Annotated in this window: 46 protein-coding genes and 3 pseudogenes; 14 read left to right on the plus strand and 35 right to left on the minus strand. The window is 69.0% G+C overall.

Going from position 1 to position 51692, the window contains the following annotated elements; genetic code table 11:
- Positions 1-115: 115 nt before the first annotated feature.
- Together AB0I22_RS35515 and AB0I22_RS35520 are read right to left on the minus strand one after the other, a co-directional pair.
- Positions 116-1261, minus strand: a complete 1146-nt coding sequence (locus AB0I22_RS35515; RefSeq protein ID WP_363135140.1) for a hypothetical protein — start codon at positions 1259-1261, stop codon at positions 116-118.
- Positions 1262-1299: 38 nt separating this feature from the next.
- Positions 1300-1521, minus strand: a complete 222-nt coding sequence (locus tag AB0I22_RS35520) for a hypothetical protein (protein ID WP_006139020.1) — start codon at positions 1519-1521, stop codon at positions 1300-1302.
- 195 nt (positions 1522-1716) lie between these two features.
- Here AB0I22_RS35520 and AB0I22_RS35525 point away from each other — a divergent pair, with 195 nt between their 5' ends.
- The gene (locus tag AB0I22_RS35525; RefSeq protein ID WP_363135141.1) at positions 1717-2778 is read left to right on the plus strand and encodes a hypothetical protein; all 1062 of its coding nucleotides are present in this window, start codon (positions 1717-1719) and stop codon (positions 2776-2778) included.
- 97 nt (positions 2779-2875) lie between these two features.
- On the opposite strand, the pseudogene AB0I22_RS35530 reads toward AB0I22_RS35525, so the two are convergent.
- Both AB0I22_RS35530 and AB0I22_RS35535 read right to left on the minus strand, forming a co-directional pair.
- Positions 2876-3430: pseudogene (locus AB0I22_RS35530) on the minus strand (XRE family transcriptional regulator); the annotation flags it as partial.
- A gap of 10 nt (positions 3431-3440) precedes the next feature.
- A pseudogene (locus tag AB0I22_RS35535) lies at positions 3441-5659 on the minus strand (helix-turn-helix domain-containing protein).
- 167 nt (positions 5660-5826) lie between these two features.
- Between AB0I22_RS35535 and AB0I22_RS35540 the strand changes: the two are divergent.
- Positions 5827-6471, plus strand: coding sequence for an XRE family transcriptional regulator (locus tag AB0I22_RS35540; RefSeq protein ID WP_363135142.1), 645 nt, complete (start codon positions 5827-5829; stop codon positions 6469-6471).
- Between the two features lie 70 nt (positions 6472-6541).
- On the opposite strand, the gene AB0I22_RS35545 is transcribed toward AB0I22_RS35540, so the two are convergent.
- The 5 genes and pseudogenes from AB0I22_RS35545 to AB0I22_RS35565 all read right to left on the minus strand — a co-directional run bounded on the left by AB0I22_RS35545 (position 6542) and on the right by AB0I22_RS35565 (position 11574).
- A complete protein-coding gene (locus AB0I22_RS35545) occupies positions 6542-7642 on the minus strand; it encodes a hypothetical protein (RefSeq protein WP_363135143.1) in 1101 nt (366 codons plus the stop codon).
- Positions 7639-7917 carry a hypothetical protein gene (locus AB0I22_RS35550; RefSeq protein ID WP_363135144.1) on the minus strand — a complete coding sequence of 93 codons (279 nt, stop codon included), beginning with the start codon at positions 7915-7917 and terminating at the stop codon, positions 7639-7641. The genes AB0I22_RS35545 and AB0I22_RS35550 overlap by 4 nt, the downstream gene beginning before the upstream one ends.
- A 54-nt stretch (positions 7918-7971) precedes the next feature.
- Positions 7972-8073, minus strand: a pseudogene (locus AB0I22_RS35555) (ATP-binding protein); the annotation flags it as partial.
- Positions 8074-8382: 309 nt separating this feature from the next.
- Positions 8383-10206, minus strand: a complete 1824-nt coding sequence (locus tag AB0I22_RS35560) for a transposase family protein (RefSeq protein WP_363135145.1) — start codon at positions 10204-10206, stop codon at positions 8383-8385.
- 81 nt (positions 10207-10287) lie between these two features.
- Positions 10288-11574 (minus strand): ATP-binding protein, encoded by a 1287-nt coding sequence (locus AB0I22_RS35565; protein ID WP_363135146.1) that lies wholly within the window; start codon positions 11572-11574, stop codon positions 10288-10290.
- 478 nt (positions 11575-12052) lie between these two features.
- Between AB0I22_RS35565 and AB0I22_RS35570 the strand changes: the two genes are divergently transcribed.
- Complete coding sequence (locus AB0I22_RS35570; protein WP_363135183.1) at positions 12053-14404, plus strand: preprotein translocase subunit SecA; 2352 nt, start codon at positions 12053-12055, stop codon at positions 14402-14404.
- 717 nt (positions 14405-15121) lie between these two features.
- On the opposite strand, the gene AB0I22_RS35575 is transcribed toward AB0I22_RS35570, so the two are convergent.
- Positions 15122-15913, minus strand: a complete 792-nt coding sequence (locus AB0I22_RS35575; protein ID WP_363135147.1) for a carbon-nitrogen hydrolase family protein — start codon at positions 15911-15913, stop codon at positions 15122-15124.
- Between the two features lie 419 nt (positions 15914-16332).
- On the opposite strand from AB0I22_RS35575, the gene AB0I22_RS35580 reads away from it, so the two are divergent.
- Both AB0I22_RS35580 and AB0I22_RS35585 read left to right on the plus strand, forming a co-directional pair.
- Positions 16333-16512 carry a hypothetical protein gene (locus AB0I22_RS35580; RefSeq protein ID WP_363135148.1) on the plus strand — a complete coding sequence of 60 codons (180 nt, stop codon included), beginning with the start codon at positions 16333-16335 and terminating at the stop codon, positions 16510-16512.
- Positions 16509-16874 carry a hypothetical protein gene (locus AB0I22_RS35585; protein ID WP_363135149.1) on the plus strand — a complete coding sequence of 122 codons (366 nt, stop codon included), beginning with the start codon at positions 16509-16511 and terminating at the stop codon, positions 16872-16874. Before AB0I22_RS35580 ends, AB0I22_RS35585 begins: the two co-directional genes overlap by 4 nt.
- Positions 16875-17033: 159 nt before the next feature.
- On the opposite strand, the gene AB0I22_RS35590 is transcribed toward AB0I22_RS35585, so the two are convergent.
- Positions 17034-17540 carry a helix-turn-helix transcriptional regulator gene (locus tag AB0I22_RS35590; protein WP_363135150.1) on the minus strand — a complete coding sequence of 169 codons (507 nt, stop codon included), beginning with the start codon at positions 17538-17540 and terminating at the stop codon, positions 17034-17036.
- A 1793-nt stretch (positions 17541-19333) separates the two neighbouring features.
- Here AB0I22_RS35590 and AB0I22_RS35595 point away from each other — a divergent pair.
- Positions 19334-21028: a hypothetical protein gene (locus AB0I22_RS35595; RefSeq protein WP_363135151.1), complete on the plus strand. Its 1695-nt coding sequence runs from the start codon at positions 19334-19336 to the stop codon at positions 21026-21028.
- Here the strand turns inward: AB0I22_RS35595 and AB0I22_RS35600 are convergent.
- The 5 genes from AB0I22_RS35600 to AB0I22_RS35620 form a co-directional block, all read right to left on the minus strand.
- Positions 20967-21131, minus strand: coding sequence for a hypothetical protein (locus AB0I22_RS35600; protein WP_363135152.1), 165 nt, complete (start codon positions 21129-21131; stop codon positions 20967-20969). The genes AB0I22_RS35595 and AB0I22_RS35600 overlap by 62 nt on opposite strands.
- Positions 21132-21355: 224 nt before the next feature.
- On the minus strand, positions 21356-21676 hold the full coding sequence (locus AB0I22_RS35605; protein ID WP_363135153.1) for a hypothetical protein: 321 nt from the start codon (positions 21674-21676) through the stop codon (positions 21356-21358).
- Positions 21673-21972 carry a hypothetical protein gene (locus tag AB0I22_RS35610; RefSeq protein ID WP_363135154.1) on the minus strand — a complete coding sequence of 100 codons (300 nt, stop codon included), beginning with the start codon at positions 21970-21972 and terminating at the stop codon, positions 21673-21675. Before AB0I22_RS35610 ends, AB0I22_RS35605 begins: the two co-directional genes overlap by 4 nt.
- Before the next feature lie 616 nt (positions 21973-22588).
- Positions 22589-24184, minus strand: coding sequence for a S1 family peptidase (locus tag AB0I22_RS35615; RefSeq protein ID WP_363135155.1), 1596 nt, complete (start codon positions 24182-24184; stop codon positions 22589-22591).
- 82 nt (positions 24185-24266) lie between these two features.
- Entirely contained in the window at positions 24267-24782 is a 516-nt protein-coding gene (locus AB0I22_RS35620) for a hypothetical protein (RefSeq protein WP_363135156.1), read from the minus strand.
- Positions 24783-25238: 456 nt separating this feature from the next.
- On the opposite strand from AB0I22_RS35620, the gene AB0I22_RS35625 reads away from it, so the two are divergent.
- Positions 25239-28691 (plus strand): colicin E3/pyocin S6 family cytotoxin, encoded by a 3453-nt coding sequence (locus AB0I22_RS35625; protein WP_363135157.1) that lies wholly within the window; start codon positions 25239-25241, stop codon positions 28689-28691.
- Complete coding sequence (locus AB0I22_RS35630) at positions 28688-28918, plus strand: hypothetical protein (protein ID WP_363135158.1); 231 nt, start codon at positions 28688-28690, stop codon at positions 28916-28918. Before AB0I22_RS35625 ends, AB0I22_RS35630 begins: the two co-directional genes overlap by 4 nt.
- Positions 28919-29204: 286 nt before the next feature.
- On the opposite strand, the gene AB0I22_RS35635 is transcribed toward AB0I22_RS35630, so the two are convergent.
- On the minus strand, positions 29205-29384 hold the full coding sequence (locus AB0I22_RS35635) for a hypothetical protein (protein WP_363135159.1): 180 nt from the start codon (positions 29382-29384) through the stop codon (positions 29205-29207).
- A gap of 61 nt (positions 29385-29445) precedes the next feature.
- On the minus strand, positions 29446-29838 hold the full coding sequence (locus AB0I22_RS35640) for a hypothetical protein (RefSeq protein WP_363135160.1): 393 nt from the start codon (positions 29836-29838) through the stop codon (positions 29446-29448).
- 134 nt (positions 29839-29972) lie between these two features.
- On the opposite strand from AB0I22_RS35640, the gene AB0I22_RS35645 reads away from it, so the two are divergent.
- On the plus strand, positions 29973-30227 hold the full coding sequence (locus AB0I22_RS35645; protein WP_363135161.1) for a hypothetical protein: 255 nt from the start codon (positions 29973-29975) through the stop codon (positions 30225-30227).
- On the opposite strand, the gene AB0I22_RS35650 is transcribed toward AB0I22_RS35645, so the two are convergent.
- The 4 genes from AB0I22_RS35650 to AB0I22_RS35665 form a co-directional block, all read right to left on the minus strand.
- Positions 30224-30553, minus strand: coding sequence for a DUF6234 family protein (locus AB0I22_RS35650; protein WP_363135162.1), 330 nt, complete (start codon positions 30551-30553; stop codon positions 30224-30226). The two genes, AB0I22_RS35645 and AB0I22_RS35650, sit on opposite strands and share 4 nt — an antisense overlap.
- 95 nt (positions 30554-30648) lie before the next feature.
- Positions 30649-34470, minus strand: coding sequence for an SGNH/GDSL hydrolase family protein (locus AB0I22_RS35655; protein ID WP_363135163.1), 3822 nt, complete (start codon positions 34468-34470; stop codon positions 30649-30651).
- A gap of 1018 nt (positions 34471-35488) precedes the next feature.
- Positions 35489-36295, minus strand: coding sequence for a hypothetical protein (locus AB0I22_RS35660; RefSeq protein ID WP_363135164.1), 807 nt, complete (start codon positions 36293-36295; stop codon positions 35489-35491).
- A gap of 103 nt (positions 36296-36398) precedes the next feature.
- Positions 36399-36641 (minus strand): hypothetical protein, encoded by a 243-nt coding sequence (locus tag AB0I22_RS35665; protein WP_363135165.1) that lies wholly within the window; start codon positions 36639-36641, stop codon positions 36399-36401.
- 627 nt (positions 36642-37268) lie between these two features.
- On the opposite strand from AB0I22_RS35665, the gene AB0I22_RS35670 reads away from it, so the two are divergent.
- A complete protein-coding gene (locus AB0I22_RS35670) occupies positions 37269-37568 on the plus strand; it encodes a hypothetical protein (protein ID WP_363135166.1) in 300 nt (99 codons plus the stop codon).
- Positions 37569-37607: 39 nt separating this feature from the next.
- Here AB0I22_RS35670 and AB0I22_RS35675 read toward each other — a convergent pair whose 3' ends face one another.
- Complete coding sequence (locus AB0I22_RS35675; protein WP_363135167.1) at positions 37608-38021, minus strand: hypothetical protein; 414 nt, start codon at positions 38019-38021, stop codon at positions 37608-37610.
- Positions 38022-38384: 363 nt separating this feature from the next.
- Here AB0I22_RS35675 and AB0I22_RS35680 point away from each other — a divergent pair, with 363 nt between their 5' ends.
- Positions 38385-39590 carry a hypothetical protein gene (locus AB0I22_RS35680; protein WP_363135168.1) on the plus strand — a complete coding sequence of 402 codons (1206 nt, stop codon included), beginning with the start codon at positions 38385-38387 and terminating at the stop codon, positions 39588-39590.
- Between the two features lie 331 nt (positions 39591-39921).
- On the opposite strand, the gene AB0I22_RS35685 is transcribed toward AB0I22_RS35680, so the two are convergent.
- Positions 39922-40101, minus strand: coding sequence for a hypothetical protein (locus AB0I22_RS35685; RefSeq protein ID WP_363135169.1), 180 nt, complete (start codon positions 40099-40101; stop codon positions 39922-39924).
- A 55-nt stretch (positions 40102-40156) separates the two neighbouring features.
- Between AB0I22_RS35685 and AB0I22_RS35690 the strand changes: the two genes are divergently transcribed.
- A complete protein-coding gene (locus tag AB0I22_RS35690) occupies positions 40157-40393 on the plus strand; it encodes a hypothetical protein (protein WP_363135170.1) in 237 nt (78 codons plus the stop codon).
- Between the two features lie 80 nt (positions 40394-40473).
- Here AB0I22_RS35690 and AB0I22_RS35695 read toward each other — a convergent pair whose 3' ends face one another.
- Positions 40474-41166 carry a TetR/AcrR family transcriptional regulator C-terminal domain-containing protein gene (locus AB0I22_RS35695; RefSeq protein ID WP_363135171.1) on the minus strand — a complete coding sequence of 231 codons (693 nt, stop codon included), beginning with the start codon at positions 41164-41166 and terminating at the stop codon, positions 40474-40476.
- 53 nt (positions 41167-41219) lie between these two features.
- Between AB0I22_RS35695 and AB0I22_RS35700 the strand changes: the two genes are divergently transcribed.
- Complete coding sequence (locus AB0I22_RS35700; RefSeq protein ID WP_363135172.1) at positions 41220-42347, plus strand: NAD(P)/FAD-dependent oxidoreductase; 1128 nt, start codon at positions 41220-41222, stop codon at positions 42345-42347.
- Positions 42348-42769: 422 nt separating this feature from the next.
- Here AB0I22_RS35700 and AB0I22_RS35705 read toward each other — a convergent pair whose 3' ends face one another.
- Both AB0I22_RS35705 and AB0I22_RS35710 read right to left on the minus strand, forming a co-directional pair.
- Positions 42770-43057, minus strand: a complete 288-nt coding sequence (locus AB0I22_RS35705) for a hypothetical protein (protein WP_363135173.1) — start codon at positions 43055-43057, stop codon at positions 42770-42772.
- Between the two features lie 100 nt (positions 43058-43157).
- Positions 43158-43523 carry a hypothetical protein gene (locus AB0I22_RS35710; protein ID WP_363135174.1) on the minus strand — a complete coding sequence of 122 codons (366 nt, stop codon included), beginning with the start codon at positions 43521-43523 and terminating at the stop codon, positions 43158-43160.
- 225 nt (positions 43524-43748) lie between these two features.
- Here AB0I22_RS35710 and AB0I22_RS35715 point away from each other — a divergent pair, with 225 nt between their 5' ends.
- On the plus strand, positions 43749-44030 hold the full coding sequence (locus AB0I22_RS35715; protein ID WP_363135175.1) for a hypothetical protein: 282 nt from the start codon (positions 43749-43751) through the stop codon (positions 44028-44030).
- Between the two features lie 40 nt (positions 44031-44070).
- Here the strand turns inward: AB0I22_RS35715 and AB0I22_RS35720 are convergent, their stop codons facing one another.
- From AB0I22_RS35720 to AB0I22_RS35755, 8 genes are all read right to left on the minus strand, one after another.
- A complete protein-coding gene (locus AB0I22_RS35720) occupies positions 44071-45963 on the minus strand; it encodes an ATP-binding cassette domain-containing protein (RefSeq protein WP_363135176.1) in 1893 nt (630 codons plus the stop codon).
- A gap of 183 nt (positions 45964-46146) precedes the next feature.
- The gene (locus AB0I22_RS35725) at positions 46147-46563 is read right to left on the minus strand and encodes a lasso peptide biosynthesis B2 protein (protein WP_363135177.1); all 417 of its coding nucleotides are present in this window, start codon (positions 46561-46563) and stop codon (positions 46147-46149) included.
- Positions 46560-46856, minus strand: a complete 297-nt coding sequence (locus tag AB0I22_RS35730) for a hypothetical protein (protein WP_363135178.1) — start codon at positions 46854-46856, stop codon at positions 46560-46562. Before AB0I22_RS35730 ends, AB0I22_RS35725 begins: the two co-directional genes overlap by 4 nt.
- Positions 46850-48598 carry an asparagine synthase-related protein gene (locus tag AB0I22_RS35735; RefSeq protein ID WP_363135179.1) on the minus strand — a complete coding sequence of 583 codons (1749 nt, stop codon included), beginning with the start codon at positions 48596-48598 and terminating at the stop codon, positions 46850-46852. The genes AB0I22_RS35730 and AB0I22_RS35735 overlap by 7 nt, the downstream gene beginning before the upstream one ends.
- A gap of 97 nt (positions 48599-48695) precedes the next feature.
- The gene (locus AB0I22_RS35740; protein WP_363135180.1) at positions 48696-48866 is read right to left on the minus strand and encodes a hypothetical protein; all 171 of its coding nucleotides are present in this window, start codon (positions 48864-48866) and stop codon (positions 48696-48698) included.
- Positions 48867-49003: 137 nt separating this feature from the next.
- Positions 49004-50194: a M20/M25/M40 family metallo-hydrolase gene (locus AB0I22_RS35745; RefSeq protein WP_363135181.1), complete on the minus strand. Its 1191-nt coding sequence runs from the start codon at positions 50192-50194 to the stop codon at positions 49004-49006.
- 16 nt (positions 50195-50210) lie between these two features.
- Positions 50211-50990, minus strand: coding sequence for a helix-turn-helix transcriptional regulator (locus AB0I22_RS35750; protein ID WP_363135182.1), 780 nt, complete (start codon positions 50988-50990; stop codon positions 50211-50213).
- Positions 50991-51191: 201 nt separating this feature from the next.
- Positions 51192-51371 (minus strand): DUF3592 domain-containing protein, encoded by a 180-nt coding sequence (locus tag AB0I22_RS35755; RefSeq protein ID WP_363135184.1) that lies wholly within the window; start codon positions 51369-51371, stop codon positions 51192-51194.
- Between the last annotated feature and the right edge of the window lie 321 nt (positions 51372-51692).

Genomic DNA, 51692 nt, shown 5'->3' on the forward strand with positions numbered 1-51692 from the left:
CTCGCCACCACAGACCACACCGCCAGCCCCAACCAGCCAACTGATCAGCCCAGCTCAACACCCCGAATACTGATCAGATGGAACGAGCCACGACAGGCGCGTTCGGCGCCACGGCTCAGGCGAGGCTCCGCGACGCGATCAGCCGGTTGGTCAGCTCTACCGTGGCGAGGTACCACCAGAAGATCCAGTCGAGGAATGCTTCGTCGTACTCGCCGCGCTGGTCGGCCCGGCGGTGGCGCAGGTCGAAGCGGTTGGCGATCTCGAACAGCGCGCCTTCGTCCTTCCCGAGGTGCTGCTTGATCAGGGCACGGCGTTCCTCAAGGATGCGGGCGAGGTTGAAGATGGCCGATCGCTTGCTCTCGGCTGACGTGTCACGCCCTCGGAAGAGGGCGATGGCGTGGCGGACACCGGCGGTGGTGTCGGTTGGGCTGTCGTTGAGGGCGCGGTGCACCAGCTGGCTTCGGGCGTCGTCGGTGACGGCGACCAGGCGCCCGAGGTCCTCACCCTCGGCGGCCAGTTCGTATTCGATGCCGGCCTCGCGCAACAGCTGGTTGATTTTCCACCGGTACAGGACGCGTGCCGGCCCGTTGTGAAACTCCGAGTGATGCCATCCGCAGCCGCTGTAGGAATGGAAGCGCCGCGTACGGGGGCGGCTCACCAGGTCGTGGAACACCTCGATCAGCCCGTAGAAGGTGTCTTCGCCCCACGCCTCCGGCGCCAGCGGCCACAGATCAGGGATGCCAAGTCGCCTGTCGATCACGTCGGAGGGGTCAGGCAGCTCGCTGTGATCGTCGATGCATTCCTCGCCGAAGACTTCGACCAGGTAGCCGTTGTCGGCGAACTCGCCGATGAGCCGCGCGAAGTCCCGTCGGGTGTCCCGCGCGGTACTGCCATCGTGAGCGAGTCCATTGCCGCGGCGCTGCGGCCAGTACGGCCGGGGCGCGGCCGCATGCCTGAGCTCAGGCGCCCGGCGGATGAGTTCGGTGAACCAGTCGTGCTGGTCCATCACGGCCCGTTTGGTGCCCCAGCCGGTGGCGGTGGTCGCCCAGGGATCGGATGTCGGCGCGGTGTGGTTGGGCAGATCCTCGAAGTCGGCGACTGCGGTTGTGCCGGCCAGAGCCTCCGTCATGAGCCAAATAGCCCGGTCCTGCCAGGAGCCTGTGGACCGGAGCACTCGCTCGCCCTCGGATATGAACAGCGATGCGGGCCAGAGGAGTTCGTAATTGCTCAGGTCCAGACTCACCACAACATCATCACCCATAGGAGATGTGTTCCGACCCTGGGCGATGAATTCCCGTCTCAGTCCCGGATGAGCTCCTGGAACTGCGGACATCCCACCGCATGCCACTCCCTGACGAGGACTTCTCCGGCAACGACCACGACCTCCGCGTACCACGGCAGACAGTCGTGGCACGCACGGATCTCGTACGAGTTGCCGTCTTCATCGAACGCCTTGAGATCGACGGAGCCGACCGGCGCCCGGTAGGTGACGTCCTGCTGCGGATCGGAGCCTTCTGCCATGGCGGCCAGTATCTACCAGCGCTCAGATGGCCTTCGGGGCAAGGAACGTGACCCGTCCGCCACGATCGTCAGCGGACCCGCACAGAACTGCCCGTCTTGCCGCCACACCTGCAGGAACGCTGCGGGAAGCGGCGAGGGGCGTTGTCAGTGGGTGGCCATAGCCTGGCGAGACGGGAACCGCAGAGAGGCACGCCCATGAACGCCAGTTACTACCGGAGCCGGCTGGACAGAAAGAACAAGGCTCGCGCCGACGCGGAGAAGAAGGTCGGCGAGTTCCGCAAGAAGGAAGCCGACAAGCGCGCGAAGGCCACGAAGGAGAAAGCCGCAGCCGCCAAGGCGAGCAGCCAGGGCACCGTCAACAGCAAGCAGCGTGCTGCCCAGCGGTACGAGAACGAGGCCAACAAAGCTGGCCAGGACGCCAGCACGTGGAGCGCCAAGGTCGGCAAGCTCTCCAAGGAGGCAGCTGACCTGTCGGCCAAGCTGGCGAAGGCAGAACAGGTTGAGCGGGCCGCCGCAGAGAAGGCTCGCCAGCGTGAACAGCAGAAGACGGAGCGTCACGCCGCAGCTGAGCAGCAGAAGATCGAAAGTCGTCTGTCGGCGACGGAGGGCGAGGTGCGCACGGTGCTGAAAGAACTGCGGGCCCCGAAGCCGGAGAAACTGCGAGTGCTGCTACTGGCAGCCGCCTCCGCTGGTGACCTGCGAGTCGGCCAGGAACAACAGAGGATTCGTGCGGCCGTGCAGAGCGCCACCCATCGCAACCTTGTTGAACTGGATGTCCACCCTGCTGCGACGGCGGACGTCTTCCTGGACGCGCTGACCCGGTTCCGTCCCCACGTCGTGCACTTCTCCGGCCACAGCACACAGGACCTGATCGCTTTCGAGAAGGGCGAGGACGGCTTCCACGAAGGTGCCATCGTCAGCGCCGGCGCCTTCGCCCGGGCCATCGCCGCCGTGGACGACAAGCCGCTGCTGGTCCTGCTGAACTCCTGCCACTCCGCAGCCCAGACCGGGAAGCTGGTCGGCACCGTGCCGTTCGCCATCGGAATGTCCGACACTATCGGCGATGTCGACGCCATCACCTACGCCGCCCGGTTCTACGCCGCCGTCGCCGACGGCCAGTCCGTCCAAGCCGCCCACCTGCTCAGCCGTGTGGCCATCGAAATGAACGGCCTGCTCGACCGCGACCTGCCGACCCTGGCCTGTGCAGCGGACGTCGACCCGAGCGCTACAAAGCTGGTGACACCGCCTCCGGAGTAGGACGTGGGCATCTCGTGCATGAGCACCCTGCCGTGGGTACGCCTGCGAGCCCGGACCGATCGGTCCGGGCTCGCAGGCTGTTCGGGCGCGGTTGCCACAGGTCGAACTCGAGGTGCTCGATGTCCGTGAAGCGGACCTCCTCCAGCTGGCCGGCGCGGCGGCCGTTGTCCTGGAAGTACATCTCCTTGAGTGCTTCGGCGGCGATCTGCTGGAGCCGCCGGTCGGTGGCGCCGGCCTCTTGGGCGTCGAAGAGGCCGGCGGCGTAGCGGGGCGGCAGCGCGACGGTCAGGTGTCGAAGGCGGTCCTCGTCCGTCGTGCCGATTGGTGCGGTGTAGCCGATGCGGGCGCGGGTGTCGATGACGATGCCGCCGGTGGTCGCCGCCTTTTGCCGCGCCTGGGCGCGGATCTGCGGCTGCCACCGCTTCTTCACCTCCCGCTCCAGGCGGGCGGCGAGGTCCGGGCGGGGCTTCTTGATCTGGTTCTTCACGTACCGCTCGACCGTGCGCTGCGAGATCCGCAGCATCTGGGCGACCGCTTTGGTGCCCTTCAACTGCTTGACCAGGTACCGCATCTGCGCTCCCGCGCTCTTGGGCGCCGGGCGGGTGAACGCCTTGTGCACTGCGGCGTCCAGGCCGTTGCCGAACAGGCTCATCGCGCTCTACCTACTCCCCGGTGTCCTGGTCGGTGACGGTGCCGTCCTTGATGTACCGCGCGAGGTTGAGGTCCGGGGCGTCGAACTGCTCGCGGACACCCTCGCCCCACAGCACGCTCTGAGTGCCCTCCCACTTCACCAGGCCCGGGTTCACGCCGAGCCTGAATCCGCCGGGCAGCGGCTTGCCGTCCCGGGAGGGCAGGAAGTCCAGCGGTGACGGCCCGTCGGAGGCGTAGACGGCGCAGTCCGAGAGGATGGCCACCGGGTACTGCCCGGTGAAGGCGGCGCGCTTGACGATCTTGCGGTGCATGTTGATCCGGGTCCGGGAGATGACGGCGGCGCGGATGTCCGGGCGCCAGGTGGGCCGGGCAAGGGCCCGCCACGGCTGGCCGGGCTTCCAGCCCTCCCCGCGCGGGCGCTCGCGCAGCTTGCCGATGCCGCCCTTCACGGTCGCTTTGATCGCGGACACCACGATCGCCAGCTGGGGGCCCCGCTGCCGGTAGCCGTCCATCGCTGCGAGGAAGTCGGCCGGCTCCATGTCGGCGTGCACGCCGAGGTCGGCCATCGTGGCGAGGTAGGCGTCGCGCAGCCGGTTGTACCAGGCGTCCAGGTAGCGGCCGTTGTCGTGGCGGACGTACGCCTCGACCGGCGCGACGTCGTAGCCGAGCTCCACCGCGTACGCCACGGTCGGCGTGGCGTACCAGGCCGAGCCCTCGGGCCGCTCCCCCTTCGGCGTGAACGGACTGGGCAGCAGCCCGGCGTCCAGCTGCGCCCACTTGTCCTTGGCCACCTTCACGCGGGACAGGTCGACGTGGGACAGGTCGACCAGCCAGGAACCGGGCAACTTCGGATCGAAGACGGGGTTCTTGACGTGCGCCGGCGCCCCCAGACCGACCGTGAGGCCGTTCGCGCCAGCGGCGAAGGCCATGTTCACGTCGACGCCCACCAGGTGAGGGCGAAGGCATTCAGCGTCGGTGAGCGGGCGCGCCCAGTCGTACGCCTCCTCCACCAAGACTTCAGCCGGGGTGCGGTGGTGGAAGCGCGGCAGGTCTGCGAGCAGCGGGTGCCCGTCGGGGGCCTCGCACGGCGCGCAGTCCACCGGATCCTTCCCCAGAGAGCCTGGGTTGTACTCAGAGTGCCGCTTGCCCGTTGCGTCCGGTTCGGAGGCACGAGTCGGCGGGTGCAGCGCGGTCATCAGCTCCAGGCCGGTCACGGCGGTCGATCCGCGCGGCGTCATCACGCGGGCCGCATACGTGCCCAGCAGCCTGGCCAGGTCCGCAGGCGGCAACTGCCCTGTGTCGGCCCAGTGCCGGGTGTCGAGCGCGTCCCACGACGGAATGCACAACTGCACGCACGCCCGCTCCGAACCGGTGGCGGGACGGTAGATCCGCGCCCACGGCCCGAACCCGCGCTTGGTCAGCTGCCAGTCGGCGCGCGTCAGCTGCTTGATGACCTTGTGTCCCTCCGGGATCCGGCCGGCCAGACGCTCCTGCTGTGTGAGCGTGACGGGCAGGCCGTAGTGCTCGCACGCGGTCCCGGTCAGCACGATCAGCGGGTCGGCGTCCTTGCCCGGCCCGGACAGCTTCAGCTGACCGAGCCGCCCCTCGCTCAGCGTCCACTCCACCAGGGCCGCAATCGACTTCGCCGGTACGTCCAGGACCAGGCCGCCGACGCAGTACGCCAGCGCCTGACCGCCTTCGACGTCGACGACCGCGAGCGGCCCGTTCTCGAACCGCGCATCGGCACCGCCGGTTGGGGTGCCGGCGGGGGCGGTCTTACGCGCGGGCGGCCGGCGCGACGTCGGCCTGGTCGTGGCCGCCGGATGCGGCACAGCGGCGGGGCGCAGTGCGGTGTTCTCAGAAGCAGGCTCTGGGATCGGGCCCGTGGGTGCGGTGCGGGCTTGGGCCGGTTCCGCTCCCGTTGGCGCAGGAGCGGCTGGGAGGCAGGCTTCTCGGGGACTGTCGTGTCCTCAGCGGGCACCGGGGCGTTGGCGGGGTAGAGCTGGGCGAGTTGCTTGAGCAGGCGGGCATATGCGTCGCGCTCCGGCGGCCGCGGCTCGGTCTTGCCGGCCTCCCAGCCGCTGACCGTCGCACGCCGCACCTGCAGTGCGGCGGCCACCTCGTCCAGCGTCAGGCCGTGCGCCTGGCGCAGCCGCCTGCGTTCCGCCGGGGGCGGCAACGGGGAGCGGGACGCGATGAGCGCGTCGACCGCGTCGAACAGCTCGGACATGCTGCACCTCCTGCCCCGACCCTAGCGTGAAGCGCACGTTTCGCGTACCAAACGCGTACGGATGGCGTGAATGACAGTTGGAGGTTCACGGTTGCTCCCGGAAAGGCGTCCGCAGGCTTGGGTTGCTGCAGGCTCTCTAGCCGAGGGCCTGCGGTGGTGTCCTGGCTATGCCTGAACTGGCCAGGGAGAGCGGCTTGGTGTGGGAGATCTGGAGAGCAGGCGGCCGCCGTGCACCAGTCATCGCGGTGCCAGAACGCTCGGGGGCGGGCATGGGTGAGATCGTCGAAGGGCTCGAACGAGCGTTGCTGACCCGTCCCGTGCCTACGAAGGATGCCGCTGTGCGTTTCCTGCTCAAGGCGGAGAAGGGCTCCACGAAGAACGTGGCTGTCCTCCTGGGGATCTCCCAGCGCACGGTACAGAGGTGGGTCACCACCCGGCCGGGAGTGCGTCGCCGTCCCAGTGCTGTGCATGCGGGGCTGATCGATGAGGCCGTCAGGGCACGGTGGCAGCCCCTGGTGCGGGCCCGCACCGAGTCCGACGGCTTCGTCCTCCACACCAGGGCGCGGTTCGGTTTCGCCGCTCCGGCAGGGTCATCGGACGATCCGCGAGTACGGCTGATCACTCAGTACCTGTCGGGAGAAGTGGCCCGCGAGCTGTTCGCCGCCCGGGACGCCGGCGGGGGTGAGCAGCAGCAGATGGTGATCCTCGCCCGAGCTTTGGGCCATGCCTACTTCCGGGACGGAGGCCAGCGCGCCCACGGTCTCGGGATCGCCTTCACCGACGTGGAGTTCGCCGATTTCTCCATCGGCTGACCACACCCCCGGCTCGCTGTACCGCGCGGCGCCGCCTTCCCCTGCCGACTTGAGGTGTCGGGGTCCGGGCTCAGGGCGGAGGCGGGGTCTGGTGCCGGGTCAGAATCGTGTCGTAACGCTGGGCCTCCTCGCGTTCGCGCCAGTCCCACTGGATACGGCCGGTGCGCCGGCCGGCGGGCGGTTGCGGCGGGCGAAGCCTCGCTGCTTCGGCCATGCGCAGCAGGTGGGTGCGGTCGTGGGGGCCGGCCAACAGATGCTGGTCCTGGGCGGGAGCGAGCCGGGCGAAGCAGACGGCGGCCTTCAGGAAGGCGCGTGCCCACGGCGGCACGCGGTGGGTGGCGCAGCCGTCGGTGTAGCGGGTGCGGTCGTGCAGGGCCAGGGTGGCCGCCGCGTCGTCGTAGTCGCCGGGGCGTGCGGTGGCGAGCTGCTGGAAGGAGGCGCCAGTGAAGAGCGCGGCGGCCAGGGCGGCGGCCAAGCGAGGGTGGGCGGTCACGATGGCCAGGCGTCGCGCGACTTCCCGGGCTGTCTGCTGGGTGAGGGGTGCGGGTGGCGGGCGGTGCCGGAAGACGATTGGCGGCGGCGTGCATGGGGCGGTACATGGAGCGGGGCTGTCGTAGGAGACGAGGCGCTCCAGCAGGGGCAGGGTGAGCCACCGGTCTGCCGGCCGGGCGGCGGGCTCGTCGGCAGACGGGTGTACGGGTGCGGTCGTGCCGTAGTAGTGGCGGCGGGCGGCCCGGAAGTCGGCGGTAACGCAGTAGTCGGCCGTCTGCAGCGCCTGGTGCAGGGCGGCGGGCAGATGGGGGCGGTGACAGACCAGGGTCAGGTGGATGCCAGTGAGGGCGCGCAGCTGCAGGAGGCGCATCGTGCGGCGGGCGGTGAGGCGGTGGGCGCGCAGGACGGTCAGCCGGGTGACGGGCAGGGTCGTGATCCAGGCGGTGGCGGCTTCCCAAGCGGGCTGACGGCCGGAAGGGAAACTCCCCGGGAGCATGGGCGGTTTACCCAGAGCGGCGAGAAGGTCGTGGGCGAGGCCGGTCTCGCTGGTGCTGCCCGGGCCGGGGTGCAGGGTGATCCGCCCGGAGGGCGGATGGTGGGCGGCCAGTGCGGTGTGCGTGTGGAACACGTCGTCATGGCGGTCGATGACCACGGTGACGGACGGCGGCGCGGCAGTCATACGAGACGGCTGAAGGCCCAGCGCAGCAGCTCCCGGTCCGCCCGGGGCCGGCCGGTGCGGGCGAGCGCGGTACGGGTGTGGGCGGTCAACTGGGCCCAGGCGCGAAAGTTGCCATGGGCGGCGTGGCTGTCGGCGAAAGCGATGTCGTCGGGGTCGGCGTCGGCCCACACCGGATGGAACAGGGGAATGACCTGCTGGACTTCGTCTGGGGTGAGGCGGGTGAAGTGCTGCCAGATGAAGACCCGGGAGGAGAGCATCGGTTCGCGGCGCAGCACGGTGTGGCAGCCCTCGCCGCCGACGAAGACGACCGCGAAGCGGGTGGCGGGCTCGTCCCACAGGTAGCGGAAGTATTCGAACGCCTCCCCGTTGAGCCACTGGGCCTCGTCGACGAGGAACGTGCGGGGGTGTTCGGCCAGGGCGTTCTTCAGCAGGCGGTCGAACTCGCTGGGGGGGGCGAGGCGGCTCGCCGGGCAGGTCGAGGGCGGTGAACAGCTCGTAGCGCACGGCCCGGGCGGTGGGGCGGGCGCGGAAGGTGACCCGTCGGACGTCCTCTGCGGGTTCGAGTTCGTGCAGGCAGGTGTTGACCGCGAGCGTCTTGCCGTGGCCGGCGCCGCCGTGGATGCACATCATGGCGCGTGCGGCGACGGTGTCGGTGATGTTCTCCCGCGCGGTGAGCAGGGCCCGGGTGGTGACGACGGCCGCGTCGGGCAGGTCGACGTACTGGTAGGTGGCCGCGGTCATCAGGTGTCTCCTGCGGGTCGGGAGCCGGGATCCGGCGCAACGTCCGCTGGCGGGTCTGCTGGAGCGGCGGCGGGCGGGGGCGTCGCTGTGCCGGCCGCAAGGGCGGGCGGGGTGCGCCAGTGCGCCGGAGGCGGGGCGGGCGGGATCAGGTCGGGCAGTGCCAGCCGTGCGACGTCGGTGTAGTCGGCGGCGGCGAGTTCACGCTCGGCCTGGGCGGCCGTGACGGCCCCCAGCCGCTGGGCGGGCTCCGCACTGGTGGCGGGGGCGAAGCGCTGGCGGCGCAGGCGTTCAGCGGCCTTCACGTCGGCGCGCAGGCGCCGGGCGCGCTCCGCGCGTGCCTCGCGCAGCGCCTGCAACTGCTCGGGAGTGGCCACGTCCGCGAGGTGCGCCGGGCCGAGGTGGCGGCCACGGGCGTCGCAGACCTCGATCTCGTGGTCGTGGTGCGGCATGTATCGCACGCGGACCTGGCGGCCGGCCTGGCCGGTCATCCACGCGGCGGTGTAGGTGCGGCCGCGCCAGCTCACGCCGTGGCTGGTCAGCTTCCGCGGCCGGCCGTCGTCCTCGAGGGTGAAGGCCCACAGGTCGGCGGCGGGAATGTCGGTGACAGGGGTCGGATCGGCCTGCCACGCCTCCAGCGGCGTACGGCCCGACAGGGCTTTCGGGCGGTGCGCGGTGTTCCACCAGTTCGTCCACGCCAGGACCTCCGCGGTGAAGTCCTGGAACGACAGGGCGGACACCGCCCCCGCAGTACGTCCGCGCCGCTGCGAGCGGGGCCCGGTGGGCCCGGCGATGTAGCCGGGCAGGGCGGCGAACAGCATCCGGTCCGCAGCCCGGTTGAGGCTTTCCACCGTTCCTTTCAGATGCGGGCTGTAGGCGGGCAGGTCCTTGACCGTCACACCCATCGCGCCGAGCGCGGTGGTGACGGCGGCCGACAGGAAGTCCTTGCCCCGGTCCATCCTCACCAGCTCCGGCACTCCCCCGGCCGGGCCGTAGGGCTCATCCCGCACCACTGCAGCGCGTAAGGCAGCCAGCACCGACGCGCGGGAGGGATGGCCCGGGGTGACAGCGGTGCCGGTGATGACCTTGGTGGCGGTGTCGATGAACCAGGTGATCCACGGGCGCACCAGGTCGCCGTCGGCGTCGACCAGCAGCGGGGCCTGGACGTGGTCGGTCTCCCAGGCGTGGTTGCGCCATGCCGCCGGACGCTTGCCGAACACGTCATAGGCGCGTGCTGCCTCCGGTCCGATGGCGAGACCGGCGCGCTCCCCCGCCGTCAGATCACGGCGCAGCGCGCGCAGGAACGTCGACAGGGACGGGACCGGATCCAGCAGCGGCACCTGCGGCAGGGCTGCCCCACCCGGAACAGCCACCGGGTCCGGCGGGACGGGCGCGGCAGTACCGGACGTTTGCGCGCATACGCCCCCGGCCTCGGCCGCGGCGCGCTCCATGAGCTGGCGGTGGACTGCGGAGGCGTTGCCGTGCCAGTACGCCAGCAGCACCCGGATCTCTGCGGTGATCTCGAACCGGCCGGTGTGGCGGGCTCCGGGGTGCGCAGCCGCCGCCGGGTTCTGGGATGCCTCGGCCAGCCACCGCCACACCGTGCGCTCCGATGCCCCCAGGCACTCCCCCGCCAGCCGCACGTGCTGTCGCGAAAGACCGCCCCGGGCCCGCAGCGCCAGCAGGCGACGCACCGCAGGCGCCCGCAGCGCAACCAACGACTGCTTCCCGAGCACACCCGCCGGATCCCCCGGCGGTGGCAGCCACTGCCCTCCCGCGTCAACGCCGTGGCCGCCGTTGGTGTCCTGCGGTCCGTTGTCCGTCATCGCGCGCTTCTCCTCCTCGCCGAACGGGGTGAGGTTCTCTGCCGTCGGAACCGGTGTGCCCCGGGCGCGTGAGAGTGGCCGTCATGAGTACGGACCGAGCCGGGCGCAGGCCTGGTCGATTGCGTCCCGAGCCACGCCCGCACCGGGGTCGCGGCCCCGGGCTGCACAGACATGCGAGGTGATCTTCGCCCAGGTACGGAAGTTGCCGCGGGCGGTCTGCTCATCCGTCCGCCCCAGGTCGGCCGGATCGGCGTCCTCCCACACCGGGTGAAACAGACCCAGCGTCCGCGGCACGTCCTCCGAGTCGAGGCGGCTGACCTGATGCCAGGTCAGGACCCGGGAACGCAGCGCCGCGGCCCGGGCCAGCGCCCGCTCACTGCCCGCCCCGCACAGCACCAGGGCAGCCGCACAACCCGGCGAATCCCACAGCTGACGCAGATAATCCAGCACCGGCGGCGACAGACGCTGCGCGTCGTCGAGGAACAGCACACCCGGCTCGGCCAGCGCCTCCGCCAGCGCCTGGTCCGCCGGACCGGCACGGTGGGTCAAGGACCCCGACGGCAGCCCCAGCGCCTCGCACAACGCGGCCCGCACCTGCGGCAGCCCGGGCCTGACCCCCACCACCGCCCGCCACACCGGCACCCGGGCAGGCAGCAGATGCAGAGCCTGCTCGACCGCGACCGTCTTCCCCAGCCCCGTGTCCCCGTACACACAGCCGATCCCCCGCGCGGCCACCGTGTGCCCCACCGCCTCCACCACCTGCGCCACCTGCCGCGTCGACACCAGCCGCGCCCCCGGCGCGTACAGGCGCACCCCACCCGGCACCCGGACACGCGCAGCAGCCTTCACCGCGCCGGACCGTTCCTCACCACCCGTACCGGACGGCATGGCGCCCGGACCGTCCACCACCGGCGGACCGTCCGCACCTTCTGCGAAGCCGAGTTCGGCCAGGGCCCGGTCGTACCGGCTCGGCTCCACCCGGCCCGACGCCGCGCGGGCGACCTGAAGCACCCGGCCCGCCCGCAGCTCGTCCTTGATCGCGCGGTGCAGCGTCGCCAACGACGGCACCACCTCAACACCCCACCGCTGAAGCACACCTTCGTCCTGCGCCCGGAGCATCCTTCGGCGCAGCTCAGCGACGTTCCCGCCCACCTGCGTGAGCACCTCCCACAACGGATCGCCCACCGTGAACCCGCCCTGCCGCGGCCGCGCCTCCACCCGCCCCTCGCGTCCCTCGGCCAGCCACCGCCACACCGTCCGCTCCGACACCCCCGCCAGCCCGGCCGCGATCCGCATGTGCAACGCCGACAGACCGCCCTCACCCCGATCCACCGCCAGCAGCCGCCGCACCACCACGGCCCGCTCCACCCGCCCGGCCTCCGCCGAACCAGCCGGACCCGGCACCGCCTCCCCCACCGGGGTCTGTAAAGCCGTCACGCGGCCAACCCCACCCGCCCCGACCACCCACCCGTACAGAAACAGGCAAACCCAACACAGCTGGACCGCGACCTGCTAACCACACCGTGACAGCCACCCGGTCACCCCATGACAGCAGCCGGCGGACACCTCATCGCCACCCCCGTTCAGGCAGCAGCGCAGGTGCACAGTCGGGCACGATGGGCCGATGGCCGGGGAAAGATTCTTCTGACCTCGCGCAGGCAGCTGTCGCCAGTGGAGGCTGTGCAACGCCAAACCCTTTGCTGGCCGCCCGTATTGCGTGGTGAAGTGACCCATGGGCTCCCGCACGAAGCGACGCGAATCGCGTAACAAGAGACATCGCCGTTCCGTGTCGGGGACGCCGGTGCTCGATCCGCACGCGCAGGTCATAGCTGATTCCTTGATCACCATGACCACACTCATGGCCTCCTTCACTGGCGACGACCCTGCGTCTGAGGCTGACGCGGCCTTCGCTGCGGCGATCGAGGAGTTCGTCGTGGAGGTGCCGCGGTTCGACGCGATCCGGCTTATCGAGGTGGCTCGTCAGCAATTCCTGCCGATGGCCCGCGAGGGCGAGATACCTGTCACCGCGGAAGCGGGCGCGGTCTATGTCGAGCTGCTGGCGCTGATTGCCCTGACCGCCCGGCAGGAGATAGGGACGGCGGCCGCGTCCGAAGCCGGGTTTCAGGAGATGAGCCACTTCGTCTCCAGCTCGAAGGAGGGACTGAGCAAGGTCCTCTACCTTGCGCAGTTGCGTTCATTCGCACGTGCTGACCCGACCGACAAGCTCGCCATGGTGTCCTTGTTCATTCGGGGCGCCGAAGTATGGATGCGCAATCCGTCATATCCGGAAATGGTAGAGGAAACCAATCTGGCGCTCCTTGACGGTGTTGAGAGCGTCCGCGCAGCCCTGCAGGCGCAACTGGGCTTCAACGCCACGGATGCAGTAGCCGTCCTCGACGCCTGCCACGACCTGCAGCAGGACAGGCTGAATAACCGCATCGAGGCGATGGGCAATGCGGTCTTGGACGCGATGGCGGCGGAGGAGGAGGGCCGGGCGGACAGACAGCTGAGGGAACAGGCCATGCTCGGCGTCACGTCGTTGTTCGAGCCACCTGCCGAGCAGGCCACTGTCACGATCGACGACATCGTTGCGCATACGGGCCTGGCCGAGGAGTGTGCCCGGGCCGTTGTCGAGCGGTTCCGCCTGGACCTGGCGACGGACAGTCCGACGGATGTCGTCGATGCGTTCACCAGCGGAAGGAACCCGCTGCGAACGCGGCCACTTATCGTGGGCGCGGACGGGCGTCTGATGCTGCCGCACCCGGCATTGAACGTGTTCGCTGTGCGGGAGAACATCGAGGAACACCTGAAAAAAACGGCCCCGGTGTGGAGCCAGTACGCCAAGCACCGCGGAGACCTTCTCGAATCCCGCACACACGCCGCGCTGGAGCGCGTGCTTCCCGGCGCCCGATTCCGGGACGGGTTGGAGTACTACCTCCCCGCGAGCGATGATGAAGCCAAGGCCACCGACCCGTCGAAGTACACCAAGCGCGCCGAGGGCGACCACCTCATCGTCCTCGACGATGTCGCCATCATCGTGGAAGACAAGGCCGTCGCCTTGAGCGCGCTATCCCGCGGGGGCAAGACGGCACGGATCCGCACCGATCTGACCGGCATCATCACCAAAGCGGCCGAACAGGCCGGGCGCATGCGCGACGCCATCGAGCGGGACGGTGGCCTGCGCAGCAAAAACGAGGGATGGATCGACCTCAGCCATATCCGTGAGATTCACACCATCGCCGTCAGCCTCGATGACATATCGACGGTTCTGACTGCCACCGCCGAGCTGGTGCGGGCCGGCCTGCTGACCGCGGGCAACATTCCATGGACGGTGTCCCTGCACGATCTTGAGCTGATCACCGAACTGGTGGCGCGTCCAGCCGAGTTCCTGCTGTACCTGCGTCGGCGCCGCGACCCCGACGTCACTGTGATGTTCCACGCGCCCGACGAAATGGATCTGTTCCTGTACTTCTTCGAGGCAGGCCTTTGGGTGGAACCCGACCCGGTGCAGGTGCGCGCGGCGTTCCCCTTCCTGCCCGAGCCGGCCACAGCCGAACTGCGCCGGTACCGAACACAAAAGCCTGCGTTCCTGACCAGCCGAACCGATGCGCTGGACCAGTGGTTCCACACCCGAGGGCGCGATGGCGCGCATTCAGTACGGGCGCCCAAGCCGGCGATGGTGCCATCGCCGCTCGCGCCGCTGGTCGACGAGTTGCAGTCCCGGAATGTCACTGGATGGCTGAGCATCGGCGCCACGCTGCTGTCTGGAGCAACCGACGTGCAGCGCGAGTTCGCCCACCACGGCGATGAACTCCTCGACAATCCGAGCCCCAAGGGCCGTAGTCTGACCGTGCCGCTCACGGCCAGCGTCGACCCGGCAGAGGGCTGGCTGTTCGTGTGGGCCACCCGCCCGGCTGGAGCCGACCCCGACGAAACCGACAGGAGGCTCCGCGACTACCTCCGGGCCAAGAAGTACCAGCTCGGTCTGCCCAGAGGCGTCGTCTTCCTCTACGACCAACCGACCCGCAAGCTCCTCGACATTTGTTACGACGGGCACACCGGGCCACTTGATGCTGCGCTGACGGCCAGCTTGTCGTCCCTGCGGCCACCTTCAGAGCTTCATCGCTCGATCCACCCAAACGCCAAGCGGCCGCAGAGCGGCACGAGGAACGCAGCACGGCACAAGCGGAAGCGGTAGGGACGATCCTCGCCGGAAGCTCCTCCAACGGCACCAGCGCCGACGATCAGGCCGACGTCACATCTGGACGCACTACACGGAGCCGCACCCGTCGGTGAGCAGCCGGATCCGCGGGACAGGCTTGTGCGCCTTCCTGCGGCCCTCGGCTTCGTCCCGGAGCGTCTGGCCAGATCTCCGTCGCGGTATGCCGACAGCACCGGCCTACAAAGAACCCCGGTAGGAACAGCCACCCCCACGACAGCCAACCCGCCCCGCCCCAGCCACTAAACGGCAGCCACTTGGTCACCTCATGACAGCAGACCAGCCCACACCCACAGCGCATGACCAGGCAATCAACAACCGCACACGGCTGACGCACAACCGCTGCCACCAACACGCCCACTCACAACGCCCCAGACCGGGACCCGCCCAGCCGATGCGGGAGGCAGACACGACCGGGCACGACCGTCAGAGCCTTGCCGGACCGGCGGATGCCGAGTTCGGCACCGCCAGAGCGCTGCCGGGACGGCTCCTCGGAGACCGCAGGACCCACTTCTACGCAACCTCGTCCGTGTCCGTGCTGCAGACCAGCCGGCGACGCACCACCCCGTACGCGACAGCACCGGACCACCCCGCAACGAGGAAGGGCCCGACCCCGGTTTCACGGGGCCGGGCACGTCGGCGCCCTTTTGCCCGGCCGGCGAAGCGATACGGCAAGGTCGAACCGAACCCTGCAACTCAAGAACAAGTTTTCAGGCGTTGCGCGAGCAGTGGCGTGGCTTCGGCGGGATCGATGTCGCAGACCAACAGCCCGGGTTTTCCATAAGGCTGATGGCTGAGCAGCGTGCCGTCCGGCCGCACTACGGCGGATGTTGTGGGCGATCCCGGGCTCGCGCAGTTGACGGCGGCGACGTAGCAATTGTTCTCAGCGGCGCGACATAGAATCGCCTTCTCGTGGAAGGAGTTTCTCGGGTCGGCGAATTCAGTCGGCTGAAACGCGCCGGGCTCCGCTTCGTTATAGTGCGGATGGAACACCAACTGGGCACCGTTGCAAACAGCCCAGCGTACCGTCTCCGGATAGCGAAAACCCTCGTGGCAAATCACGATGCCGAAGCGGAAGCCGTCGACTTCGAATATTCGACGATCGCTGCCCGCCTCGTATATGGCATCTTCAGCTGGGTCGAGCTGCACCTTGTCCTGGTAACCCGCTCGATCGCCGTCGGGCCGAAGTACGAGCGTGGTCAGACGCGGCTTGTCGGAAACGTACCGCTCCGTGCCGAGCACCACGCAGATGTGGCTCTCCCGCGCAGCCTGGGCGATGCGCTCGTGCGCAGCTTCCAAGAAGTTGGCGCTCACGGCCTTACGCGATTGCGGCGGCCACGGGTAGCCCGGCACGTACGCTTCCGGGAAGCACACGATATGCGCGTCGGCAGCAGCAGCGGCTCTGACCGCGCGCTCGGCTCGCACCACGGAGTCTTCTGGATTCTCGGGAATTTCGAGGTTGGCGAGCGCGATGCGAAGTCTTGTCATGCGACTCATTATGTTGCACAGCCCGACCCGGCCGTGTCGATGTCCGCGGACGCCATTGCGCGATCAGGAGAGGGGCGACACGCCGCAGCCGCGGCCCTGGAACACACGGCGACCGGCCCCTGCCCAGAATGCGGCAGACACTGCTGACGACGCCCATCCCAGCGCTGCCACCACGCGCGACGTCCCCCGCGCCCCCGATGGTGTGCCGGACGGCTCGGCACGCCATAATCGGGGCATGGCCATGATGTCGTCCCCCGCCCCGGAGCCGACCGCCGCCGACGTACTGCGCGCGCTACACCAACCGGCTCCCCGCCCGGCTGGACGACCTCCACGGCCCCGACCACGGCACCGTCGACCTGCCCCTGCACGTCGTCTGGTCCGGGCGGCGCTCCTTCGACCTCGACCGCCCCCGGGCACGGATGGGCCTCTACCGCACGGTCCTGGCCGAGGGACAGCACGACGACCTCGCCGCCTTCCTCAACCCGCACCTGCTGACCGGCCAGTGGCCCGTGCTGCGGACCCTGATCAGCCGCCCGATCCGCGACGCGTGGGAAGCCGCCTTCCCCGAACTCACCACCCGGGCCGCGACCGCTGCATGAACCTGACCGATCTGCACCGCCGGCCGCCGGCCGACGTGCTCGCCATCGGCACGCCCTACCCCCTGGTCATCACCGGCGGCTCAGTCGTTGGTGAGCAGGTAGCGGGTTTTGCTGGGGTCCTGCCCGGTGATGGCGGCGGTCTCGGCGATGGAGTAGCCGAGCAGGTGGTGCAGGGTGTGGGTGCCGTAGGCCAGTTCTTGTCCGGCCGGCTGATGCTGGCGGGCTGGGCGTGGATGTGGGCGCTGAACAGGCTCCAGGCGCGGGCGGTGGGGTTGGGGTGGGCGATGACCTCGGACCAGTGGGTGGCGAGGCGTCCGAAGGCTTCGCGGAGGGCTGATGTGGTGTGGCCGGCGCCGAGGTAGAGGCGGGCGTAGTCGGAGTAGGGCTGCCGGTGCAGGGTGCAGAAGGCTTCGAAGGCGGGTGGGAGGGTGATGTCCGGGTGCGCGGGGGCGGGCCGGAGCAGGGCGGGCCGGTGTGCCGGTGTCATGTGAAGGTCCCCCTCGTGTCTGGGTTCGTGGCCGTCAGCCGAAGCATTCGGCGGGCAGGGTGCGCTGGATGGGGAGGAGGCGGCTGTTGGCCTGGAGGGAGATGTGGGCGACGGCCCACAGGGGGTGGATGGTCTCAAGTCGTCCGTGCAGGGCGTCCACGAGGTGGGCGACGGTTTCCCATTCCGGTACGTACGCCCCGTAGAGCAGGGCGGTGACGTCCTGTTCGGTGATGCGGTTGTTGGTGCTGCGGCGGATCTGGGCGGGGGCGGGGCAGGCGGCGGAGAGGTGCAGTCCGCGCAGAGCGGTGTGGAGGCTGGAGGCTTGGACGGGGTATTGGCCGCGGGCGGTGTCCCACAGGAGTCGGACGGCGTCCAGGTCGCCGCGGCAGGCGGTGACGATCCGGCGGGTGACTTTCCAGGAGGGGCAGCGTTCACTGGAGAGGACCCGGCAGATGTAGGAGGGGGAGACGCGGGCCTCTTCGGCCAGGTCGCGCAGGGTTTTGCCGCTGTGGCGCTGGAGGTGGGAGAGCGCGGCGGACAAGGCGGAGGTGGCCGGGGGGCTCAGGCCCGGCCGGTCCTGCCCCGGGTCGGCGTCCTGCTGCCGGGGGGCGGGGGACGGCCGGCAGGAGAAGGTCGTGCGGTGCTGGCGGGGAGGAGGCGTCGGGTGCGCGGGAGCCGGGGGCCGTCGGGCCCGGCCGGGCCCGGCGGTTGCGCATCCGGCGGGCGACCCTGGCGATTGCGTAGGTGCGCACGAGTTTGTCTGTGGTGATGTGCATGGCCTGGGCGATGACGGGGGTCTTGTAGCCGCGGTCGCGGGCCTGCTGGACCGTGGCGGCTTTGAGGTCCTCTAGATCGGCGGCCAGTTCGGAGAGCCGGCTTAGCGTCTCGAGGGCCTCCCCGGCCCGGACCTTCTCGCAGATCCTGATCAGCTGGCGGGCCGTCTCTTCTGCGACCTGCAGGGCGTATGCGTCGTGGAACTGGCTGTCGGGAGTGCGCTGGGCTCGGTGAAGGCGCCGGCAGACGCGGCCGCAGCCGTCGCTGCAGTACTTCCGGCGCCGGCCCCGCACGTTGGGGTCGACATCGTTGAGGCAGTCGGGGTTGAGGCAGCGGACCGCCCCGGTGTTGGAGGGCATCAGGCATCTCCTCTGAGGGTGTGCACGCGAAAAGCTGGCGCAGGAGTCCGGTACGGGAAAGGGGACTTTCACAGCCGGTGTGGTGGAAATCCCCGCGACCGGCTCTGCCGGGCATGCGGCACCTGCCGGGCCGGTCTGATAATCCGGCCCGGCAGGGCGGGGCATGATCAGGTGATACGCAGACGCCGGTAGCGGAATTGGATATTCCGAAGCCCGGCGAGCCCGCCCAGCGCCACGGCCAACGGCCACCCGTGCCCGCTGCCGGGATCGGAGGCCGCCACACTCCACAGCGGTGCCGCCGCGAACAGCCCTACGGGCATGTTGACTTCAAAGTCACACCACCGCGCGGTTTCAACCCCGCCCCTCCGAGGGATGGTACGTTCGACGCCCTTCCGGCGGGCCGCCTTCGGCAACCTGCGGAGCGCATGGTCAGGAGGCATAACCCCTCCTTGATCGAAAGCGAATAGTGAACGGGAGACCCTGGTTCAGGTGTGGCGCCGGGCCGGGGTCTTCCCGTGTTCGGGACCGTACAGTCCCACGTGACAGGCACACCAACGCTACGGTCCGGTGATGGCATGAACGCCTTTCTCGGATGTTCGCTACCGCGAATATCGGTCATTTTCCGCTGCGCCCCAGTCACACCCGATCAACCGGACGGCAAAGAGCGCGAGGAGGGCAAGGCGAACGATCATCCGACGGGATCCCGCTCCGCTCATCGGCCTCACGCCGTCGCGCGGGCCGCGCCCGGTACCGGCGGGTGCGGTGTTCGGGGGCAGCCCGCCCGCCGATCTGGCGTATCGCACCGTGTTTGCGTCGCCGTTCAGCCGCCATGTCCACTCGAGTGAGCGCTCCCTCGCCCCGAAGGCACAGACCGCGCCCTCTACCCCTACAGCGGCCACCCGCCCCGAAATGCGCAACGCACCCCGGAACTTTCTTACAGAAAGTCCCCAGATGATCACAGGGCTGTTCGCGGCCGGGCGCCTCGCTCCCCGCTGACGGGCAGACGAGCGGCACCAGGGCCGCGACACGGCTCCAGGTCTTTTCGCCGTCCCCGCCGGCTGCCGGGCCCGACCGCGGCCCTTCCGTACGAAGAGGCAGGGCGCGCCGGGCCTGAAGTCTCGTTCGCCGCAAGCTGGGCGACGGTATCCCTGATGATGGGACCGCCCGGGGCAACGGAACGAGCAGTACGGGGAGCAGGCACATGGCGGTGGAAGCCGGCACACGGCAGGGCGAGCGTGTCGCAGGCCGGGTGTGGACCGTGCGCCTGGACCCTTATGGCCGGCCTTCCGCCGGCGCGGTCCGGCTCTCCTGCTCCCGCCCGGCCTGCGCTGAGCAGCGCTTCCCCGCGGGCGCCGCCGCAGGGCGCAAGGCGGCGATCGGACACGTCAACGAGCACCTGGCCCGCATCCGTGCGGGCGGCGGGCCGCGCGCCGCGGCGTGGTGTGCCTGCCGTGCCGCCGACTGTGCGTGGCACCTTCCCGACCCCGAGGCCGGACGCCGCGGCGGGGTGCGGCCGCCGGAAGCGGTGCGGTGCGGGGGTCCGGTGGCCCTGACCGTGTATGCGGACCGTGCCGGAAGGCTGTGGCGGATCACGGAGACGTGCGTGCGCTGCGCCGCCGTCACTCCCAACTGCCGTGTCCTGGACACCGCCGCGCTCCCGGCGCACACGGCCCCGGCCGAGGCAGATCAGGCGGCGGGGCCGCCGGATACGGATCCTGCGGGCGTCGCGGCGGTGTTCTCCGACCCTGGCCTCTCCCCCGTCGCGCCGGCTTCGGTCCCCGGTGCCCGCGGCACGTCACCGGGCGTCGTCACCCGGCGGGCGAAACGAACGGGGAAGATCGCGCAGCGGAACGTGCCGCACGACCTTGAACCCGACGATCTGCGGGTGGAGCTCATCGAGCTCGGGGACGCGTTCCGTGCCTACCAGCAGCGGCCCGAGCCCGACCTCGTCCTGCTGGCTGCCCTCCACGAACGCAAGGCCCGCGCGTTCGCGCGGTGGGCCGACGTGAGCGGCGACGGCCGTCTGCGCCGCGAGGCCGAGCGCGCCGAGCTGGCCGCGCAGACCACCCGCGCGACGCACCACAACCGCACCGGCCCCGTGGCCGACGGCACGGCGGGCGACGAGGGGCCGGCGGTGGAACGGCTGCTGACCCGGGGCCAGGCCGTGCACGCCCGCGCCATGCTGGAGTACGCCGCCGCCCACGCCCCGCGCCCCGGTGCCGACGTGCGCCTGGCCGTGCTCATGCTCGCCCTGCGGGCCGCGCGCGCCGGCACCGGGAACATCACCGGCCAGGATCTGACCGGCTGGCTCCACGGCGATGCCGAGCGTGTCCTCGAGCAGCTGGTCGACGCCGGCTGGTTGCGCCTGCCCGGCACCGTCGCCGACGTCATGGCCTCCCGGCCGGAAGACCCCACCGCCGTCGCCGTCCCCACGCTGCTGCCCGGGCAGCCCCGACCGTTCGCCTTCGGCAAGACCCACCGCGCGAGGATCTCCGGCTGGGCCCAGAAAGTCGTGGGCGACCGGAAGATCCGCAAGAAGAAACTGGGCGCCGCCACCCGGCTCCTGGCCCTGTACACCGCGGCCCACACCCGCCCCGACGGCCGCCTTGGACATCCCGAGGACGGCGGGCTCCGCCTGGACCAGGCCGCCGCGTTCTGCACCCTGGCCCCCGAGCAGGTCGGCGAGCACGCCGAGCTGCTGGTCGCCGCAGACTGGCTCGCCGAAGCCGGCACCGCCGGGGGACGGCTGCACGGACAACTGGCCGAGCGCATCCTGCCCCGCTGTCGGGACTGCTGTAGCACGCACCGCATCGCAAGCCGCGGCCCGCCGCGCGCTACTGCCGGCGCTCGGTGTTCTCCCGGATCGCGGCGGCGACTTCGAGCAGCGCGTGGGTGACGGCGGCCAGCCCCTCGCCCACGGCGTCGGTCAGCTTCTCCGCGCCCTGGAAATTCGCGGCCCGGCTCGCGTACTCCGCGGCGGTGTCCCCATGCATCCCCATGCCCGCGCCCTCCTGCCCGGCGGGCCCTCCCCCGAGCCTTCCTACCCTGGCCGCCGCACCAGGGAGGAAATCCCCCGGCCGGGGACGCGCGTCGGCGTCCGGGAGGACCGCGGGCTCGTCGTGCGCGGCTGGGTCACGGCTGCGGAGGGACGTCCGGGATCGCGGTGGAGTCAGCCCCCCGCCAGTACGACGGCCGCGAACGGATGGGGTTCAGGTTCGAGGGGTCAGAAGTCGGGCCAGTCGTCTGAGATCACGATCCGGGCGACGTAGATGTCCGGCCCCTCCGCGCCCGGTTCGGTGTCGCCGACGTAGTACTCGGCGAGCCCGATGTCCCGGGCGAGCGGCGCCGAGTACCAGCCCGGCCGCCCCGGGACCGGCTGCGCCAGCGGGGGAACGGCATCGACGCGGAGCTCGGCGAGGAGGTTCACCACGGCCGAGAACACAGACGCCGACACGTCGGGGGCCAGCAGGGGGAAGACGGCCGGCGCGAGCCGGATGCAGTCTTCTTCGCCCTCGTCGCCGCACCCGGGGGATTCGTCGCTCAACGCTCCTGGGCCTCACGGAGGGCAACGGCCTCGCGGAGGGCCGCGGACGCGGGGCGCCCGGGCGCGCGCCCCGCTTCGACGGCGGTGCGGGTCTCCTCAGACAGGGGGGCGGCGTACAGCCGGGCCCGCAGCCACCAGCGGCGCAGCACGCCCAGCAGCTCGGTCTCGTCGGCTTCGCCCATCTCCCGGTAGAACTCCATCCGCTCCACCGGGGGCAGTGCCGTGGCCACGGCGTTCTGGGTGCGGGGCAGCGGCGGCGGGCCGGCGTCGCTGGCATGCACGGTCTGGGCGCTCATACCTCCATCCTCTCAGCACCGGCCGCCGGGGTCAGCGAGTTCTATGTCCGGCCGGTCGGGTGGGCAAGCGTGCTCAGCTTGACGCGCCCTCTGTGGCAGATTCCGCTCGGCCGCCGTCAGCAACGCCGCCGCGCGGGACGAGGGACGGGCGCGAGCCGAACGGCACCGCATCACACCAGTGTCCGACTCGCCGGTCACGCCGTCTGCTCCAAGCGCCGCGGCACAACCTCTTCTCGACCGGTCTTCTCCGCTCGGGCCCGGCGCAGCGCGGCGGCCTTGGTCGCCGCGGCCTGGCGGCGGCGCTGGCCGGGGGCCGCTCGATCGGCGCCGGCGCATCGTCCGCGACGGCGTCGGGCTCGGGGAACGCCCGGCGCGACATCCCGCATCGCCTTCGTCTGCCGCTCCACCGCTTCTGCGATGGCCGGGCCCACCCGGGACGGCCGGGCGGCCTGGTGGTGCGCCTCAAGCGCACGCCGGTACCCGTCCGACGGGGTGCGGCGCCCCACCGGCGCGGCAGGCGCGGACGGCTGCGGGCCCGGGCGGTACGCGCGACAGCGCCCCGGAATGTGCGGGGCGCTGTCGCGGGAGTGCTGAGGCAATGCCTGTTGAGGCGTGGTCAGCGGTTGACGAGGGGGATGGCGTCGTGGGTGCCGTCGGCGTCGACGTGGGGGTAGTAGCCGAGGTTGCCGTTGGCCCAGCGGATGAGGATGTCGTCGGGGCGGGCGGCGGGGGTGGTGAAGGCGCCGACGGTGAGGATTTCGGCGTTCTTCCAGGGGGAGCCGACGGGGCGGATGCGGGTGCGGCCGTGGAAGCCGTTGGTGTCGACGCCGGGGAAGATGGTGGTGTCGCCGTCCTTCCAGCGGATGACCAGGTCGTCGGTCTTCTTTCCGGTGAACTCGCCGGAGCTGAGCTGGGCAGCGTTGGTCCAGCCCTTGTCCGCGTCGTGGAGTTGCTTCCAGCCGTCGAGGCCCTTGGTGCCGGTGTCGGTGTACATCGACACGGAGCCGTTCTCCCACAGGACGAGCAGGTCGTCGCGGAGCGGGTTGTCGGTGTAGCGGCCTGCGGTGATCAGACGGGCGTTCTTCCAGAACGAGTCGGATGCGGGCTTGAACAACGTCTTCTCGTCGTGGACGCCGTTCTGGTCGACGTGGGTGTAGGTGGAGAGCTTGCCGTTGGCCCAGCGGACGGTGATGCCGTCCGAGCCGCCCGCGGTGTAGCTGCCGCCGGTGATGGCCTGGGCGCCCTTCCAGTAGCTGCCTGCCTTAGCTATCTGGTGCACGGTGGAGAAGGGCTGCTTGGGGTCGTCGTGGTCGGCGCCCTGGAAGAGGCTGGCGGAGCCGTCCTTCCAGACGACGAACAGGTCCATGCGGCGCTTGTCACCGCTCGGGACGCTGGTGAAGTGACCGGACGCCATGTGCGCGGCGTTCTGCCACTGCGCGCGGGAGAGGAGGTCCTGGGAGGCGGTGGCCTGGACCCAGCCGGCGATGTCGTCGAGACGGGTATCGACAGCGCCCCTGCGGGTTTCCGCCTTGTTGCCGAGACAGCCCCCTTGCCAGGAGAGGCTGTTGATGCCGACAAGCTCGTAGCGTCCCCCGATGTCGCGGAACGCAGGACCGCCGGTGTCACCCTGGCAGATGACGGCGTCATCAGACTTGCCCGCGAGGCTGACCGAGGTGTTCTTCACCGCACCGACGGTGAACTTTGCGTAGTGCAGGTGGCCGGGGACCCACTCGTCCGTGGTCCGTCCGTACCCGGCAGACCACACTTCCTCGCCCCGCAGCGGGGCGTGGAAGCCAATGCGGGCCGGCGTGATCCCGGTGACCGGGTGGGCCAGCTTGGCCATGGCCAGGTCTCGGTCCGCGCGTGGAACGAGCTCCACCACGTCCACCACACTGCCGGACTCCCTCTCCAGGTCCGCTCGGCCGATGGTGGCGGTGGTCTTCAGCTTCGGTGCCCCTGCGCCGACTTTGGAGCTCTGTGCGGGGTTGTCGGCGAAGCAGCTGGCGGCGGTGACCAGCCATTGCTGCTCGACGAGCGCGGCTGAGCAGCTGCGCTGGCCACCGATGTCGAGCTTTGCGGTGAACGGGTACGAGCCGTCCTTGGCGCTTGCGCCCACAACGGCATTGGCTGGGGCGCCGACCAGCAGGCTCGCTGCGACGGCGGCTGCCAGGAGCCCTACGCCTCCCGCGGCGCGCGCACGAATGACGGACATGTCTTTCCACTTCTTCTGGGTTCAGAGGTCGATGAAGCCGTGCCGGACACCCCAGGGTTGGTGTCCTGACGTCAGGGGTTGGTCAGCCGGTGACGCGGAGGTCGACCAGGACGGTGGGGGCGCTCGGGGGGACAGTGCCCTCGCCGACCTCCTTGTACCCGTTCTTCGGTACGTCGACGGTCTGTGTGTTGCCTTCGGAGGTCAGCTGCGCCTGGACCGCGTAGTCCTCGGTCAGGATGTTGAAAACGTTGGGGATCTCCAGGGTCAGGTAGCCAGATTTGCCGTTACCCGTGACCTTGAAGCAGTACCTGCCCTCATCATTCTGGCGCGTATACACCGTAATATTCTGTGAGGAGCTGCAGTCGGCGAGAAGGATGTGCCCGTCGCCCTTCCGCAACGCGATGCCCTGCTCCTTCAGAATCCTATCCGCATCCGGGTAATCAAAAGTCTCTACCGCCAAAGGCGGTAGGGCCTCTTCCTCTGTCGGGACTGGATCGGCAGCGGCAACGCCCAAAGTCCAGGTACCCGCAATTATGGAGACCACGCCGAGGGTTCCGGCAAGCGTAATTTTGCGCGCGCGAGATATCAACAGCGGCAACTTTCAGAACGTAGGACGAGAGCGGTAGCCGCGCATAAGGATCAGATAAACGCGGCGGGCCAAAACCTATCATTCCCCGGATGCCGACCTCGCATGGGCTCCAGTCGGCCGCTACAGCCTTGACTGCCAAGGCGTAACCACGAGTAGCGTTGACGTGGTCATGCCCGACATGTGTCGGCGGAACTCGCCCGGCCCCTCGCCAGGGATTCAACCTGCCGCACATTTCCCAAGGGCAGGATGCGGCGACAGGTAACAATTCGGCGACGGCGGTCAAGGGCCCGCCTTCTTGCTACTTCAAGGCCTCGTTATGCTCAGCAGGCCGAAATTCGGCGGGCCCGGCCGAGTGCGGGATTTGCTTCGAGAGGAAAAGTCAACTTGAATAGATCTGGAGGGAGACGAGGGCGTGGCATACGCACGCTGTTCCTCGGTGCCCTTTCACTCTCGCTCACTGCTGGATTGCTGGGCGCGAGCCCGACAGTGGCGGCTACTGAGGACGACGTCAGCCCGATCCCCGATACCGACCGCGGCCGTGTGGTCGAATTGTGGAGGTCGGGCGGCCCGGGTGTCAGGGCAGCAGCGGAGGTCGCACTGACAGGAACCGGCGAAGACCTGCGCCGGTTCCTGGGCAGCGAGAAGGACATCGTCGAACTGCACGATGAACGTGTCGCTGTGACGCAAGTACTCTCGATCAGCGGCCGCGGTGTGCGCGAGGCTGCGCTGGCTGCGCTGCGCGGCAGTCCACAGGATCTGCGTACGTTCTTGAAGGACGGCTGGAAGACGCCGCTGGCTCATGATCAGCAGGTGCGCGTCACTCAGGTCATGAGTTCGGGCGGACGCGGCGTCGAGGAGGCGGGCAAGGCCGCCCTCCGTGGGGGCCCGGAAAAGATCCGCGAGTTCCTCGAGGACGGTCAGTACACCGCCCGGGAGGCTGATGACCGGGTCGCGCTCACGCACATCATGGCCAGTGGGGGCGCGGCCACCCAGGCGGCCGCGAAGGTCGCGCTCAGCGGCACCATCGAGGACGTCCGCGAGTTCCTTGCGGTGGGCCAGCATGTGGCCCGGGCCCGGGATCAGGAGCGTGCCTCCGTAGCGCAGTTGGCCGCGCAGGCCAAGGCTGCGGGCGCGCAGGCCAAGCGTGAGACGGAAGCGGCGAAGGAGGCTTCCGCGCGTGCGGTCGAGGCCTCCAAGCTGGCGAAGAAGGCCGCCCAGGAGGCAGCGAAGGAGACGAAGGAAGCCGGGAAGGATTCCAAGCGGGCGGTGAACGCTGCTGGTCGGACGGCCGAGGCGGCCCGTGGTGCAGCAGCGGCGGCGCAGCAGGCCATCACCGCGGCGCAGTCCGCGAATCAAGCCGCGCGGGTGGCGTCGGCCGCCGCCTCTCAGGCGGCAGCCGCAGCGGCCGGTGCGGCCCGTGCAGCGTCGCGGGCACGTGGCGCTGCAGCCGGGGCGGCTTTCGACGCGAACCTTGCGAGCGATGCCCGTCAGCGGGCGCAAGACGCCCGAGACGCGGTCAAGGACGCCCGCGAGGCGGCTCTGGCCTCTGACGAGGCCGGGAAGGCCGCGCTTGCCGCCCTGGGGGCGGTGGTCGCAGCTGCGTCCGCGGGAGGGAACGCCGACGCGGCCGCGACTGCGGCCGAAGAAGCCAGCGGTCTCGCTGATGCGGCCGGCACGCATTCGGCCGAGGCTGCCGCAGCCGCGGCAGCGGCGCGACGGCAGGCGCGTGAGGCGACCCGGGCGACGAACGTCGCCAAGGCCCTGGCACAGGAGTCGGCCGATGCCGCCTTCGAGGCACGGGACGCCGCCAACAATGCGGCCACACACGCCGCGAACGCGGCCAAGGCCGCCGACGAGGCAGCCAAGCACGCAGGGGAATCCGCCAAAGCCGCCGACGAGTCCGCCGCCCACGCCGGCGAGGCCAAGAAGGCCGCTGATACCGCTACGGGGGCGGTGGCAAAGGCCCGCAAGATCTTCACTCTGACCCGCAAGGCCGAGGCCGAAGACCTCAAGACCCGTACCGCCGCGGGCATCGAGAAAGCCAAGGAACTCAGGGCCTCGGAGAACACACGCAACGCCGCTGCAGCAGCAGCGGACAAGGAGGCCAAGGACCTCGACGCGGAGGCCGGCCGTCTCGCGGCCGAGGCCGCCGAGCCCGGCGCGGACACCAAAAAAATCGCCGAAAAGGGGCGCCGGGTCGCGGTCATTGCGATGAAGACCCGCGGCCCCTGGAGCCGCTCCACGGCCGAGATGGCCCTCGCCGGCTCGGACCAGGCCATGGCCGACTACCTCCGCACCGGCTGGAAGCAAGCAGCTGAGCAGGACAAGCGCGCTCGCGCCGAACGTCTGGCCGAAGCGCCCGAGTCAGCTGCGGTCCGCGCAGCCGCCCAGAAGGCACTGGACGGCGATGCTCAGCAGATCAGATCCTTCCTCGAGACCGGCGCCCACCAGGCCGCCGCGAACGACTACCGTGTCCGCGTCACACAGATCGCCAGCGTCGGCGGCCGCGGTGTGAAGGAAGCGGCGATGGCCGCGCTCAAGGACAACAGCCCCGGCAAGCTCGCCGAGTTCCTCAGCACCAGGCAGTACATCGCCCGCGCTGCGGACGAACGAGTCGAGGCGACCCATCTGCTCGTCAGCGGCGGCCCCGAAGTGAAAGCTGCGGCCCGCATCGCCCTCGAAGACCCGCCGCAGCAACTGCACCAGTTCATCGCGGCCGGCCAGTACATGGCCAAGCGCAAGGACCTGCTCGCCGCCACTCATATCGCCGATGTCCAGCATCTGATCAGCGGTGCCGCCGGCATTGCGGCCGAAGCGCAGAAGGATGCGGCAGAAGCGGCACGGGTCGCAGCCGTAGCAGGCGATGCTTCAACTGAAGCCGATACCTGGGCCAAGAAGGCCCGCGAATCCGCCGTCGAGGCCAAGAAGTACGCCAGCGACGCCAACGAGTCGGCGAAGAAGGCCGAAGCCTCCGCCGCCCAGGCCAAGAAGTCGGCGGAGGCCGCCCGCTTGGCGGAGAAGGATGCCATCCAGGCGGCGACAAGAGCCATCAACTCCGCTGTCAGTGCTCAAAGCTCGGTCAACTGGGCACGCGGCTCCGCCGACGCGGCATGGACCGCCGCCAACCAGGCACGGGCCTCGGCCACGGCCGCCGGCAAGGACGAGGCAGCTGCCACCGAGGCAGCGGACGATGCCTACACGGCCTACGTCACTCAGCAGCGTAAAGAAGAGGCCGAATGGCGAAAGACCGAGGAGGCCTGGAAAAGCGCCGACGCCGAAGCCGGGCAGGGAAGCAGCAAGGATGACAGCTGGATTCCCGGATGGCTGAAAACTGGCACTGAAAAGATCGTAAGCACTGCCAAAACAGCCGTCAATTATGGGACGGAGATTCTGACAAACCCCGACATCTGGGCGGGGGCTGGAGAAACAGTCTTCGGGGTCTTCATGATGGGGGTCGGAGGATCTGGCGATATAGGAGGAGCCACCCTCTGTCTCAGCGGATTCGGCTGCCTGGTCGGTGCCCCGGCTATCGCCGCAAGCACCGGACTCATAGCCAGCGGCGGCTTTACGGCTGCCGACGGTGTAGGGCGCATCGACGAGGGGCTCAAGAAAGCATTCCGAAATGCCCGAGAAAAGGGAAGCGCTACCGGGAAAGAACCGAGCTCGGGGCCTGTCCCAGCCCCCAAGGGCCTGCCAGCGTTCCCTGAGGCGAAATGGGCCAAGCCTAAAACTCCCGTACAGGGCGGCGGTAAGCTTCGCCAACGCTGGAAGGATCAGAAGGGTAACATTTACGAATGGGATTCCCAGCATGGCACTGTAGAGAAATACAACAAGCGGGGAAAGCATTTGGGTGAGTTTGACAAGGACACCGGAAAGCAGACCAAACCGGCCGAAGGCACGCGAAAGGTTGAGCCGTGAAATTTATAGTCGCCTCGTACAAGAAGGATTCCGACTCTCCGGACCACGAGACGGACATCTCGGAAGTCGGCGCGGAGGTCCTCGCCGGCATTCTGGGAGTGCCGACCAGTACCCTGTCTGACGTGTATCCCTTGGACGAATCCCATACGGCAGCTCTAGGCCAGCTAACCGGCACTGTTTTCGATCTGGAAAATCACGAATACTTCCTGCATGTGGTAGACGCTTGAAAGCAGGTTGTCTTCGCGGCATCATGACCCAACAGGAGCATAGGAATCCTGCCCAAGTCTGATGTTCGGCAATCCCTGCAGGGCGGGGCGCAGTATCGACAAGTGGTAAGGAAGCATCGGTGCAGGCCATGCGGAAAGCGTGGTCCTGCACCGACTATGCGGCCCGACTCTAATCCCGATTGTCGTTATTCTCGGTCTCGTGAGGTGGTCTGCCGGCTCCACCGGCAGACCACCTCAGCGAAGACCGCGCGCAGGCCCGGCACGGGCATGGGCCGACCGCCTTCCGTCAGTTGGTGCAGGTGCCCAGCATGGAGGTGAGGGCGGCCTTCTCCTTGCTGGTGGTGGCGCGCTTGAAGATCGATTTCACGTGGGTGTAGTCCTTGGCGTAGGTGCACCAGAAGGTCTTGTTCTCCGGCTTCCAGTCGGCCGGGCCCGAGTCGCTCTTGGAGGAGTTCGAGGACTCCAAGGCGATGAGCAGTTGCGGGGTCCTTCAGGTCGTTGCCGAACGCCTTGCGCTGGTCCGCGGTTCACTGGTCGGCGCGGGAGCGCCAGGTCTCGGCCAGGGGGACCATGTGGTCGATGGTGGCCTTTGCGACCTCGGTGGCGGTCGTGTCGTCGTAGAGGGATGCCCACGAGCCGCTCGTGGGCTGGCAGTGGTCGGGGCCCTCGACCACGTCCTTGCCATCGCGGGCCAGCACGTCCTGCCGGGTGGTGCAGTGATCGCTCTGGTGTGCCCAGATGTCGAACTTGTCCCGTGCGTATCCCGTCATCGGGTGTGGCGCGGCGACGGTGAGGGCGGTCAGTTCGGCCCGTGCGGTGGACAGCGACGGCGGGGCCGGTGGGGCGGCATCAGCCGGGGCTGCGGCCAGGGCGGTGAGGGTGAGAGCAGCGATCGGCAGAGCCAGGACGGCGCGGCGCATGGAGTCTCCCTGATGTGGGGGGGGAGAGGCCATCAGGAAACCGCACCGGGCCGCCGGGCACTACGCGCGTTGACTGAACATGACACCAATATTCCCGATCCATTACCCGCACCGGGCAGGTCAACGAGCCCCAAATGCTGGCTGCACAGAGCGGGTTCTGTGACCTGCTCGAGGGCACACACATCCCGTACGAGGCCCACGAGGAGCCCGCTGGCCACATCGTCCGCCCCGACATGATGATCCGTGACATCGACGGCATCATCGACCGTCCGCCGCTCACCGGACAGCGCCGCGTCGGCCCATATGAGCGGGCCAGCTGCGGTGACGAACGTGTTGTGCACGGATCCGAGCGTCAGATGTGTTCGGTGACCGGAAGGCATTGGGGCTAGAGGTTCACATACCCACTCGCCCCGGCTGCGCAGAACAGCAGCAGCGCGGTACCAACCACCGCCTGAGCGTACACACTCACCCGGTATCCCAACCGGTGCAGGCCAATCGCTGACACGAGCACCACTACCGCGAATATTGCGACGGATACGATTGCTGGCATCAGCGACACTTGAGGGTCTGGTTCAAACATGTTGTAGCCGTCTATTGATGCCAGGCTCGCCAACAGCACTACGCTCCCCACGGCCGCGTCCATAATCCACAGCAGGACCGCAAGAAGAAGATCCTGACCAACGCTGCGGCGCCGCGAATATGAAACATTGCCCATAGCAGTATTTTCTCCATTGACATCAGGCTGGGCCTGAGTACGTACACTCAGGCCCAGCCACCAGTTCGGGGAGTTAACTTCCCCGTTGAGGGCATTTACTTCAGGGCTCGCTCCAGCGCGTCCGCGTACAGTCGCGCACCCCCGATCTTCGGATGAAACGACGCCATTCCGACCTGCGTCAAGCCGAAGTTGTCCGCCTTCGACAGCCCTGTCTTCACGATGCCGTGCACCATTTCTGGGTCACCGCACACCGCCTTGCCCTCAAAGTCACTGCGCGGATCCGCAAACACCGCGTTCGCTCCGGACTGGGAAGCGGCGTCCTTCACGGCACCCTTCATCTCCTCGTTCAGGGTGTCCGCCACCGTGTTCAGCCAGGGTGCCTCCTCGGTACCGATACCCGGAATACACTGCCCGAGCCCAGACAGAAGCCGCGGGTATCCCATGAGAACGATCTGTGCATGCTCTGCACGCTTGTGAATCTCGTTCACCGTCTTGGCGAGGCGCGGACGGATCTCTTCGTGCAGCCACACCGGCGCCCAGTCCTTCAGTGGACCAGTCTCCCCGGCCTTCGTGGCACCAGTGTCCGGATCCTTGTTCTCCATCGACGAGTTCTGGCACAGCCCTATGCTCTTGAGTACACACTGCATGAAGACGTCTGTGAAACGGGCGTCGTTCCCGCCGATCGACAAGGTGACCAACGTAGTGTTGTTGTCGAGATAGCCGGTGTCGATCTGCGGACCCTCGTTCATCTGATCTTTGCTCAGGATGTCGTAGTAACGAGCGCCTGAACAGGCCACGAGGTGATAGTCCATCTGCGGGTCGTAGGAGTCCGCCATGTCGCCGATGGACTCCTTGTAGCCTGGAAGGGCAGCCTGCCTCGACCACGCGTACCGGGAGCGGTGACAAGCGTCCTTGGTCTTCTCGTTCTGCTTGTCGTAGTAATCGCTTTCAGGGTAAAAGTCCTTTCCTCCGGGCGCGGAGGCCCCTTCTCCGGAGGAGTAAGAGTCGCCCATGGCGACGATAGAATTCTTCGGCTTACCGGGGAGGGGCTGGAAGGCTATCGAGCCCCAGGCGATGTCCTCGTCCGCGGTCCCGTCCTTTGCCACGTTCGACAGATCGACCTGCGGTGTTCCCGTGAAGTGGAATGCGCCGAGGCTGACCCACCGGTCCGCGCGCTGTGGCACCAGTCGCTTGGGAGCGGTGGAATCGGAGTTCTTAACGATGTAGGCGGCCTGCCGAGTCTGTGCCCCGGTGTCGGGCAGGTGCACCAGTACCCGGGCCCACTCGAGTCGGTGCCCGAGCGTCCACGTGCCGTTGATCGTCATCCGGTTGCCGTCGCCGCCGAGGTGCTCCTCGTCGCGGGTATGGGCGTACCAGAAGTGGCCGCCGTGGCCGCCGCCGATCGAATGCAGGTCGGCCTTCGCCTCGTAGTTCTTGTCGCTGTCAGGGCTGAAGACGAACTGGAACGAGCCCTTGGACGTCGCTTTCCCGCAACTCGACCAGGTTTCTGTGCCATCGGGAACGGAGGCGACGACCTCGGCGCCCTTCGGGGCGGGGTCGCACACCGGCTCACCGTACTTGAGTCGGTAGCCGCGTCCGGGCTCGGCGCGCAGGGTCTGGTATTTGATGTTCTCGTGCCCGCACGTCTGATCACAGTCGGGCTTCCACGTCACGTTCTCCTGAGTCCACCAAAACTGCCGGTAGCAGACCTCGTTCGGACAGTCGATCGGGGCCTTGAGGTCACAGCCGTTCTTCTCGTTGCAGAACGCGTCCAACGGCGGGCTGACTTGGTAACGGTTGGTTACGCTGGTCCACCAGGCAGGATTGAAGCCGGCGGAGGAGAACCCGGACTCACCCTTCCAGTCCTGACGGCCGTCCGTCCCGTAGGAGAAACCGGTGTCGATGGACCAGGCGGCCCAGCCCATCACCTTCTCCTCATACGGCCAGTACTGCGGGTGCGCCGCGTCACTGAGGTTGCCATCCAAGAACGGATGGTCCCACGCGCCCTTCTTGTACACGGGGTTGGCGGGATTATTATACCAGCCTAGCCCCCAGTGGCCGCCTTTGTTCGAAGCGTCCGACTTGGGGTTGAGGCCAAGGTTGTAGTTCCAGGCGGCGGTAAACCAGTTCTCCACGCGGGAGGGGTCGTCGTTGTTTACCGTGATCTTCTCACCGTCCTTGTGGACCTCGTTCCACTTGTCGGCGAGGATCTTCATGGAGGCGGCGATGTTGGAGGCGTAGTCGATCGCGATGAGCTTTTGCACCTTGGGGTCGGTGCTGCCCGTCTCCCCGGGCTTTTCGTGCCCGGACAGGCGCATGCCGTCGGTGACCTGGCCGACGCCGTAGCCGCAGTCGGAACTCTTCCAGTCGATGCGCCAGTAGCCGAGCTCGGTGTCCTTCGCGTTGTGGCCGTAGTAGCCGTCCGTGGCGGCCAGCGGGTTGCCCATCTGACCGGGAATCGCGCCGTTTTCCGCCTGCCACAGGTTGGACTCCTGCGCCAGGACGCCGAGCAGGACGTTGACGGGAATCCGGCCGCCGCCCTCCAGCTTCGGCAGCGGGAACATCTTCTGAGGGTCGATGTCACCCAGCCCGGCCTGGCTGCGGTAGCCGCCCTGGCGCAGCCACTTGCCGCGTAACTCGCCGCGCACCGCCATGTCCACGGCCCACTCGACCTGGTTCGGCGTCGGCTGCAGTGCCTGGGCGCTCATGTCGTTGCGGGAGACGGCGCACCAACGGTCGGTGTCCCGCGGATCGTGGGAGACGGGTCCGGAAGCATGCGCCAGGGTGCGTGGCCGGGTGGCGCCGGTCAGCGCGGGGGAGAGGCCCTCGTGGACGGGCGGCTGCGTCGAGGAGATGTGCTGCTCGACCTGCTTGCCCGTCGTCGTGACGGTTGAGGTGATCGTGATTGGGGTGTCCTGGTCGCCCGCCCCCGGGGCTGTCCCGGAGCGGGCATGCGTCCCCGCCGCGGGCTCATCGGCCTTGTCGAAGCCCTTACCGGCTGCTTTGATGCGGGTCAGCCCGGAGCGGATGCCGGGGGTCAGGACCGGGTCGACGGCGAGACGGCCGTGGGAGGAGATGTCGGTGTCGGCCGGAGCCTCGAGCCTGGTGACGCCGCTTCCCTCCGTTTTGACGTCCTTGGGGGTGCCGGTGAGAAAGGTGCGGCCTTGTTCGCCGGGCACGAGGTCGAGCTCTCCGAGGCGTCCGGTGGCGACCGTGCGCGGCTTGCCATGGCCGTCGTAGACCTTCGCCTGCGCCGTCTTTGTGTTCTTGCGGTCCACGAAGCCAATCCGGTCACCCGCCATGGGGCGGATGTCGAAGGGGATGCTGTCGGCTTGGGCGAGCTGGTGGGTCCTGCCCTGGCCGTTGATGTGGACGAGGTCACGGCCGAGGCCGGCGACGACGCCGTCCTTCACCGGGGCGGCTGAGGACACCTGCCCTTGCACCTCGCCCGTCGTCGCGACCGTCTTGCCGGCCGCATCCACCGTGATCACCCGTGTCTTGACCTTCGACGCGTCGTTCATGTCGCGGTACTGGGTAAAGGCGGCGGTGTGCGTGGTGGTGTTGCAGGTGGGGTCGAAGTAAGCGAGGGTGCCGGTGAATGGCAGCTTCGTCACCTCGCCCGTTTCGGTGTTCACGATGGCCGTGAACGCGCCGCCCTGCATCAGGTCGGGCTTGTTCGTAAAGGCGCGGGGCGCATATACGGCGGCAACATGGCTGCGGTCCATGACGCACTGATTACCGATCCACGAGTCGGCGGGCATGCCCAGCTCGGAGAGGGCCGCGGCCGTCTTCCAATCATAGGCCTTGGACTCATCGGCTACGAGGATCCTGTAGGCCTTCGCGTCGGCCGCGCCGGTCACAGCCCGGTCCGTACTCTTCTTCCAGCCCTTGCCGAGGCTGACGTCCGGGCTCTTCACCCGACCAGAGACGGGTCTTTCGGACAGTCCCGTCTCACCGGTTGTGGTCGCGGCGCCGGTCGTGAGGGTTGGGGGATGAGGTTCTGCGGCGAGTGCCTGCGACACCAAAGGACCACTTGCGACCAACAAGGTCGCGGTGATGAGCAATGGTGTGCGCAGTCGCCTCGCCATGCGATGACGTCGTATCAAAACATTCCTTGTATGTCGTTTTGTGCAGATGAGTGTCAACCACCAGCAGTTAGGCGATGGCTGACGTGCCATCCGTGCGGCAACGGACGCACGGGGCATAGCCCGCCCGCTCCGGACAGCAAAGATTGGGAGCGGTGGGAACTTGGGGGAATCAACCGGCCGCAGCGTCAAGGAGGACCCGGCCGACGGCTCCGGCGGATTCGAGCTGGCGTTCCGCTCGGACGCGGAACGAGTACGGTTCGCTGATAGCCGCCAGCACCATGCAACGCTGGCGCGAGCAGGAGCGCATCGCGCATGTCAAGGGCACACTGATGCGCGGGCAAGCGCTCGCAACAGAAGTCCTTCAACACACAGCGGCCAGGAACTGATCAGCGATGGAGCACCTCAGCCGGGCATGCGGGCAGCACACCGGACGGAGTAGAGGCTGGCCGACAATCTGTTGACCAGACCCCGACGCCCCGAGGGCATGAAGCGAGCAGGGCGATGAATGACCCCCACTGCCGCACGATGGATGCAGCAACGACAACTAGTGCACCCAAGACTGTGCTCGTAGCGCCGTGGATCGACGGAGATATAAGAGGAAGAAGCGGACGCCACGGGCCCGGAGCCAGGCGCAGGCTGAACTCACTGGAACGCTCCAAGAGCGTCAGCAGTACTGGAGATGCCTACGACACCGATCACCGGGCCAAGCCGGCCAGGACACTGCCGACAGTCGCGTGGAAGGTCTAGGGCGAGGGGTGAAAGGACTCCGAAGCGGTTGGAGGCGACGGGCGGGCTGCCACAACCACCCGAAGCGTGGGTGGCTGCGGCCGTCGCGAGACGTGGAGTGTCAGGCTGCCTTCGCCTTGGCGACGGCCTTGTTGGTCGCCTTGACGGCGTCGTTGACCTCCTTGAGGTGATCGGCGATTTTGGCGCGTTGGAGGGTCGACTCGGCGTCGAACCACACGCGAGCCACGTCGTACTTGCCCCGGCAGGTGAGGTCCGCCTCGGCTGTCTCGACCTCCAGTTTCGATACCTTGTGCGGATCGCCGAAGCGGAGATCATCGCTGGCGTCCAGCGGCTTCTTGTACGAGTAACCACTGGACTTCATGCAGGTAGACCACTGCGCGAACGCTGCGACGACCTTGGGGTTCTCCTGCGATTCCATGAACGCATCGCCGCTGATCTGCTGGACGATGTCCGCAGGCTGTGCGACGGGTATGTCGCCGTCCGCCTTCTCGGCGCAGGCCCTGACCGCCTCCTTGGGTGCCCCGGACTTGTCGACTGCGCCGATCTCCATCGCCTCGTCGTAGGCCTTCTGCTCTTCTGCGGCCGGGTGGTAGCCGCGCGTCGAGGCAAGCGCGGCATCGTGAATGCCGTAGCGCCAGTCGGTGAGTGTCTTGCCCCCGAGCTCGGGCAGGTCGGGCGCCGACTTCCAGGAGGAGTAGCCCGCCTTGTCCATGCACTGGCTGATCAGCTCGTCCCGTGTGTTGGCGACCAAGTGCGCCTGCTGCGGGCTGGGCATGTACGCCTCGACGGGCAGCCGCCACGTCGCGGGATTGTCCTGGCTCCCCACATGCGCCCGCGCCACCTGGGCTATCCGCAGCCGGGCTGTGCGCGGAGATTTTGTCGGAGTGGCCGTGTGCGTCGTTGCCATTGGACAGGCAGTAGGCGGTGCCTGCCCCTGCTGCGAGCATGAGCGCCGTGACCGGAGCCGTTGCCTTCACCGTCAGTTTCATCGTTCGTCTCCCTTCGCTCCGTCAGCTGGTGAACTGAAAGGAGGCGTTTTGGTTGTAGACGTGTGAGAACCGGTTGATGTGCTGGTAAGGTTTCATCACATCCTGTGCGCCCTTGTAACCGCTATTGAAGAACACACGTGCCTTGAATCTAGGGTGGTCGTTCTCGCCCGAGGCGGCATTGTTCTTGATCTTCTGATTCGAGCCCGGCCACGGATTGCTGACGCCAAGTTGGCAGAACCGCAGCGGCGTAGTTACCCCGACCACCCCGTCTGGTACATCGTCGAAGTTATAGACGGCCCACCCCGATGTTGCGGTATGCGCCTTGTCTATCGGAGTTATAATAGATGTGGAAGCCGAATCCGGACACTCCCGGAGCTTTGCATGCCTCCGGGCTGTACAAGTTATCGAGATCGTCGGCTTGAGCGGCAGTGGCAGCCCCCAGGAAAATCGCGGCTGTAAGTAATCCGGTCGCCAGGGCATGTCTCTTCGTAACTCTGCCTTTGAGACGCAAAGTCCCCCCTCGTGTCGTCATCTCATGGCAGGGGGCGAAGCGGCCGCGCCGCGACGCCCCCTGTGACTCGTTGCGCACCACCGACGGGACGAGAGAACGGTCTGATCCAATCGGCGGGCGGCCTGGAAACTCTAGGTGAAGAAACAGTGGCAAAACAGGCTTGACGGGAGCATGGCGCGATTCAACCCCCAGGACCGACAACCGGAACCAAAGCCTCAACAAGGGAGCCAAGAGCCGTACCCTGTGATTTTCTTGTGAAGAAAGGTGAGGCTGGGGCACTGGATCACTCATCGAGGTTGGCTGATCTTGCTCTCATGAGAACCTCGACACCCGTCAGATCGCCGCCCTCGGTTTGCACGGGCAAGAGCTGGCGGACGAGGGTGACAGCCTATGAGACGCAGCGAAAACTGTCCGGCGGCCGCGACGTTCTGATCGTCTCCTTGGAGGGGCTGGAGGCCGCGTTCGGCGTGGTGCTGGCCATCGTGCTGCACCCCAGCGGGAGGTACCCCGACACCGCCATGTCCGTGGTGATCGGCGACCCCGTCCCCTGCACCGCGGTCGCCGCGAACATCCAGCAGCTCAAGGCCGGCCGCTTCGACGGCGCGACGTGCCGCGGCTCCGTCCCCGCCGAGGCCATGACCCGCATCGACCAGGCGCTCAAGGCCGTCCTGGACCTGTAGCCCGGACCCGTCTTTCGCTGAGAGGCGGGAACGAGCGGGTCATCCGTATTCCGCCTGTTCCTTGGCGATCTGGCTGGCGGCGGCGAGGGCGTGCACAGTCGGCGCCCACTTCGCCAGCAGGTCCATGAGGTCGGGCAACTCCTCGCAGAAGACCGTCAGGACGAGGTCGCTCCGCAGTTCGACGGCGAAGCGCGGCCGGGGGCCGGTGGACCGTTCGTAGACACATAGCTCCAAGGGGATGGGGAAGTTGTACGCCTTCGGGGGAGCCGCGACCTCGTACCACGACCTGAAGCCGGCCTCCTGCAGCATCTGCGCCCAGTCGCCATCGGCAGTGGGGGTGTCGGGCACAGGGTCGTGGTCGAGGCGCGTCCACTGGCCGGCGGAGTACAACCAGTAGTCCGGGGACCATGACGATTCGAGAGGTAAGGCCGCAGGTGAGATCTCGTCTGTCATGCCGGGACCGTAGCGGCTGGAAACTTCTCCCGCACCAGCCGCAGCACAGGCGGACTTCGCGACCCATCGGCCGCCGTCCGCAACACGGCCGCCGTGCCGGATGACGGACGGGCGCGATCCGAACGGCACCGCATCGCCCACGCCGGGACCGTGCTCCTCGGCGCGCTTGCCCCGTACGTACGGGCCGCCCCGGCAGCGCCCCGCCCGCCGGTTCGACCGGTGCTGATCGGCCCGCATGTGGATGGATCAAGCCAAGTTCAAGAAGTCGCATACGTACGCGTACCGCCCGGCCAGACTACGCAGTGCAGTTATCCGACTACACGCTTCGGGTGGGGGCTTTTCTTGCCGCGCAGGGACGACATCGTGACGATCGTGATCGACACGAAGAACGAGATGAAGAGAACGGTCGACGGTCTGGGCACCAGGGTCAACGACCTGGAGCGGGACCTTCGGGCCGCGTTCACCGCCGAGTTCGCAGGGCTGCGCGAGGTCGACCTCGCCGACGTGAAGTCGTCGCAGCACGAGACGCGGACCAGCGCCCACAATGCGGGCAAGCGGGCCAGTGACGCCGTTGCCGCGGTGAACGACCTGCGCCGGGACATGGACCGGCTGCACCACGGGCTCGAGGCTTTGCGTGAGGACGTCGGCAAGATCCTGGAGGCGGTGCGGGCCGCGGCGCCGGTGCGGGTGCGGGTGCCGACGACCGTGGCTTCGGCGCAAGACCCGTATACGGCCCAGGTGGGGACCGACACCGGGCACGAGCCGGATCCTGTCGTCCTTCCCGGGCCGCAGCAGGCACCGGACCAGGAGCCGGCGCCCCAGGTGGAACCGGCCGCCCCGAAGCTCTTGGCGGGCGACTCGCCCGAAGATGACGAGCCGGGAGCCTCCGCAGGCATCGATGCCGCCGCGGCCGACGAGGGCGAAGCCGGCCAGTCACCACCTGAAGCCGGGCGGTCCGAGCCGGGATCCGATGGCTGCGAAGCAGGGGACCACGATGTTGCCCGCGCGGTGCTGGAGGCCGGCGAGCAGGGCCCCGGTGAGGCGATGAAGGAACCGTATCCGCTCACCTGGAAGGGCAGGATCTGGGCGATCATGAGGGCCGGGAAAGTCGCGTCGGCCACCCTCGTCTGCCATCGGGACACCTGGGAGTTCGTGGCAGCACAGGTAGGCAGCCACCCGCACTTCCGGACGCCGTCCCTCGAAGAACGCGAGAACGGCCTGGTGGCCGCAGTCCTCTCCGGCCGGTCGCTGGTCGCCATGCTCCTGGCCCTCTACCGCACGGCGAACAACTCCCTGCGCAGGCCGGACCGCGAAGGCGCCGAGGAACTGATCGCCTACGCCGACTGGGCCATGGCCTCCGATGTCTACAACGCGACCGCCTGGGTCCTCAGCAGGGCCCCTCCACCAAGAAGGGGATCCCGTCGTGGTGACGATCGACAACCGGCTTCCCACCCCGGCATGACGGTACCGACCAGGACACCCCCACCTGGCCCGGGCAGACCAGCGCCGCGTGCCCGAGCCGTGGCGCACCCGACGGCGCACTTGTCGCCGAGGGCGCGGCCGAGCTGATCAGACCCCGGCGGTGTACGTGGCGTGCACGGCGTCGGTGAGAGCGGCCCGGCGCCGGTCGTCGTCCTTGATGATCCGGCCGATCTGGACGTCGGTGACGCTCAGGGCCCGGGCGGCGCGGGTGTTGCCGCCCCGCTCAGTGCCGGCCAGGTCGCGTACCAGCGCGGCGTACGTCCGCTGCCACAGGGCGTCTTGACGGGCGACCCGGCGGCGGCGGTGCTTGATGTCCGCAGCGGCCGCGGCGGGGCCGGTCAGGGCAGGCGCCGCCGCGGGTCGACGGCGAGTATGCCGCCCGGCCCAACCAGGACTGACGCGTATCTGGAGCTCCGCCTCACGAGGATTTCTCCTGGGTGGCGTCGCGGACGTTGTCGATGTCGTACCCGGTCTCCAGCACAGCGTGCGTGAGCGCGAGCAGCGCCAGTGTCTGCGCCTTCGCTCCCTGGTCGAGGAGCCCCTCCAGCGTCTGCTCGGCGAGTTCCTTCGCCTTGTTCAGGTGCTTCTCCTTGGGCATGTCTCCCCTTAGATCAGTTGGTAGACGCTGATCATGCACGGCTGCGGTCCCGGCAGTGTCAGGGGGTACGAATCCCGGCGGCTCGTCCTCCTGGCCGTGGAAGATTCTGCTCTTCCCCTTCCTCTCCGCACGCGGTACGCGACCGTGCCCTGGGGCGCGGCGTGCACTCGCTGATTCCCGGCCCGGATGCCGCGCCATCCAGCCCGAGGCGTACGACCCGAAACTCGACGTCGACTTCACCCAACTCCGCGACCAGGACCCGGCCGCCTCCGGCTTCGGCACAGCCGCCTGACCGTCACCTCTGTGAAGAACCCTGCCATGCCCGTTGAGCAGTACGGCTCGGCCTCGCTCACATTCGGCAGGAGCTGAGCGTCACGCCGGCGGCCGGGCGAGTTTGGCGGCCACGGCGTCGAGGACCCAGTCCAGGCCGATCGTGAAGGATGCCTCGGCGTCCACGTCCGTGCCGTCGTACACGGCCTTGGTCAGCGCCGGGAAGCGGCCCGTGGCCAGCACTCTCGTCAGGTGCGGGCCGCGGGCACGCTGCCAGTCGTGCTTGGACAGGCCCGTGGCGCGCTCGGCCCGCAGATTCGCGATCTCGCGCCTGATCGCGCCCGTGAAGTAGGCGCTGACCGTCTCCACGACGCGCATGACGGTGTCGATGTCGGCGAGGCCGTCGAGGGCGGACAGGGTGGACTCGGCCACGGCGAGGCCGTTCGGGCCCAGGGCTGGGCGGCCGCCGAGGAGGTCGGCCAGCCATTCGTGACGGAGGGCGGCCTGCCTGGTGCGGTGGGCGAGGACGCGCAGCGCCTCCCGCCAGTCGCCGGGCTGCTCCTCGGGGAGGATCTCGGCCTGGACCTCGTCCACCATGAGGTCGAACAGCTCCTCCTTGGTGGAGATGTATCCGTACAGCCGCATCGGGCCGGCCTCCAGCCGGGCGGCGACCTTGCGCAACGACACCGCCGCAAGGCCGCCCTCGTCGGCCAGCTCAATGGCGGCGGCGACGATCCGCTCCCGGTCGAGCGGCACGGGGCGAGCCGGCGGCTCCGGCCGGTCCCACACAGTCATGGTCACTCCGAACTGTTGCGATGCATCGTAATGAGGAAATACAGTGTATCGATATGAGACATCGTATCGCCGTGATCGGCAGCGGCCCCGCCGGCCTTACCTTCGCCCGCGTCCTGCACCGTCATGGTCACCCCGTCACCGTCCTTGAACGCGATCCCGCCCGCGGCGCCCGCCCCCCGGGCGGCACGCTGGACCTGCACGAAGGGCTGGGCCAGCTCGCGCTGGACAAGGCGGGGCTGCTGGCGGAGTTCCAGGCGCTGTCTCGTCCCGAGGGGCAGGCCATGCGCATCCTGGACGCGGACGGGACCGTCCTGCGCGACTGGCGACCCCGTCCGGACGACCGGGCCAACCCCGAGATCGACCGCAGGCAACTCCGTGACCTGCTGCTCGGGCCTCTGGACGTTCAGTGGGGGCGGGGCGTGACGGAGGTGGCGCCGGAGAGCCGGGATGGCGTGCTGGTCCATTTCGCGGACGGGCGACAGGAGACGTTCGACCTCGTGATCGGCGCGGACGGCGCCTGGTCCCGGGTCCGCCCGGCGGTCTCGTCCGTGACGCCGCGATACACCGGCGTCACCTTGGTCGAGGGCTCCCTGGACGACGTCGACATCCGCCACCCTGACCTCGCCCGGTTGATCGGCGACGGATCCGTGGCCGTGTACGGCGTGAACCGAGCTCTCGTCGCCCAGCGCAACAGCGGCGGTCACGTCAAGGTATACGTCCAGTTCCGCACGCCGCTGGACTGGCACACACACCTGGACCTGGCCGACGTCGAGGCCGCGCGATCGAGTCTGCTGGCTCTGTTCGACGGCTGGGCCGCTCCCGTCCTCGACCTCCTCCGCCACGGCCCAGCTTTCGTCCCGCGCCCCCTCTACGTCCTGCCCGAGTCCCACGCCTGGGCCCACGTCTCCGGGGTGACGCTTCTGGGCGACGCCGCCCACCTGATGCCCCCGTTGGGAGCGGGCGCGAACCTCGCGATGCTGGAAGGCGCCGAACTCGCCGAGTCCATCGCCGCCGCCCCCGGCCCTGGAGACCTGGACGAGGCCGTCCGCGCCTTCGAGGAGCAGATGTGGGCACGGGCCGGCAGATGGGCGAACATCACGATGGCTGGTCTGGAACGCCTCGTGAGCCCGGACCCTGCTGAAGCCCTCGCCCTCTTCGACCAAGTCCAGCGACAGCATTGAGCGGGCCATCGTCGGCCTTGACTTCACCCAGCTGGACTGACGCGTCGCCCACCGTCGCGAAGTTTCGGTGAAGTCGCCCCACGGCGTATCGGTAGTCACGTCACGGAAAGTTGGCTAAGAGAGCCGCCCGCGTCATCGCAGCGCCGGCTCACGCCACTTCACCGGCGCCTGCCGAATGTGCGACAGATGGGGCGGTTCACCCTGCACGCTCGGCATGGGCCCAGCGCAACGCTACGACCTCGGTCACCGCGGCCTGACGGTGCCGCTGGCCGCCGCCTCCCGTCGGTTGTGGTCGCTTTTGACCGGCGCAGAGCCGTGGCCGTACGGATCGGCCGCACGGCGTTGCATGCCGGCGTCGAATCTGGTCCGCATGGTGTTGCGGGTCTGGTCGGGGGGTGGGGCGTACGGGATGCGGTTGCGGCTCAGGCTTCCTCCGGGCCCGGCGTACCGGCGTCGCTCGGTTTGTGGGCGCCGATGTCCTCGCCGCGGACCAGGCGCTCGAAGAGCGCCTCGTCCTCCTCCTCGGCGCCGGTCCCGGCCAGGGCCCAGCGGACCAGGACGAGAGGGAGTTCGGTGGCCGGGGCATGCGCGATCTCGCGGTCGAACTCGTCCCTCCGCTCGGGGGGGGGAAGCGCGGCACGGACGCCCGCGATGGTGCCGGGGAGCTCCACGAGTTCCCCGCCGATGACGGTCTTGAGGGTGGCATCCATCTGGGCCTCCTTCTTCTTCCTGCGCGTACGGTACGCGGCCCCCGCCACGGTGGTGCCAAGGCTCGGGTCCGCCCCGGAAAGCGGAACTCTGAAGAGGACATCAGGCGGGACGGTGGGGGGTGCCGAATTCCTCGTCGGTAAGCATTCCGAGCAGCGGTTCCGGACCGGCCGGGCTTGTGTAAGGGTCTTCGCGCAAGGGGCCGGCGTCGCTGTCGGGCGTGGCCCAGACGCCGGTCCAGCGTGGATGGCGGTCGGTGATGGGGCTGCCGCAGTCCGCGCAGAACAGGGCCGGTACGTCGTGCTGGCGCAGGAGGCGGGCCAGTTCGGCCGGCTGGAGCCCGGGGACGCGGTCGACGAACCAGCCGGACATGGTCGTGGAGCTGTTCCACGTCGCGGTATCGACGGTCTCCTCCCAGGTGGTGTCCGGGCCGACCGGGTGGAGAAGCCGCCATCCGAACAGCGGCATGCCCGGCCCGTGCGGTTCCGGTTCTTCGCGGAAAGGCTGCACAACCGCGGCGGTGTAGTCGGGGCGCACCTCGCGGATATTCGCTTCCAGGGCCGGCCGGAGCGGCCAGTACTGCAACAGTCTTTGTCGTGACTGGTGGCCAGGTCAGTCGTTGGTGTGGTCATGGGCGGCACCCGTTTATAGGGGGGTGTTGAAATTGGCTCTGATGCGCCGTAGCCTGGCGGTATGACTGAGACACCCGACGTGCTCGGTGACCTCCGCGACCGCATAGCCGGGCATATCAACGCCGCTTTCGATTGCCTGAGCGGCATCACAGATCCCGTGGAGCGGGAGCGAGCTGCACGTGTACTGGGCGACGATCTGATGCCCGACGCGATTAAGCGCGTCAAGGAGGTGCGGGGAGCATCGGTTCGTGAGCTTCGCGACCGTGGGCTGAAGCTGAGGGAAGTCGCCGAACTCCTCGGTATCACGGCCGCCCGAGTCGATCAGCTCGCTAAGGGCAAGTAAAGGGGAAGTAGCCAAGTGAAGGGCCTGGATCTGACTGGGGTTACGTCTGATCTTCCTGGAGTTTGAGCATCTCAAAGAAGATCGAGGCGGCTCCCTGGTTGACGAGTTCGTCGAAGGGGCCCGTCTCGGCGATGCGCCCTCGGTCGAGGACGATGATGCGGTCGGCGAGGCGGGTATTGGCCAGCCGATGTGTGACGAACACGGTCGCCCGTCCCTCGGCGAGTGCCCTGAGCCGGGTGTAAATCCGGTGCTCGGCACGGGCATCGAGCGCGGCGGTCGGCTCGTCCATCACGAGGACGGGAGCATCGCGATGGAACGCGCGAGCGACCGCGACGCGCTGCCACTGTCCGCCCGAGAGATCGTGTCCTCCCCACCAGGATCGGGCCAGCGAGGTGTCCAGCCCGTGGGGCAGCGCGGCGATGACGCTGTCGGCGCCGGCCGCCTCGGCGGCGGCGTGCACGGCGGCGTCGCCGTCGGGGCGGGGCTGACCGAGGGTGATGTTCTCGCGGACGGCCAGAGGCCAGCGGGTGTAGTCCTGCGGCACGAGCGCCACCTTGGAGAGCACCCCGGCCGGGTCGGCGTCCGTCAGTTCCACCCCGTCCCACCGCACTGAACCGCTGGTGGGCAGGAAGAGGCCGGTCAGGATGCGGGCGAGGGTGCTCTTGCCAGCGCCGTTCTCGCCGACCAGGGCGATGACCTCACCGCGCTTGAGGTCCAGGTTGATGCCGTCGAGCGCGGGGGTATCGGCGCCAGGGTAGGTGAAGCAGACACCCCGGGCGGTGATCACCTGTGGCCCGTCCTCGGCGACCGGGGTCGAGCCACGGCGGGTCGTCCACGGCTTGGCCACGGCGAGGAACCGGGCCCAGTCGTCCAGGGACAGCGAGGTGCGGAACAGCCGGGCCCCGGCCCGCACCGTCGTCGCAAGAGCCGCCATAGAGGTCCATACCGCCAAGGCTGCAGTCCCCGCGACCGCAAGCTCCATCCGGCCACTCGCCACCAGGAACACGAGCACGCCCCAGGTCGCAGCGGTGCCAACCGCGGTGAGTGCGTCACCGATCCCCTGCGCGACCAAGGCCTGCCGGGTGGCCTTGAGTTGTTCGGTCTCCAGGCGGCCGGAGACGATGCGGTACTGCCGAATAAGAAAGGCGGCCATGGTGCCCGCGCGGACCTCGTCGGCGGTGTTGCGCTCGGTGGTGTAGGAGCGGAAGACGTTGCGGAGCCGGGAGTCGGCGAGGTTGTGGTGGTGGGCGGCGTGCTCGATCCGAGCGCCGCGTAGGGCGCCCCACGCGCAGGGGACGACGGAGAGGACCAGCAAGGGGAGCATCACCGGGTGCAGCACGGTGACGACCGTTGCTGCGGCGGCCATCTGCGCCGCCGCGGACGTGAGGAGTTGAGCGTCGAGGATGAGGTCGCCGGTCTTCTCCGCTCCGTCGGAGGCGGCGGCGTGGGCGTCCTCGAAGTCCGGGTCCTCGTACGCCACCAGCTCGGCGGCGGTCGCCGCGGTGATGACCGCAAGGTCCGCTTCGCGTACGGTCTTCGGCGCGAGCCGGGCGGCGGCTGCGCGGGCCGCGGCGTCCAGCAGGTAGCGGCCGGACGCGGCGAGGGTAAGGATCACCATGGCGGTCAGGTTGCCCCGGAGCCCGTCGGCGATGTCGCCTCCGGTGAAGACGGCGGCCAGCACGCGGGTGGTGGCCGCGAGCGCGGTCGCGGTGAGGGCGGCGGCGCCGATCTGGCAGGTCAGCAGGGCCAGGACGGCACGGCGGTCGGTGCGCCAGCCGAGCCGGGCAGCCTCGGCGAGGGTGTGGGGCAGTCGGCGCGCTATCGCGGCGGTGGACAGGTTGACGCTCGCCTCGAAGTGCCGGTCGGAGGCCAGGCGCATGACCGGCGGCTGGCCCGCGGCGGCGACGGGCGGCGAGGATGCGGAAGAACTCACGAGCCCCATCAGGGAGCTGAACGGGGCGGCCGGGCAACGGGATTGTTCCGGCAGACCCGCATCGCCGCTGGTCGACCAAGCCCTACCGTCAGCCACCCCGCGCTAATTTCATCCGATCGAGTGAAGCCGTGATCCGGGGTGGGGAGACTTGGGCCAGCCCCGGACCACGGCAGCCCAAGCCCTCTACGGCACGGTGAGGACCGGCATCCAGGGCCGGTCGACGGCGTCGCCGATGTCCCGGCCGACCGCGCCCTCGGGGACCTCCGTCCAGGCGTGTGCGGCGTGGGGCATGAAGCGGGCGCCGTGTACCCAGCGGGCCTGGCAGCCGGTCAGCGCGGTCGCGATAACGGTGGCGAGACTGATCTCGGCGCACGCGATCCGGTTCGGCCACCACGAGGGAATCACCGCCTGCACCGCGGTGTATAGGGCTTCGAGCCGGGCCAGGCGCGCGTACGGCCGGCTGCGCAGCCGTCGCACGGCGGCAAGCTTCCAGCGCAGCGGTACCGGACTCACGGCCAGGGAGAGGGGGAGCGCGACGGAGGCCACCAGCCGGTCGCGCCGTGGAACGGCGGACCGGACGGTGGGGACCATGACCGTCATCGCCGCCACCACCTTCGCCGTACGGGCCGAGGCCGGTCGGTGTCGACGAGCACGCCGGCGGCAACGAGTTCCTCGACGAACGCGGCGATCTGGCCGCCAACCTGCTGGGAGTCCTGGCCGTTGGGGATGGCGATCTCGTCGGCGAGCCCGGCGGTGCCGCCGCGGACCGTGATGGCGTGCCAGATCCGAGAGGCATCCTGATCGAGCATCAGCCATGTCTCCCGCCGAACGTCGATCACCGCCGTGCCGTCCGGGCCCGTGTTGTGGTGAACGTGGCGGGCGGGGATCAGCACGCCGCCACCTCCCTCCTAGTCGTCTGGCCGGTGAGCCACCAGCACGTCACGATCAGCTGGTGCAGGTCGGCGATCACCGTGGCGCTCTGCCCCCGGGCCGCCTGAGCCAGCGAGGTACGGACGGCCGCTGGGTCGATCAGCCCACCGGCCGCGAGCGGACTGGAAGCGGTCAGCTCGTCGAGCCGGCCTTGGTGCCGGGCGAGTCCGGCGATGCGCTGGGCGGTGAACGACCCCTTCGACCGGCGGGAGGTCAGCCAGTCCGGGAGCTCGGGCAGTGAGGCCCGCAGCAGCGGCTTGTAGGCCACCAGCCCGCGCCGGGCGAGGGCCGGCACGGCGAAGGCGGCGCGGACGACCTGGTTGTCCAGGTACGGATACACCGGCCGGATGCCGAGGGTACGCCCGTACGGGGCCCAGCCGCGGGCTGAGGCGCCCACCGACCGAAGGGCGGCCCACTGGTCGAACTCGTCCGCGTCTTCCGGCTGCTGGTCGCGAGCGGCCTGCCGCAGCAGAGCGGCGACCTGGTGGCGGCCGTAGCCGGTCAGCCAGGACGCCCCAGCCCCCAGACGGCACCACGACCAGCCGGCCACAGCGGCCTCCGGGGGGATGGGCCCGCTTTCCAGGGCCTGTGCCGTGCGTTCCAGGGAGCCGGCCCGGCCGAGGACGGCGGCCTCTTTCAGGGCCTTCCAGTACGGGCCCGGGGCGGTGTTGCGGAGCCGGGCGAACGCGACGACCTGGCGATGGGCCTCGCGGCGTCGGCCGTCCTGGAGAAGCCGCACCCAGCACGCTGAAGAGGAGTCGAGCACGATGTCCCCGCCGTGTCCGGTCAGGTGCAGCGGCAGCCCGCGCACCGGGTGCAGATACGAGGCGTCCATGGCGAACACCGCTGCCTCCAGCACCGGCTCCACCCCCGTCGGCTGCCCAGCCGGGAAGGAGAACGGCAACTGCTCGTCGGCGCCGATGTGGACCGTGTGCGCGATCCCGGTGTGCTCGGCCACGCGGGAGGCGAACGCCATGTCCTCGCCGCTGGTGTACCCGTCCGTGTACGTCACCGCGTGCACGGTCCCGGCGTCGGCGGCCAGTACGACGGCCGTCGAGGAGTCCAGCCCGCCGGACAAGTCCGCCCCCGCCACCCCACCGGCGGCACGGACCCGGTGCTGGACAGCCTCAGTAAGCACCTGACCGAACCGGTCGGCACCCTCGCGGAGCTCGTCCACCGGCTCGACGCCGGAGACGTCGACGAGCTGCGGCGGCGCCCCCGGTGCGAGCAGCAGACCGAACCCGCCAGGCACCAGCCGGATCTCCTCGTACGGGCTGCGGTGCGGCCAGTGATGCTCACCCACCGTGAGCCGCGCCGCCAGCCACGGCAGATCCGGCACGAGCGGACGCCCCAGGAGACGGGCCGTAGTCGCCCACGCCGTCCCTTCGTCGCCTCGCAAGGTGTAGTAGACGGCCCGCATCCCGGCCAGGTCTCCGCACACGAACCGCTGCCGCCCGTCACTCGCGACCACCCAGTACGAGCCCGGCCACCGGGTCAGTTCGCCCCACTGCCCCGCCCGAACGGCTGCGAACGCGGCGTGCAGTTCCTGCTTGGTGACCGGGCAGTCGCCCACTACCGCGAGGGCGACCGGTCCTTCGGCGACCGCCTGTACCCGCGTGCCCGGAGCCCGGCGCACGTCGCCGAGCCCGTCGATCGTCACTCCGTCCCCGGCGGCACTGCCGCCGGTCATCCACTCTCGTTCCATGCGTTCGCCTCCCCTTTCGATCAGACCTGTGACGTGCCCGGGGGCCGGCCGTCGTACGGCCGGCCCCCGGGGTGCTCGGTCAGGTCCTGCGGGCCTTTCAGCCCTCGAAGTAGTTCGACTTGTCCGAGTCGTTGAACGTCTGGCGGCCCAGGGTGAGGGTCGCCACCGGGTGGGTGCTGATCTGCGGCGCGAAGCCGCCGGTGCTCGGCGCCGCGGCGGGCTTGTTCTCGACGGCGGGCTTGGTGGTGACGATGGTCTGCTCGGCCATGACCGGCCTCCCTTGTCATCGGTGGATGTGAGGTGGTGCTGCCTCTATGTCACCGCGACCGAAGATCTGTTCCCAGAGACGGAGATGGGGACTTGCTGGGAGCGGATCTGGGAGAAAACTGGGGCGGGCCTGGGACATCAGCCCCCAAGGAGATCGAGCACGGCCCGCTGGTAGACGGCGTACACCGTGGGGAGTTCGGCGAGGTGGGCGCGTTCGTCGATGCCGTGCAGCCCCTCGTACGGCACCCCGAAGCCGGCCGTGGCCCGGATTCCCTCCCCGGCAAGCAGGTTGCCGATGTTCGACGGCCCCGCGGTCTTCGCCCGCACCCTCAGCCCTGCCTCGGCGGCGGCGTTCAGCAGGGCGGCGGCGGGCTGCTCGCCCTCGGTCAGGCGGAACGGCGGCCACGTGGCGATGGGGGTGACCTCGGTCGGCTTCGGGGCGGGCAGCTCCGCATCCATCTCGGCGACGGCCTTGCGGACGAGCGTCTCGGCGTCGTGGGCGTCGAAGGTCGGGGTGGTGCGGATGTCGACGTTGAGGTCGCATCGGTCGGGGGTGACCGAGAAGCCCTGGCCGCCGCGGAAGGAGGTCACCGACAGCTTCGGCGGCAGTGGAAACGCCGAGGTCCCGTCGGCGCCGGGCAGGTCGGCGGCGTCCAGCAGCCGTACAAGGTGGGCGGCGCGGGAGATGGCACCGACCACGCTCTTGCTGGACCCGGAGTGCCCGGAGGGGGCGTGCACGGCAAGGGAGGCCCTCCACAGACCACGGCCGCCGACCACGACCTCGTCCAGACCCGGGTAGCCAATCATCACCCCGGCCGGGCGGGCCGCAGTGGGGTCGGCGAGGTAGGCGCGGGCGCCGCCGAAGCCGCCGGTGTGCTCGTCGACGTCCAACAGCACGGCGAGCCCGCCATGCAGGTCAGCGGCGCGGGGCAGCAGGTCGGCGGCGATGTGGCAGAACATCGCCGCGGCAAGCTTGGAGTCGGACGAGCCACGGCCGAGCAGCCATCCGTCCACAATGTCGCCGGAGGCCGGCGGGAAGGACCAGGCACTCTCGTCGCCGTACGGGGCGGTGTCCACGCACGCATCCAGCGTCCACCAGGGCCCCGGGTGCCCGCCGGGGATCTCCACGAGCAGCCCCGCCAGGGCGCCCCCGTCGTCGTGGAGGCGGCGGTGCGGCAGATCACGGGCGGCGAGCCAGTCCTCCAGCACGGTAAGGACGGGCCCGTAGTCGTCGATCCCGGCCCGGCTCGGGCGCCGGACCAGCTCCTGGGCCAGCTCGATCACAGACGCCGTACGGGCCTCGGCCGCCTGCTGAAGGTTCTCGCTCACGGTTCTCCCCACCACGTCAGTTGTGCCGTACCGGCAGCGCACGGACGGCCTCGATCGTCTCCACCGGCCGTGCAGACGCGCACGCCTCCCGCCCATGGTGGACCAGACCCACTGCCGCCTCGCGACCGAGTAAGACGCCGCAGTCGAATCCCTCGGCCCCGTGGAAGGACGGCAGCGGCACCACCGCGGCGGTCTCCGAGGCGACGAAGAAGCGTTCCAGCGCCTCGGTGGGCTCCACCATCCCGATGTGCAGCGTCTTGACGCCGTTGCGGCGCGCGGACGGATCACGTAGCTCCAGCAGCCGCAGAAGGTGGTCGGCCAGCACGCGGTGCCGCGGCGGCCCGTACAGCACCCGGTAGTGGACCAGGTCCGGATGCTGGGCCACGGCCGTCTCGATCGCCGCCAGGTACGCCTTTTCCCGGCTGCGGGAGCCGGTGACGACCAGGTGCTCGCGCGCTCCGGCGGCGACGTCGACCATCGCCTCGACCAGGTCGGTCCAGCGGGTGAGCACGTCGACCACCACTGCGGTGCCGGAGGACTCCAGCACGCTGGTGGCCGCCCCGTCCTGGTGGGCGAACAGCACCTCCGGGCGTTCGCGGTAGAACTGGCACAGTCCGGCTCGGTTCCGCTTGCCGGTCCGGCGCCGGCCGGACTCCCACGCGCTCAACAGGCTCGCGTCCGAGGCGCCTCCGGTGATCGCATTCAGGGCGTCGGCTGCCTCCTCCAGCGTCATGTTCCGTGCCACCCTGGCCCGCTTGAGCGCCGAGTCCGTACTGCCGACCGCGGCCACGGACACCGCCCCCTCCCCCATCCGCCGGTGTGTCCGCAGTCTTCCCCTCGCAGCGGCCATTCAGTGTCGGGCATCAGGCTGCGGCTGTCAGAATGGCGGCCATTGACTTGTAGCTGTGCCGTACACCTGCGTCCAGTCGTCGTTCTGCTCCACGCACAGCGCGGCCCTGCGACGGTCGCCTTCGTGTTGCGTCCAGGCAGGGAGCGATCACTCGGACGCCGCCGCGATTGCGAACATCAAGGTCATGGCGCCAAAACTCATGGCGCAAAGCAGAATCAAAGCCGCCTGGCGGCCCTCGTCGCTCACCAACACCGCTTTTTTCGGATTTCCGGGATCATACCGCACCCTGACCGGCTCTCCCGGTTCGTGAAGAGGGCTCGGGGCGATACGAACTTTGCACCTCTATTCGCTTTCCGTCTTCCAGAGCGAAACTGCATACGCTGGCGACGTCCCCGTCCCGCCATTTATTGTATTCGCACACCGCGTCGACCTCTACTCCGTTTCGGAGAGTAGATCTCTCCCTCACGAACGACCTCACGAACAGAGCAGTGAAGATAGCGAATATGACAGTAGCCCCTGTCAAAATCCACCAAGCCTTTCATTGCATGCCACACCCCTGACGGGTGATCAGCCTGAATCTACCAAGGGATTCGCGAAACCCCAGCCACGTCACAAAACGGACCAGGAAGGGCGTACTGAACGATGGCC

The organism is Streptomyces sp. NPDC050610 (assembly GCF_040654875.1).
Classification (GTDB): Bacteria; Actinomycetota; Actinomycetes; order Streptomycetales; family Streptomycetaceae; genus Streptomyces.

Coding starts and splice junctions, on each gene's coding strand:
- AB0I22_RS35685 (WP_363135169.1), bottom strand. CDS start 40,101: ATGCCCAAGGAGAAGCACCTGAACAAGGCGAAGGAACTCGCCGAGCAG.
- AB0I22_RS35650 (WP_363135162.1), bottom strand. CDS start 30,553: ATGGGCAATGTTTCATATTCGCGGCGCCGCAGCGTTGGTCAGGATCTT.
- AB0I22_RS35645 (WP_363135161.1), top strand. CDS start 29,973: ATGCTGGCTGCACAGAGCGGGTTCTGTGACCTGCTCGAGGGCACACAC.
- AB0I22_RS35700 (WP_363135172.1), top strand. CDS start 41,220: ATGAGACATCGTATCGCCGTGATCGGCAGCGGCCCCGCCGGCCTTACC.
- AB0I22_RS35520 (WP_006139020.1), bottom strand. CDS start 1,521: ATGGCAGAAGGCTCCGATCCGCAGCAGGACGTCACCTACCGGGCGCCG.
- AB0I22_RS35560 (WP_363135145.1), bottom strand. CDS start 10,206: ATGACGGACAACGGACCGCAGGACACCAACGGCGGCCACGGCGTTGAC.
- AB0I22_RS35600 (WP_363135152.1), bottom strand. CDS start 21,131: ATGGGGATGCATGGGGACACCGCCGCGGAGTACGCGAGCCGGGCCGCG.
- AB0I22_RS35515 (WP_363135140.1), bottom strand. CDS start 1,261: ATGGGTGATGATGTTGTGGTGAGTCTGGACCTGAGCAATTACGAACTC.
- AB0I22_RS35570 (WP_363135183.1), top strand. CDS start 12,053: ATGACCACACTCATGGCCTCCTTCACTGGCGACGACCCTGCGTCTGAG.
- AB0I22_RS35695 (WP_363135171.1), bottom strand. CDS start 41,166: ATGACTGTGTGGGACCGGCCGGAGCCGCCGGCTCGCCCCGTGCCGCTC.
- AB0I22_RS35615 (WP_363135155.1), bottom strand. CDS start 24,184: ATGTCCGTCATTCGTGCGCGCGCCGCGGGAGGCGTAGGGCTCCTGGCA.
- AB0I22_RS35705 (WP_363135173.1), bottom strand. CDS start 43,057: ATGGATGCCACCCTCAAGACCGTCATCGGCGGGGAACTCGTGGAGCTC.
- AB0I22_RS35640 (WP_363135160.1), bottom strand. CDS start 29,838: ATGCGCCGCGCCGTCCTGGCTCTGCCGATCGCTGCTCTCACCCTCACC.
- AB0I22_RS35540 (WP_363135142.1), top strand. CDS start 5,827: ATGCCTGAACTGGCCAGGGAGAGCGGCTTGGTGTGGGAGATCTGGAGA.
- AB0I22_RS35660 (WP_363135164.1), bottom strand. CDS start 36,295: ATGGCAACGACGCACACGGCCACTCCGACAAAATCTCCGCGCACAGCC.
- AB0I22_RS35580 (WP_363135148.1), top strand. CDS start 16,333: ATGGGCCTCTACCGCACGGTCCTGGCCGAGGGACAGCACGACGACCTC.
- AB0I22_RS35735 (WP_363135179.1), bottom strand. CDS start 48,598: ATGGAACGAGAGTGGATGACCGGCGGCAGTGCCGCCGGGGACGGAGTG.
- AB0I22_RS35610 (WP_363135154.1), bottom strand. CDS start 21,972: ATGAGCGCCCAGACCGTGCATGCCAGCGACGCCGGCCCGCCGCCGCTG.
- AB0I22_RS35595 (WP_363135151.1), top strand. CDS start 19,334: ATGGCGGTGGAAGCCGGCACACGGCAGGGCGAGCGTGTCGCAGGCCGG.
- AB0I22_RS35715 (WP_363135175.1), top strand. CDS start 43,749: ATGACTGAGACACCCGACGTGCTCGGTGACCTCCGCGACCGCATAGCC.
- AB0I22_RS35575 (WP_363135147.1), bottom strand. CDS start 15,913: ATGACAAGACTTCGCATCGCGCTCGCCAACCTCGAAATTCCCGAGAAT.
- AB0I22_RS35585 (WP_363135149.1), top strand. CDS start 16,509: ATGAACCTGACCGATCTGCACCGCCGGCCGCCGGCCGACGTGCTCGCC.
- AB0I22_RS35740 (WP_363135180.1), bottom strand. CDS start 48,866: ATGGCCGAGCAGACCATCGTCACCACCAAGCCCGCCGTCGAGAACAAG.
- AB0I22_RS35545 (WP_363135143.1), bottom strand. CDS start 7,642: ATGACTGCCGCGCCGCCGTCCGTCACCGTGGTCATCGACCGCCATGAC.
- AB0I22_RS35525 (WP_363135141.1), top strand. CDS start 1,717: ATGAACGCCAGTTACTACCGGAGCCGGCTGGACAGAAAGAACAAGGCT.
- AB0I22_RS35710 (WP_363135174.1), bottom strand. CDS start 43,523: ATGCCGCTGTTCGGATGGCGGCTTCTCCACCCGGTCGGCCCGGACACC.
- AB0I22_RS35725 (WP_363135177.1), bottom strand. CDS start 46,563: ATGACGGTCATGGTCCCCACCGTCCGGTCCGCCGTTCCACGGCGCGAC.
- AB0I22_RS35675 (WP_363135167.1), bottom strand. CDS start 38,021: ATGACAGACGAGATCTCACCTGCGGCCTTACCTCTCGAATCGTCATGG.